This window comes from Desmonostoc vinosum (assembly GCF_059505385.1).
In genome coordinates, this window is sequence record NZ_JCACKM010000036.1 from 1 (window position 1) to 52,930 (window position 52,930).

38 protein-coding genes, 20 tRNA genes and 5 pseudogenes are annotated in these 52,930 nt (G+C 40.7%); 42 read left to right on the plus strand and 21 right to left on the minus strand.

The features are described from left to right. Positions 1-624: 624 nt before the first annotated feature. Complete coding sequence (locus AC5JMF_RS05535) at positions 625-843, minus strand: hypothetical protein (RefSeq protein ID WP_495794762.1); 219 nt, start codon at positions 841-843, stop codon at positions 625-627. Between the two features lie 447 nt (positions 844-1,290). On the opposite strand from AC5JMF_RS05535, the gene AC5JMF_RS05540 reads away from it, so the two are divergent. The 3 genes from AC5JMF_RS05540 to AC5JMF_RS05550 all read left to right on the plus strand — a co-directional run bounded on the left by AC5JMF_RS05540 (position 1,291) and on the right by AC5JMF_RS05550 (position 5,518). After that, on the plus strand, positions 1,291-2,889 hold the full coding sequence (locus AC5JMF_RS05540) for an Hsp70 family protein (RefSeq protein ID WP_495794726.1): 1,599 nt from the start codon (positions 1,291-1,293) through the stop codon (positions 2,887-2,889). Between the two features lie 208 nt (positions 2,890-3,097). Then, positions 3,098-3,562, plus strand: a complete 465-nt coding sequence (locus tag AC5JMF_RS05545; protein WP_495794727.1) for a CYTH domain-containing protein — start codon at positions 3,098-3,100, stop codon at positions 3,560-3,562. A 174-nt stretch (positions 3,563-3,736) separates the two neighbouring features. Beyond that, positions 3,737-5,518: a ShlB/FhaC/HecB family hemolysin secretion/activation protein gene (locus AC5JMF_RS05550; RefSeq protein ID WP_495794728.1), complete on the plus strand. Its 1,782-nt coding sequence runs from the start codon at positions 3,737-3,739 to the stop codon at positions 5,516-5,518. Here the strand turns inward: AC5JMF_RS05550 and AC5JMF_RS05555 are convergent. The 3 genes and pseudogenes from AC5JMF_RS05555 to AC5JMF_RS05565 all read right to left on the minus strand — a co-directional run bounded on the left by AC5JMF_RS05555 (position 5,468) and on the right by AC5JMF_RS05565 (position 10,829). Further along, the gene (locus AC5JMF_RS05555; RefSeq protein ID WP_495794729.1) at positions 5,468-8,086 is read right to left on the minus strand and encodes a two-partner secretion domain-containing protein; all 2,619 of its coding nucleotides are present in this window, start codon (positions 8,084-8,086) and stop codon (positions 5,468-5,470) included. The two genes, AC5JMF_RS05550 and AC5JMF_RS05555, sit on opposite strands and share 51 nt — an antisense overlap. Positions 8,087-8,243: 157 nt before the next feature. Further along, positions 8,244-9,085: pseudogene (locus tag AC5JMF_RS05560) on the minus strand (Rpn family recombination-promoting nuclease/putative transposase). Positions 9,086-9,248: 163 nt separating this feature from the next. Continuing rightward, on the minus strand, positions 9,249-10,829 hold the full coding sequence (locus AC5JMF_RS05565) for an NF038122 family metalloprotease (protein ID WP_495794730.1): 1,581 nt from the start codon (positions 10,827-10,829) through the stop codon (positions 9,249-9,251). A gap of 446 nt (positions 10,830-11,275) precedes the next feature. On the opposite strand from AC5JMF_RS05565, the gene AC5JMF_RS05570 reads away from it, so the two are divergent. The 4 genes from AC5JMF_RS05570 to AC5JMF_RS05585 all read left to right on the plus strand — a co-directional run bounded on the left by AC5JMF_RS05570 (position 11,276) and on the right by AC5JMF_RS05585 (position 19,022). Further along, complete coding sequence (locus AC5JMF_RS05570) at positions 11,276-12,070, plus strand: DUF928 domain-containing protein (RefSeq protein ID WP_495794731.1); 795 nt, start codon at positions 11,276-11,278, stop codon at positions 12,068-12,070. Positions 12,071-12,182: 112 nt separating this feature from the next. Further along, a complete protein-coding gene (locus tag AC5JMF_RS05575) occupies positions 12,183-14,942 on the plus strand; it encodes a CHASE2 domain-containing protein (protein WP_495794732.1) in 2,760 nt (919 codons plus the stop codon). After that, positions 14,939-16,273, plus strand: coding sequence for a hybrid sensor histidine kinase/response regulator (locus AC5JMF_RS05580; RefSeq protein ID WP_495794733.1), 1,335 nt, complete (start codon positions 14,939-14,941; stop codon positions 16,271-16,273). The genes AC5JMF_RS05575 and AC5JMF_RS05580 overlap by 4 nt, the downstream gene beginning before the upstream one ends. 124 nt (positions 16,274-16,397) lie before the next feature. Then, on the plus strand, positions 16,398-19,022 hold the full coding sequence (locus AC5JMF_RS05585) for a CHAT domain-containing protein (protein WP_495794734.1): 2,625 nt from the start codon (positions 16,398-16,400) through the stop codon (positions 19,020-19,022). A 23-nt stretch (positions 19,023-19,045) separates the two neighbouring features. Here AC5JMF_RS05585 and AC5JMF_RS05590 read toward each other — a convergent pair whose 3' ends face one another. The 3 genes from AC5JMF_RS05590 to AC5JMF_RS05600 all read right to left on the minus strand — a co-directional run bounded on the left by AC5JMF_RS05590 (position 19,046) and on the right by AC5JMF_RS05600 (position 23,398). Then, complete coding sequence (locus tag AC5JMF_RS05590; RefSeq protein ID WP_495794735.1) at positions 19,046-20,611, minus strand: AAA-like domain-containing protein; 1,566 nt, start codon at positions 20,609-20,611, stop codon at positions 19,046-19,048. 104 nt (positions 20,612-20,715) lie between these two features. Continuing rightward, on the minus strand, positions 20,716-22,110 hold the full coding sequence (locus AC5JMF_RS05595) for an AAA-like domain-containing protein (protein WP_495794736.1): 1,395 nt from the start codon (positions 22,108-22,110) through the stop codon (positions 20,716-20,718). A gap of 373 nt (positions 22,111-22,483) precedes the next feature. Beyond that, positions 22,484-23,398: a GAF domain-containing sensor histidine kinase gene (locus tag AC5JMF_RS05600; protein WP_495794737.1), complete on the minus strand. Its 915-nt coding sequence runs from the start codon at positions 23,396-23,398 to the stop codon at positions 22,484-22,486. A gap of 927 nt (positions 23,399-24,325) precedes the next feature. Here AC5JMF_RS05600 and AC5JMF_RS05605 point away from each other — a divergent pair. Both AC5JMF_RS05605 and AC5JMF_RS05610 read left to right on the plus strand, forming a co-directional pair. Then, entirely contained in the window at positions 24,326-24,607 is a 282-nt protein-coding gene (locus AC5JMF_RS05605) for a reverse transcriptase N-terminal domain-containing protein (protein WP_495794763.1), read from the plus strand. Further along, positions 24,586-24,747, plus strand: coding sequence for a hypothetical protein (locus AC5JMF_RS05610; protein WP_495794738.1), 162 nt, complete (start codon positions 24,586-24,588; stop codon positions 24,745-24,747). The genes AC5JMF_RS05605 and AC5JMF_RS05610 overlap by 22 nt, the downstream gene beginning before the upstream one ends. Positions 24,748-24,939: 192 nt before the next feature. On the opposite strand, the gene AC5JMF_RS05615 is transcribed toward AC5JMF_RS05610, so the two are convergent. The 3 genes from AC5JMF_RS05615 to AC5JMF_RS05625 form a co-directional block, all read right to left on the minus strand. After that, the gene (locus tag AC5JMF_RS05615) at positions 24,940-25,623 is read right to left on the minus strand and encodes a polymorphic toxin type 4 domain-containing protein (RefSeq protein WP_495794739.1); all 684 of its coding nucleotides are present in this window, start codon (positions 25,621-25,623) and stop codon (positions 24,940-24,942) included. Positions 25,624-25,638: 15 nt separating this feature from the next. Beyond that, complete coding sequence (locus AC5JMF_RS05620; RefSeq protein ID WP_495794740.1) at positions 25,639-25,947, minus strand: type II toxin-antitoxin system HicB family antitoxin; 309 nt, start codon at positions 25,945-25,947, stop codon at positions 25,639-25,641. Positions 25,948-26,045: 98 nt separating this feature from the next. Next, a complete protein-coding gene (locus AC5JMF_RS05625; protein ID WP_495794741.1) occupies positions 26,046-26,426 on the minus strand; it encodes a hypothetical protein in 381 nt (126 codons plus the stop codon). A 20-nt stretch (positions 26,427-26,446) separates the two neighbouring features. On the opposite strand from AC5JMF_RS05625, the gene AC5JMF_RS05630 reads away from it, so the two are divergent. Both AC5JMF_RS05630 and AC5JMF_RS05635 read left to right on the plus strand, forming a co-directional pair. After that, entirely contained in the window at positions 26,447-26,686 is a 240-nt protein-coding gene (locus tag AC5JMF_RS05630; protein ID WP_495794742.1) for a hypothetical protein, read from the plus strand. 153 nt (positions 26,687-26,839) lie between these two features. Further along, positions 26,840-27,010 (plus strand): annotated as a pseudogene (locus tag AC5JMF_RS05635) (group II intron reverse transcriptase/maturase); the annotation flags it as partial. A gap of 44 nt (positions 27,011-27,054) precedes the next feature. On the opposite strand, the gene AC5JMF_RS05640 reads toward AC5JMF_RS05635, so the two are convergent. Further along, positions 27,055-27,264, minus strand: coding sequence for a hypothetical protein (locus AC5JMF_RS05640; RefSeq protein ID WP_495794743.1), 210 nt, complete (start codon positions 27,262-27,264; stop codon positions 27,055-27,057). A 165-nt stretch (positions 27,265-27,429) separates the two neighbouring features. Here AC5JMF_RS05640 and AC5JMF_RS05645 point away from each other — a divergent pair. Next, a pseudogene (locus tag AC5JMF_RS05645) lies at positions 27,430-27,645 on the plus strand (ISNCY family transposase); the annotation flags it as partial. Between the two features lie 529 nt (positions 27,646-28,174). Here AC5JMF_RS05645 and AC5JMF_RS05650 read toward each other — a convergent pair. After that, positions 28,175-28,348: a hypothetical protein gene (locus AC5JMF_RS05650; RefSeq protein ID WP_495794744.1), complete on the minus strand. Its 174-nt coding sequence runs from the start codon at positions 28,346-28,348 to the stop codon at positions 28,175-28,177. On the opposite strand from AC5JMF_RS05650, the pseudogene AC5JMF_RS05655 reads away from it, so the two are divergent. The 23 genes and pseudogenes from AC5JMF_RS05655 to AC5JMF_RS05765 all read left to right on the plus strand — a co-directional run. After that, positions 28,299-28,595, plus strand: a pseudogene (locus AC5JMF_RS05655) (HNH endonuclease); the annotation flags it as partial. The gene AC5JMF_RS05650 and the pseudogene AC5JMF_RS05655 overlap by 50 nt on opposite strands. A gap of 200 nt (positions 28,596-28,795) precedes the next feature. Then, positions 28,796-28,870 (plus strand) — tRNA-Asp (locus AC5JMF_RS05660). A gap of 121 nt (positions 28,871-28,991) precedes the next feature. Continuing rightward, positions 28,992-29,068, plus strand: a tRNA-Glu gene (locus AC5JMF_RS05665). Positions 29,069-29,075: 7 nt separating this feature from the next. Further along, positions 29,076-29,160 (plus strand) — tRNA-Tyr (locus AC5JMF_RS05670). 92 nt (positions 29,161-29,252) lie between these two features. Further along, a tRNA-Arg gene (locus AC5JMF_RS05675) sits at positions 29,253-29,326 on the plus strand. Between the two features lie 90 nt (positions 29,327-29,416). Further along, a tRNA-Asn gene (locus AC5JMF_RS05680) sits at positions 29,417-29,491 on the plus strand. Between the two features lie 10 nt (positions 29,492-29,501). Beyond that, positions 29,502-29,570 (plus strand) — tRNA-Gln (locus tag AC5JMF_RS05685). A 92-nt stretch (positions 29,571-29,662) separates the two neighbouring features. Then, positions 29,663-29,739 (plus strand) — tRNA-Pro (locus tag AC5JMF_RS05690). A 3-nt stretch (positions 29,740-29,742) separates the two neighbouring features. Next, positions 29,743-29,816, plus strand: a tRNA-Leu gene (locus AC5JMF_RS05695). Between the two features lie 7 nt (positions 29,817-29,823). After that, positions 29,824-29,898 (plus strand) — tRNA-Lys (locus AC5JMF_RS05700). 6 nt (positions 29,899-29,904) lie between these two features. Then, positions 29,905-29,978 (plus strand) — tRNA-Leu (locus AC5JMF_RS05705). Between the two features lie 11 nt (positions 29,979-29,989). Further along, positions 29,990-30,066 (plus strand) — tRNA-Met (locus AC5JMF_RS05710). An 8-nt stretch (positions 30,067-30,074) separates the two neighbouring features. Continuing rightward, a tRNA-Thr gene (locus AC5JMF_RS05715) sits at positions 30,075-30,148 on the plus strand. Between the two features lie 8 nt (positions 30,149-30,156). Next, positions 30,157-30,228 (plus strand) — tRNA-Gly (locus AC5JMF_RS05720). A gap of 23 nt (positions 30,229-30,251) precedes the next feature. Beyond that, positions 30,252-30,323, plus strand: a tRNA-Gly gene (locus AC5JMF_RS05725). Positions 30,324-30,328: 5 nt separating this feature from the next. Then, positions 30,329-30,403: transfer RNA gene (locus AC5JMF_RS05730), tRNA-Val, on the plus strand. Positions 30,404-30,409: 6 nt separating this feature from the next. Next, positions 30,410-30,483 (plus strand) — tRNA-Arg (locus AC5JMF_RS05735). A gap of 5 nt (positions 30,484-30,488) precedes the next feature. Next, positions 30,489-30,562: transfer RNA gene (locus tag AC5JMF_RS05740), tRNA-Ala, on the plus strand. Between the two features lie 8 nt (positions 30,563-30,570). Beyond that, positions 30,571-30,644 (plus strand) — tRNA-Ala (locus tag AC5JMF_RS05745). A gap of 5 nt (positions 30,645-30,649) precedes the next feature. After that, a tRNA-His gene (locus AC5JMF_RS05750) sits at positions 30,650-30,724 on the plus strand. 7 nt (positions 30,725-30,731) lie between these two features. After that, positions 30,732-30,814: transfer RNA gene (locus AC5JMF_RS05755), tRNA-OTHER, on the plus strand. 230 nt (positions 30,815-31,044) lie between these two features. Beyond that, positions 31,045-31,155: pseudogene (locus tag AC5JMF_RS05760) on the plus strand (ParA family protein); the annotation flags it as partial. 164 nt (positions 31,156-31,319) lie between these two features. Next, positions 31,320-32,186, plus strand: coding sequence for a DUF928 domain-containing protein (locus AC5JMF_RS05765; protein WP_495794745.1), 867 nt, complete (start codon positions 31,320-31,322; stop codon positions 32,184-32,186). Between the two features lie 184 nt (positions 32,187-32,370). Here AC5JMF_RS05765 and AC5JMF_RS05770 read toward each other — a convergent pair whose 3' ends face one another. The 5 genes from AC5JMF_RS05770 to AC5JMF_RS05790 form a co-directional block, all read right to left on the minus strand. Next, positions 32,371-32,580, minus strand: coding sequence for an addiction module protein (locus tag AC5JMF_RS05770; RefSeq protein WP_495794746.1), 210 nt, complete (start codon positions 32,578-32,580; stop codon positions 32,371-32,373). Positions 32,581-32,861: 281 nt separating this feature from the next. Next, a complete protein-coding gene (locus AC5JMF_RS05775) occupies positions 32,862-35,468 on the minus strand; it encodes a CHAT domain-containing protein (RefSeq protein ID WP_495794747.1) in 2,607 nt (868 codons plus the stop codon). A 173-nt stretch (positions 35,469-35,641) separates the two neighbouring features. Further along, entirely contained in the window at positions 35,642-35,974 is a 333-nt protein-coding gene (locus AC5JMF_RS05780; RefSeq protein WP_495794748.1) for a XisI protein, read from the minus strand. Beyond that, on the minus strand, positions 35,962-36,378 hold the full coding sequence (locus AC5JMF_RS05785; protein WP_495794749.1) for a XisH family protein: 417 nt from the start codon (positions 36,376-36,378) through the stop codon (positions 35,962-35,964). Before AC5JMF_RS05785 ends, AC5JMF_RS05780 begins: the two co-directional genes overlap by 13 nt. A 149-nt stretch (positions 36,379-36,527) precedes the next feature. Continuing rightward, positions 36,528-38,837, minus strand: coding sequence for a filamentous hemagglutinin N-terminal domain-containing protein (locus AC5JMF_RS05790; RefSeq protein ID WP_495794750.1), 2,310 nt, complete (start codon positions 38,835-38,837; stop codon positions 36,528-36,530). A 738-nt stretch (positions 38,838-39,575) separates the two neighbouring features. On the opposite strand from AC5JMF_RS05790, the gene AC5JMF_RS05795 reads away from it, so the two are divergent. From AC5JMF_RS05795 to AC5JMF_RS05825, 7 genes are all read left to right on the plus strand, one after another. Then, entirely contained in the window at positions 39,576-39,938 is a 363-nt protein-coding gene (locus AC5JMF_RS05795; protein WP_495794751.1) for a beta/gamma crystallin-related protein, read from the plus strand. 86 nt (positions 39,939-40,024) lie between these two features. After that, a complete protein-coding gene (locus tag AC5JMF_RS05800) occupies positions 40,025-40,384 on the plus strand; it encodes a hypothetical protein (protein ID WP_495794752.1) in 360 nt (119 codons plus the stop codon). Positions 40,385-40,785: 401 nt separating this feature from the next. Then, the gene (locus tag AC5JMF_RS05805) at positions 40,786-41,142 is read left to right on the plus strand and encodes a hypothetical protein (protein WP_495794753.1); all 357 of its coding nucleotides are present in this window, start codon (positions 40,786-40,788) and stop codon (positions 41,140-41,142) included. A gap of 353 nt (positions 41,143-41,495) precedes the next feature. Further along, positions 41,496-41,867 (plus strand): hypothetical protein, encoded by a 372-nt coding sequence (locus AC5JMF_RS05810; RefSeq protein ID WP_495794754.1) that lies wholly within the window; start codon positions 41,496-41,498, stop codon positions 41,865-41,867. A 253-nt stretch (positions 41,868-42,120) separates the two neighbouring features. Continuing rightward, positions 42,121-42,477 carry a beta/gamma crystallin family protein gene (locus AC5JMF_RS05815; protein ID WP_495794755.1) on the plus strand — a complete coding sequence of 119 codons (357 nt, stop codon included), beginning with the start codon at positions 42,121-42,123 and terminating at the stop codon, positions 42,475-42,477. A gap of 278 nt (positions 42,478-42,755) precedes the next feature. Further along, entirely contained in the window at positions 42,756-44,954 is a 2,199-nt protein-coding gene (locus tag AC5JMF_RS05820; RefSeq protein WP_495794756.1) for a peptidase domain-containing ABC transporter, read from the plus strand. A gap of 152 nt (positions 44,955-45,106) precedes the next feature. Beyond that, positions 45,107-46,609, plus strand: a complete 1,503-nt coding sequence (locus AC5JMF_RS05825) for an HlyD family secretion protein (protein ID WP_495794757.1) — start codon at positions 45,107-45,109, stop codon at positions 46,607-46,609. Between the two features lie 141 nt (positions 46,610-46,750). Here AC5JMF_RS05825 and AC5JMF_RS05830 read toward each other — a convergent pair whose 3' ends face one another. From AC5JMF_RS05830 to AC5JMF_RS05845, 4 genes are all read right to left on the minus strand, one after another. Beyond that, on the minus strand, positions 46,751-47,626 hold the full coding sequence (locus AC5JMF_RS05830) for a hypothetical protein (RefSeq protein ID WP_495794758.1): 876 nt from the start codon (positions 47,624-47,626) through the stop codon (positions 46,751-46,753). A 314-nt stretch (positions 47,627-47,940) separates the two neighbouring features. Further along, complete coding sequence (locus AC5JMF_RS05835) at positions 47,941-50,370, minus strand: CHASE2 domain-containing protein (protein WP_495794759.1); 2,430 nt, start codon at positions 50,368-50,370, stop codon at positions 47,941-47,943. Between the two features lie 52 nt (positions 50,371-50,422). After that, complete coding sequence (locus AC5JMF_RS05840) at positions 50,423-51,604, minus strand: DUF1822 family protein (protein WP_495794760.1); 1,182 nt, start codon at positions 51,602-51,604, stop codon at positions 50,423-50,425. Between the two features lie 27 nt (positions 51,605-51,631). Beyond that, a complete protein-coding gene (locus AC5JMF_RS05845; protein WP_495794761.1) occupies positions 51,632-52,792 on the minus strand; it encodes a sigma-70 family RNA polymerase sigma factor in 1,161 nt (386 codons plus the stop codon). Positions 52,793-52,930 lie beyond the last annotated feature (138 nt).

Below are 52,930 nucleotides of genomic sequence, written 5' to 3' on the forward strand. Positions count from 1 at the left end.
TTTATGAGTGTCTAAATCTACTAATACTGCTAAATAATTTCCTTGACCTTTCACCGACAATCTAACACTTTCATATCGGGAAGATTCAGTATTTCTTCTACAGTAAATTTCATAGCGTTCGCTTAAAATTTTGGTAAGCTACAATTTATATTGTAACATCAGTTCTATTTGATAATATTTGAAAACTTGTAAATTATTACAATATGTAGACTTTAACCATTTTTTATATTAAATTGTAGTTGTTAAAATCTAATTTATTTTAATTTTTGCCATAAAATTATCGGAAGAACCAACAAGATTTACATATTAGGCTGAGCGACCGCAGATTAAACAAAGTGCGGCAATATGCAGCTAAAATAATTTTCTAGGATTGCACCGATTATATCGGTATGCGATCGCGTTTTCAACCTATCGAACTTGAGATGAACTACTAACTAGAAAATCGGGGCAATTATCTAAGCAATAGCATAATTACCCCGATCTCTCCAAACATAAAAAACATTGACTGCATTCCTTGTCGCACCCCCATTCTATTAAAAGTGTTCTATTTGACATCAATTTTCGATGTATGTCATTCAAAATACCAATTTTAATCAGGTTCTACCATTGCAAATGTTAGTCTCCTCAAACTCTAGATGCTGGCTTTAAAAATAGCCATGCCACAAAGAATGTAGCTGCTGTAAATAGTTGCGTTAAATCCAATGCAGATAAATAGCCATCTGCAAACGAAGCAATGCTGCGATCGGTGATGCCAAATACCCAAGATGAAAGACCAAATAGCCAAATCCCATTTTTGAGATTACCCACAAATTCTTTAGATTCCGATGGTTGCGGCTCATTCATAACTTTCTGCTCCGTTGCTGAAAAATCTGGTGATTGATTAGAAATGCTCGTCATAGAGAATTTTTTGACTTTTGATATTTATTTATACCTATATTAATAAATATTTCACTTGCTTGACAGCACTACCCAAAGGTACATCTCCCTATCTTGACATTTCACCTAGAGAGTTGCAGCTAGTAGTAGACTGTAATGCTTGAAATTCCGAACTTAACCATAGAAAAAATGTATTAATTGCTACAAATTAATCAATAATTATATAAATATTTATTTATATAGATGAAAAATCACTCTCAAGATAGATGCTTTTATAAAAAAGTTATCAACAGGGCTATAAACCCAAAAAGAACAACAATCGCTCATTTGCATACTTGGTGGCTATGAGACAATAATCTCACCGAAAATAGCACTTTGCGCCTCTGCGCCTCTGCGTGAGACAATCATAAAACTATGGCGATCGCAATCGATTTTGGTACTAGCAACACAGTAATTGCCCGTTGGAATCCCGTCACCCAACAGGCAGAAACCTTAAACATACCTGGATTATCGCTGCAACAAAGCCTCAATCCCCCCTTAATTCCTAGCTTAGTTTACGTAGAACAAGCAACCCAAGGTAAAGTTTTAATCGGGCAACAAGTACGCGATCGGGGTTTTGATCTCAAAGGCGAAGCCCGATTCTTTCGCAGCTTTAAACGGGGTATTGGTGCAGATATCCAAGGTTTCTTACCCGAACTAGATGGGCAAATTATCACCTTTGAGCAAATAGGACAATGGTTTCTCACTCAAGTGATAGAGCAACTAGCACCCTCACAAGGCGGTTTAGATTCCCTAATCTTAACCGTACCAGTCGATAGCTTTGAAGCTTATCGCCACTGGTTAGGAAAAGTATGCCAAGCACTCCCCGTAGAACAAGTACGAATGTTAGATGAACCTACAGCAGCAGCTTTAGGATATGGCTTAGCAGATCAAGAAACTCTTTTAGTAATCGACTTTGGCGGCGGTACTTTAGATTTATCCCTGGTGCAGTTGGATAAAGGGATACAAGCCGCTACTAAGCCTGTCGGATTTTTGCTCAAGTGGGGTAACAAGTCCTTGGCTGAAGACTCAAAGCAGAAAGTAAAAACTGCTCGTGTGCTAGCCAAAGCAGGACAAAATTTAGGTGGTACTGACATTGATAGCTGGTTAGCGGATTACTTTGCTAAAACCCAAGAACTAGTAGTAAGTCCGCTGACGACACGACTAGCAGAACGGGTAAAAATTCAGTTATCTACGCAAAATCAAGCCAGTGAAGTTTATTTTGATGACGAAACATTTGAAACCTACGAATTAGAACTGAACCGCGAGACTTTTGACAATATCCTCAAAGAACACTCATTTTTTCAACTGCTGGATGAGTCAATGGCTTCACTCCTACAGCAAGCAAAACGCCAAGGTATAGAACTTGCAAATATTAACGCCGTTTTGTTAGTTGGTGGTACGGTGCAATTACCAGCAGTGCAGACATGGATCAAGCAGTATTTTGCACCAGAGAAAATCCGTTGTGAACATCCTTTTGAAGCGATCGCTCAAGGTGCATTGCAACTGGCACAAGGCGTAGAAATCAAAGACTTTCTCTACCATAGTTATGGTATCCGTTATTGGGATCGCCGTAACCAGCGTCATAGTTGGCATCCGATTATTAGATCTGGACAAGCATATCCGATGAATCAGCCAGTGGAACTATTTTTAGGGGCTTCTATGGAGAATCAGCCCAGCATTGAATTAATTATGGGAGAATTAGGAGCTGACACAGGCAGTACCGAAATTTATTTCGATGGCGATCGCTTAATTACGCGCCGTCTCGGCAGTAGTGAAACCAGCGTTAAACCTCTTAACGATCAAGAAGGTGCTAGAACAATTGCTCAATTAAAACCACCGGGATATCCTGGAGGCGATCGCATCAAAATTCTTTTTCAAGTGGATGAGCAACGTTTTTTACGAATTACTGTGGAAGACTTGTTGACGAGTGACACATTACTAGAAAATCAACTTGTTGCACAGTTGAGTTAATTTATCTATCAGAGAGAACAGGATTAAGGGGATGTTTAAGAACGGTTAATATCAAGTTCGCGTAATTACTTATTATTAAAATTTCTCCGTGTCCCCGCGTCCCAGCGTCCCCGCGTCCCCGCGTCCCCGTGTCCCCGTGTCCCCGCGTCCCCGTGTCCCCGCGTCAGCTCTAACGATAAGTCTTCAGACGAACATGATATAACCTGTAATGGCGAAAGAAATAGAGCGGAAATTTCTAGTTCAAGGAGATGATTGGCGAAAACTAGCCAAGGGTAGCTTTTATTGTCAGGGATATATTGCCACACTTGGGGCCGCCACTGTACGTGTTCGCATAGTAGGAAATCAAGGTTACTTAACTATTAAAGGGCCGAGTATCAAATATTCTCGCTCGGAGTTTGAGTATTTGATTCCTTTAGAAGATGCTCAACAGATGCTTAATACATTATGCGATCGCCCTTTTATAGAAAAAGTTAGATATACAGTAGAACTAGGTGATTTAATTTGGGAAATAGACGAATTTGAAGGTGTAAACAAAGGATTAATCTTAGCAGAAGTCGAACTAAGTAATGAAGAACAAAAGATAGAACTACCAACCTGGATTGGCGAAGAAGTTTCCGAAAATCCCAAATATTTCAACAGCAACTTAGTTAAACACCCCTTTTCACAATGGTAATCATAATTTTGCATACTTCGGAACAATCCTTGTTATAACTCAGAGCAGTCAGGGAAATATTAAAAAGAATAGATTTATCAGAGCGTTGCAGATACATAGATCGGCAATCAGTTCGCTACTGATATCTCTTGAAAAGCCCATATTTCACTACTAAGAATGAGCGTTATCGGTCTTATGACAAAAAATATACATCAATATAGATATGGTTTTTACTTAGCATTGGTAGCAATTAACATTACAGTACCGATAAAGTTAGTGCAAGCACAAGAAATCAGAACAACGCAGATACTGAATCAAGCCCCTATTGTTCAACCTACTCCTCGTGGAATAAAACCACCTTCAAATCAACCATTACCGGAGTTGTCCCCACCATCAGATTTACCGCCATTGAATGAGTTACTGCATCCCTCAGAAACCTTTCCCTTACCTGCACAAATTCCATTTGGGGAAACTGACCAAACTATAATCGTCAAAAAATTTGCAGTTACTGGTAGTACAGTCTTTAGTCAGGAAGATTTTGCTAGGATCACAGCTCCTTATACCAACCGTCCCATTACTCTCAAAGATTTATTTCAGATTCGTTCGGAAATTACTAATCTTTACATCCAAAATGAATACATTACCTCCGGCGCATACCTTCCTCCACAGAAACGTCAAGATGGCATAGTAGAAATTAGGATTGTTGAGGGAGAGCTAGAGGAGATAAAAGTTACAGGCACGCGTAGACTTAATCCCAACTATGTGCGGAGTCGGCTGGCTATAGCCACAAACAAACCCCTGAAACGCGATCGCCTGCTAGAAGCATTGCAATTGTTACAAATAAATCCCTTAATTGCCAACATCTCAGCAGAACTATCTGCTGGCACAAGTTCAGGACAGAGTTTGCTAGAAGTACAGGTAAAAGAAGCAGATACTTTTAATACACAGATAGCTTTAGATAATGGGCGATCGCCTGCCGTTGGTAGTTTTAGCAGAAAAATACAGATAAACGAAGCCAACCTACTTGGCTGGGGCGATCGCATTAGCGCTATCTACACCAACACCGATGGTAGTAATGCCTATGACTTCAACTATACTTTACCAATTAATCCCCGCAATGGCACTCTATCCTTAAGCTATGGCACTTCCAACAATCATGTAATCGAAAGACCCTTTAGCGTTCTCGATATTCAATCCAACTCTCATTACTATGAGCTAACACTACGCCAGCCGATAATCCAAAAGCCTACTTACGAATTAGCTTTAGGTTTAACTGCTGGCCATCGAGAGAGCAAAGCTAGCTTTTTAGATGGAGAACTTCCTTTTCTAAGTTCGGGTGCAGATCCACAAGGCAGAACGCGAATCACATCGTTGCGCTTTTTTCAAGAATGGACTTCTCGCAGCAGCCGACAAGTATTCGCACTGCGTTCTCAGTTGAGTGTAGGACTTGACGCTTTGAATGCCACTATCAACAACAACTCTCCTGATGGTCGTTTTTTCGCTTGGAGAGGACAAGCCCAATGGGTACGCTTATTAGCTCCTGATACTCTACTGCTACTACGAGGTGATTTGCAACTAGCAGACCGACCAATGATCCCATTTGAGCAATTTAGCATCGGTGGCTTGGATAGCGTGCGGGGTTATCGTCAAGATGCCCTATTAACAGACAACGGGATTTTTGCTGGTGCCGAAGTGCGAGTTCCCATTGCTCGTTTTACAGAACGCAATAGCCTTTTACAGTTAGCCCCTTTTGTGGAGTTTGGCAGTGGTTGGAACAACTCTGGCAGATCGGGTTCTGAATCAAAGCTAGATACAAATACTTTGGTATCTGTAGGACTGGGGTTACGCTTGCAATTAGAAGATTACCTCACAGCTCGTTTGGACTGGGGTATTCCTCTAGTTTCAATTTCTGCTGGGGATAAAGACTCATGGCAAGAAAACGGTTTGTATTTTTCCATTATTGCCAATCCCTTTTAACGAAGAACATTGCGCTGTCGCCTGCCAAGGAGTTTTAGGTGTTACCTGTGGTGTGGCTACTACTAACTCTATTGTTCCTGCACTCACAATTAAACCTTGAGCTTCTACAATTTGTTGGCGATCGCCTCTGGTTTGATAGTTGCTGCTAGTTGTTTTTGTGTTACTTACTCGATTTGACAAATCTCGCAGATCGTGCCAGACTATCTGACCTGTGAGAGTTTCAGTCGGATTAGCTGGTAATCCTCCCCGATTGCTGATCGTAAAACGATTTTGTCGCGCTGCTGCACAACCGCTGGTTATTTGCCGTGAGCGATCGCTAAAATCTGTTGGTAAACTGACTAATCCTTGAGATGGATCGACATCTGGGGTATTAATTTCTACAGTCCCATTAAACTCTGCACCCAAATCAGAAGAAGCAGTAATGTCACTTTCTGAAGTCAGTTGGGGGCGAAACTCAGTCCCGAAGATACCTGTAGCATTTATAACCACCCTACCACCAAAGCCCTTTTGAGCATTAGCAGTAATATCGCTATTTTCCAGGGCAACTAAAGTCTCCGTTGTCAGGTTAATATTACCTCCCACCGAACTATTACGGGCATTAGTACTAATTTGACTACCACGACGCATTTGGAGGTTTTGGGATTGGATAGTAATATTACCCCGATCACCAGCATTAGTATTAGCAGTAATTGTTCCTCCATCCTTGAGTAAGACAAAAGGAGAATTGATCAAAATATTTCCCGCAGCGCCTTGACCAGCTAAACCCCGCAGATTTTCTGGATCTGAACTGAGGAAATTACTGACATTAATTGTTGCACCATCACTAATAACTAATCGATTAGCTGTGACGTTCACATCGCCACCCTGACCATTACTGACAATCGCGTTTGCAAATAAACCACTACGACCGTATTCATCATTTCCTGTCAATTCTACTGAGTTGGCGATGATATTCATATTGCCAGCCGAGCCAGTACCAGAGGTACTAACAGCAATCTGAGCGCCATTAGTAACTCGTAAGTTTCCGGTTTCAATCACTAAATTGCCTCCTGTGCCAAAACCAGCACCCAAAAAAGTTGCGATCGGTTCTGGGATACCTGGGATTTTCTCCGTTGAAGATGCGATAATACTGGGGCCAAATTCTGTCCCACCAGTAACCTCCACATCTTGAGCAAAAATTTTCAAGTCACCAGCTTCTCCAAAGCCATAGGTGGTGGTATATATCTGTGCGCCATCAGCAACTTGCAATTTATTAGTTTGAACTGTTAAGTTACCCCCTTTCCCCGTTGCACCAGGAGCAACAGGAGCAAATAAACCACTAGGGCCGAAGGGAGAAATGCCGCTTAGTTGCACATCCTGGGCTTTTACGGTCAATTCTCCAGCATTCCCATCTCCAAAAGTGCCACTGGATATTTGACCTCCATTGCTCACTTGCAAGGTTTTCGTGGCAATGGTGATTTTCCCTCCTACTCCACTTGCACCTGAGCCAACATCAGCTAGTATGCCGCTAAATACCTGGTTGTTGGGATTTAACACAAAGCCATTAACTGTTAAAGAATCAGATGCAGATATATTCAATGTGCCTCCAGAACCATCACCTCTGGTATCTGTGAGTATCACCGAACCATCTTGGAGAGTCACATTTTGTCCTTGCACCTGGATAAAACCACCACTATTGCCGCTAGTATCTACAGAAGCAGCATTAAGAAGTTCAATATTACCGTAACTAATTCCTTGTCCGGGTTGCAGTTGTAGCTGTCCATGAGGATTGGTTATTGCCACCTGACCGTTATTCACAGACCATAATTCAACTCTTCCTTGAGGTAAGGTGATATTTCCTCCATCTAGTTCCACCTTGCCTGCAACCAGAGCTAAAGTCTGACCATTTGGCGTGTTGTAGCTCAATCCTGGCGGACGGTTGCTGCTATCTAGGGAAAAATCGGGATTGAGTATGAGATTGTTTCCTGAACCTTTTACCTGAATTGTGCTGTTGGGATGAGAACCAAATTGTAAACCGAGAGGAACGCTCACAGTAAGCAGAGGATTAGATGTCGGGTTAGCGGCACTAAATTCTTTACCATCAGCAAATTTGATACTGTCTGCCGTACTGCCAATAAATGAGCCACCAATATCTAACTTGGCATTTTCACCGAAGATGATGCCACTAGGATTAATGATAAACAGATTGGCATTACCTGTATTGCCTGTGCCGTTTAGCAGCGTTTGAATAGTGCCATTAATTTGGGAAGCTGACCCCCCCGTAACCCGCGTGATAATATTGTTGATGCCTGCATCGTAAACGAAACGGCCAATGTCACCTGATTGAATCGAAAAATTTTTCAAACTGTGGAAAAGGTTAGCGCCATTATCAGGTCTAGCACCGCCAGTAATTTCATACACGCCACCACCAAGATTATTGACATTGGTAGGTAAAGTGCCATCTGGGTTAATTTGGGTTTGAGCTAATGCTGCAAATGGTGTTTGCAAAGCTAGGGAAAAAGCAACACCTAACAAGATTTTTTTTCTATACCCATACAGAAAATTGCCGCATTTGAAGAGTATCACCATATAGCAACCTTTTCCCTAACTTAATTGGATACTAATGCTTTTATACTCTTAGCTTTTCAATTTTATGTAAGTAAAAATACTGATAACAAGGCTAGGAAATACAGGTGCGATTATGGGCGATCGCACAATTCACCTTAGAAGCGATCGCTTTCTCAGCCTAACCCCCAAGTGCTTCTAACCAAGAGAGCAAATCAGCAAAACTAGTAAAATCAAGCAGCGCTTCGCCCAGATTTTCTAATTGTTCCAAAGATAGAGTTTCAATGCGTTGATGCACATCTTGAGGTAATTCTCCCACACGTCTACTTAGTTGACGAAGAATAAGCGATCGCGCTTCCACCTCCCGTCCTCTTTGTTCTCCTTGTTGCAATCCTTCCTCTCTTCCTTCTTCTTTAATTTCCCGGTATACTTGCGTTTCTTTCAGCGTTATTCCTAACATAATTTCTATCTCCTTTCGACTTAATCGTTCAAATTTGTACACCATAATCGTAATTGTTAGCTCCATTATGGCGCGACTTCCAGTTTCGGACTGTTCAACAGAAGAACGCTCAAGTAGATACTTAGCTTCTTGTGGTGCTTTTTCTTCATCCAACGTAGTTAACACCATTAAACCTATCCACACAGATAAAGAGCGAATATCTCCCAATTCGTCTAGATATACTCGATGTACTTGGTCGCCATTAAGTTGGTTTCGGTGGGGATGAATATCATTTTGTTCAATACTGCGCGATGGATAAATGATTACTGCTTGCCAATCGCTAAATCTTTTACGGTTGCGATAGAAATATAACGAAGATTCTGCAAATACCCGTTCGTAAAGCAGTTCGTCCCTCTGAAACTGCACTTCGCAAAAATATACAACTCCTGGATTGGCATTTTCTGGTGGTAAGAATACCCCATCGATTTCAAATCTTGGCTCTTTGACAGCTACCGTGTCAATAGTTCAAATAGTAAAGTTGGAGATTGTTGGAATAGTTTATAAAATATCGAGTCTCGACGCATAAAGGAATTTTATTATATTCGCAGTCGGATCTTAAGGCGATCGCACAATTCACCCTAGCAGACTATGATAGATGCAAACCAGAAGCTGATTTTAGCATTGCATATTTGCGGGATGAATAAAATCTCTGTTTTTGCTTATTTCATCCCACTATTCTGCACGCCCTTATTTTTTACCCTGACCTTTGATCATAGAACGAATGCCGAATAAAACTAATCCCAACAGCCCAAGAGTAGATGAAGGTTCGGGAACAGATTGAGAATAGCTGCTTAAATGATCATGGTCATGGTCATGGTTGTGTTCGCCATCTTCAAACTCATCCAATGTTTCCCAGGTAGCATTTTGCCAAAAGCCATCTGCTGTTAAGTTAGCACTTGATTGCCAATAGCCATTCCAACCTTGCCAACGACCATTCCAACCCCACCAGTAGTTATTCCAACCCCAGTTGTAAGCACCACTATCATTAACCATTTTATTTAATGATTCACCGCGATCGTCTTTGCCATTTCCATTGGTATCGATGAATTGTGGTGTCAATCTTAAAGCAGCTAAAGTAGAATTCGCATCCATCCAACTAGTAGTAACTCCCATCTTACTTGCTAGTCCAGATTTAGCACTATTGAATATCGTGAGTAAGCTTTGATTGTTCTGCTGTAGATCCCAACCAAGTACATCTAGCACAGTTAAATCGTTATTTGTAGCTAGATTTCTATTGTCCCCTGCACCGAGGCTAGCCTCCATAATGCCATCATAGGTGGCATCTTTTTTCCAATGACTGCCTTGATTACCATCTCCTCCAAATTTAGTACTTCCAGAAGACATATTACCTAATTTGCTTGTACCAGCATTAATAGATAACATGCTATCTACACCAATAGACATATCAGGTTTGTTCCCGTTAGTGAAGCTATTTCCAGATAAACGAAACAGATCCATCAAATAGGCATATTTAGATGCTTCTCCACCACTAATTGATGACTTTTTATTCAATAGATCTCCATATTCAGGTGAATCAATAGCGCTAATAAAGCCTAGAGTATGAGTCAGTTCGTGTACTGCCACACTGAAAAAGTCTAAAGTGCCTGTAGCAATAGTGCTACTGTTATTGGTTTCAGAGAAATAATTCCATGAAAGAGGCTTACTTAGATTACTTAAATCGCTGATGAGGATGTAACCATCATAACCAGTATCATTACCGTTAATCAGCCCTAAAGCTTTGGCATTAGCACGGGTAAGATTGATATTGTTCATTCCCTTACTAGAATTTGTCGTGCGTGAACCATTTTTATAAGTGGAAGTTAAAGCCTCATATCCTTTGTCTTTGGTGTACACATTTGCCAGAGATGTCTGATCGGCAGCTGAGGTAGCATCTGCTTGTATTTGTTCATAAACGGTTTCCAACTTTTTTGAAGTCACCCCTGGTATTGCGCCACCAATCACGTTAGTGGGTAACATATTCGTTGTCTCAATAAATATATTGAGGGTGACATCATCAGTTAGGTAATTAGACCAATACTTTCCAGCCATCTCATAGCCGAGCATTTGCTCGAAGCTAGTCCCCGGTGCATAAGTAAAATTAAATTGCAGGGCTTGGGCTGAGGAGCTACTACCTATAAAAACTGAACTAGCTAGTGTGATGGGTGTAAGCCTTTTGAGAAAACGAAGCGCTCTCAACTTTAATGGCTTTCTATTTGTTGTATTGGTATCAAGAGACTGAAAATTAAGTTTGTATAGTTTGCAATGCATATAGCAACCAGCTAATATTTCAATAAATGGTTTAATTGCCAATATACAAAGATTTTTAACTTGTTTTATCAAGCACATGTAAATTAAATTTTTATTGAATGTAGTTAATAATAAAAAGTTTTTAAATAAACAATATCTTTTTAAATTTGATATGAAAAATATTCATCAAACACTATTTTGAAAAAGATATATATTAAAGATTTTGTTAAACTCTAATGTTTTAATATGTAAATTCTCGGAGAATTTTAATAAAAAATAGTTTAGTTATTCGCTTTGATATCGGAATTTACTTACGTTTTTAGTTGACAGTAAATAGAGTATAAATGTGTACTGAGCCTGGTTCAAAAATCAAATAAAAGTTCTGTTTTTTTTACTAATCTACTGATTTTTAAAATGGTCAACAGTAATTTTACTGATGCTTCACTGCAAAAAATAGCCTTACGATAATGGTATTTGATTTATTGGCTAGAGGCAGTTATTTATCTCAAATTGTTTTTGCAACACAAGGTATAAATTTAGTGATGAACATAAAAAATAAATATTTTTGCCAGCCTAGTTTGTTGGGAAGCGCATTGTTAATTTATTTATCTTCGATGTTACTTATAGTAACACCAACTCTAGCACAAGTGACTTTCAATCCCCCAAAAGAACAAGCTCCAAAAAGCTCAAGCGGAGGAGCTTCACGAGATGTTTCTACTTGCGGCGCTGATCTGACAGCAACTACCAAAGCCTCTGTGACACCATTGCTTCCTAAAAATAATATCGGTTTGACGATCGCAGAGCGTCCAACAGTATTGATTTACATTCCTCAAACTAATGCTAAAACAGCATTGTTTAGCCTGCAAGATGAACAAAACAAGCAATATTATCAAACAATCTTACCTTTGCCAAAAAAACCTGGTGTGATGGAAGTAAAAATTCCTCATTCAGTTGCAGCATTGAAAACAGGTAAGAATTATCAATGGTCTTTAGTGATGATTTGCACTGAAGAATTAGAGCCAGATAGTCCTTGGATCAGTGGATGGATTCGGCGAGTTGAAGCTAATTCTAGTTTGAATCATCAACCTACTCTAGAGTTAGTTTCTCAGTTGGCTAAGATGGGGATTTGGTATGATTCGCTTTCCACTCTTGCTCAACTGAAGCGATCGCAACCTAATAATTCAGCTGTAGCTACTTCCTGGCAAGAATTATTAAACTCTGTTGAATTGAATGCGATCGCTAATGAACCGCTAATCAATTAATCAAGTAATCCTAAACAAAACAAGAGCTAGGGAATGAGGATAAACCTCCAAGTTTCCTGCTCTTATTTATTTTTCTCTTATTCCAAAATCGCCAATTTTAAGCAAAAGCCTGATGAGGTTATCTTTGAAAGCAATTTTTAGGCGTGTAAGCGTGGTGCGTTTAGGGTATTGGCGCTGTGTATTGATCGCAGCCCCTGGTGTAGCGATATGTGTAATTACTGGGGGAATGACGGGATTATTTCAACTACTGGAATGGAATGCAATGGAGCGATTTTTTGCTCTGCGTTCCTCGGAACCGCCAGAAAAGCGCATTCTCATCGTCACTATTGATGAAAAAGACATCACTCAAGTTGGTAAATGGCCAATTCCTGATGTTGTTTTAGCCAAGTTGCTAGCCAAACTTAAAGCTCAAAAACCAGCAGCTATAGGTTTGGATATTTATCGAGATTTACCAGTAGAACCTGGTTATCAAGAATTGGTAGGAGTGATGAAATCTACCCCTAATTTGATTGGTGTGAAAAAATTGGTGGGAGATAAAGTTGCTCCATCTCAGACTTTATCTGAGTTAGATCAAATTGCTCTGGCTGATTTGGTTTTGGATACGGATGGTAAAGTTAGGCGAGGTTTGCTGTCGGCTGGCGATGGCAATGGAAAGATTTTTTTAGGATTAGCGGCTCGTTTGAGCTTAATGTATCTCGAACCAAAAAATATTTCCTTAAAAGCATTAGATAAGAGTGAGAATTCTTTGCAGTTAGGGAAAGCTGTATTTATACCTTTGACAGGTAAAGAATTTAGTTATCGAGGAGCCGATGTCGGAGGATACCAAATTGTCTTAAACTACCTTGGTTATGAAGAAAACTTTGACACAATAAAAATGCGAGATATACTGAATAATCCTGTATCCTCGGAGCTAGTGCGCGATCGCATTGTGTTGATTGGAACTACAGCTAAGAGCATTAATGACTTTTTTAGTGTTGGCTACAGTCGCAACTTGCGCTCTGAAGATAAACGGATGGCTGGGGTGGTGGTTCATGCCAATTTAATTAGCCAAATTTTAAGTGCTGCTGTTGATGGTAGACCATTACTGCGAGTTTGGTCTGACCAAGCAGAGTGGTTGTGGATTTTTTGTTGGTCTTTGATTAGCAGTGGTGTTACTTGGCAAGGATTGCAAGTAAATTCCCAGCGCCAACGGCCATTTTCGGGATTGTCGATTTTGGTGATTTTAGGTGGTACAGGTGCAGTTTTTGGGAGTAGTTACGCGGCTTTTATATTTGGTTGGTGGATTCCTTTAGTTTCACCATTACTGACGATTTATTTATCTACAATTGTCACAACCAACTTTTATAAACAATCGCAACTAGAAAAAGCTAATCAGCAACTCCTGAATTATTCTCGCACCTTAGAACAAAAAGTTCGCGATCGCACCCAAGAGTTAGAAGTAGCCAAAATAGCTGCTGATGCCGCCAACCAAGCCAAAAGCGAGTTTTTGGCAAACATGAGTCATGAATTGCGAACACCCCTCAATGGGATTCTCGGATACGCGCAAATCTTAGAACGCTCTCAAAAGATGGCTCCTTCAGAACTAGAAGGTATTAATATTATTCATCAGTGTGGTTCCCATCTGCTGACTCTGATCAACGATATTTTAGACTTATCTAAAATCGAAGCTCGGAAACTGGAACTAGATCAGACAGATTTTGATTTGTCTTATTTCTTAACCGGAGTAGCAGAAATGTGTCGAATTCGTGCCCTACAAAAAGGGATTTCGTTTATTTACCAACCAGACCACCAGCTTCCTCAAGCAATTCATGCTGATGAAAAACGTTTGCGGCAAGTTTTAATTAATTTACTTGGTAATGCGATTAAGTTTACTGATAGCGGTGGAGTTACTTTCAAAATAGAGGTATTAAAAACTGGAGATGTCTTAAATAAAATTAGGTTTCAGGTAGAAGATACTGGAGTAGGAATGACTGCTGAACAATTAGAAAAGATTTTTTTACCTTTCGAGCAAGTAGGCGATAAATATAAGCAAGCAGAAGGTACAGGATTAGGACTAGCTATTAGCTGCAAAATTGCTGAGTTGATGGGCAGTGAAATCAAAGTTAAAAGCACTTTAGGAACTGGTAGCCAATTCTGGCTAGATGTAGATTTAGAAGTTATTAGTAACTGGTTAAAAACGGCTGATGTACTTCCTAAAAAAGAAATTGTTGGGATTAAATATAAGAAGCCAAAAATTTTGATTGTAGATGACCAATGGGAAAACCGTTCTATAATCTTGAATTTTCTAGAATCAATTGGATTTAGCTGTTTTGAAGCTAGTAATGGTCAAGAAGGTTTAAACCAAGCAGAAGAAAATCAGCCCGATTTAATTATAACTGACTTAGGAATGCGGCTAATGGACGGCTTTGAAATGATTCAAAACTTGAGAAAGTTACCTCAACTCAACCAAGTGCCAATTATAGTTTCCTCTGCTAGTGTATTTGAAAGTGACAAATCAAGAAGTTTAGCAGCGGGAGGAAATGAATTTTTACCAAAACCCGTACAAATAGAAGATTTACTCAAGTTGCTGCAAAATTACTTAGAACTAGAGTGGATTTATGAAGAAGATAGTAGCAAAACAAAAGAGGTTGGAAATACACAATCTTCAGACAAAAATCTACAGTTGATGATTGCACCACCAGCAGCAGAACTTGATAAACTCTTGGATTTAGCAATGAGAGGAAATGCTCAAGAAATTCAAATAGTATTGAACAATCTGGAAAAATTGGATGATAAATTTATAGTTTTTACTACTCAGGTCAGACAACTGGTTGATTGTTTTCAACTTAAACAAATTCGTGAATTAATCAAATTATTACAATCTAAAACATGAAGAAAGATATTGATTTTTTTGAGAATACAACTATATTAATTGTTGATGATAACCCAACAAATTTGAAAGTACTATCGAATGCGATCGCGCATTCAGGATGTGAAATTTTAGTATCGATTGATGGTGAAAGTGCTATCGAACAAGCTCAATATGCCCAACCAGATTTGATTTTATTAGATGTGATGATGTCGGGAATTGATGGCTTTCAAACCTGTCAAAAGCTCAAGAATAACTCTGCTACTCAAGATATACCAGTTATTTTTCTCACTGCTCTTTCAGATAAATTTGATAAGGTTCAAGGTCTTTTAATTGGAGGGGTAGATTACATTACTAAACCTTTCCAAGTAGAAGAGGTTTTAGCCAGAATTCAGGTACAGTTAAAACTACGCTATCTGACTAAACAACTTGAGGCACAAAATCGGCATCTCGATCAGCGAGTAGAAGAACGTACAAAAGAACTTTCTCAAGCGTTGAATAAATTAAAGCAATCTCAACTACAGCTAATACAGAGCGAAAAATTGTCTAGCCTTGGTCAATTAGTTGCTGGTATAGCTCACGAAATTAATAATCCTCTGAGCTTTATTGTAGGTAATTTTGAATTTATTAACAATTATTTGTCTGCTTTAATTAATCATTTACAACTTTATCATCAACACTATCCTAATCCAAATATAGATATTGTCGAAAATGCCAACTTTATCGAGTTAGAACAATTAATTCAAGATACTCCACATATAATCTCTTCGATTAATACAGGATTAGCAAGAATTAGCAATATTAGCAGTAGTTTACGTACTTTTTCTCGTATAGATATATCTAATAAAATACTTTTTGATATTCATGAAGGTATCGATAGTACTTTAATAATTCTGTCACATCGTCTGAAATATAATCAACAGCGATCGCAAATCGAAGTGATTAAAAATTATAGTAATTTGCCACTTGTGGAATGCTACCCTGAACAAATTAACCAAGTTTTTATGAATCTTCTTGCTAATGCTATCGACGCTTTGGATGAAAATAGTCAAAATTTATTAGATAGAAAGCTCAATAATAATAATATGATTAATACAATAACAATTACAACCGGATTTAATGAAGATAAAAAATCAGTGTCGATAAATTTTAAGGATAATGCTATGGGTGTACCGCTAGAGATTCAAGAACATATATTTGAACAGTTCTTCACTACAAAACCAAGAGGTAAAGGAACTGGTTTAGGTTTATCTATAAGTCGGCAAATTATTGAAGAAAAACACAATGGTAGTATGAAATGTTTTTCTGTATTAGGTGAAGGTACAGAATTTTTAGTTGAAATCCCAGTGAAATAAAATGTTTTGTTTCATTAAGTTTGATAAATTCTTATTCAGCACTTTAATGCTTTCATATTCGAGGACGAAAGTCCTGAATACAAACACATTTACTAATCAAAAATTATAGGTATATATAAAGATTATGCAAAAGAATCAGTATTCTGTAAAATCTACCAAATACAGCATCTACTTGGGATGGATAGCATTTTTTTTAGCAACAACTGGCATTTCCACACCAGCACAAACTAATTCACAGTTAGCCAAAATATCACAAGCAAATCTGCTAGCTAATTTACAATATTCCTCAGATCCAAAATCTCTACTTAACCAAGGTAGAAGTATTTTTGAAGCAGGGCGCTTTGTTGAGGCGGTGAAACTTTGGGAAGCAGCATCTATGAGTTTTGAACGTCAAGGTGATGCTATCAATCAAGCTTGGAGTTTAAGTTATTTGTCGTTAGCTTATCAGAAATTAGGAGATTGGCAAAAGGCAGAAAGTTCTATTATTAACAGTCTAAATATTCTCCAACGTCTCAACAAACGCCAAAAAGGAAACGCTGCTATTTTGGCAGTAGCTCTTAATACTCAAGGAAACCTCAAACTTTCAATGGGGCAAGCGGAAAGTGCTTTACAAGCATGGCAAGAAGCGGAACGTGCTTATCTAGCAGCTGGCGATGAAACTGGCAAGATAGGTAGCCAAATTAATCAAGCCCAAGCAATGCAAGCTTTAGGATTATATCGCAGAGGACAGAAGTTATTAGTTGATGTGAATCAAAGGTTGCAAAATCAGCCAGATTCTCTGATGAAGGCGAAAGCATTGCAAAGTTTAGGTGTTGCTTTTCAATTGGTAGGAGATTTACAACAATCTCAGGAGATTTTAAACCAAAGCTTAAAGATTAGCGTTCGCGTAGCGGCTCCTTTGGAGCATCGCTTAAAATCCACCGCAGACATCAGTGATATTCTTTTTAACTTAGGAAATACTGCTAGGGACTTGCAGCAAACCCCAGTTGCTTTAGATTATTACCAGCAAATTGTAGTTCAGACAACCAACCCCCAACTACGAGTAGAAGCACAGTTAAACCAACTCAGCCTTTATGTAGAAACTGCACAAATTAAGCCAGCTAAGGTTTTATTACCACAAATTAAATCTCAATTAGAGAGCCTTTCTCCCAGCCGGATGTCTGTTTATGCAACAGTTAACTTTGCTCGCAATCTTACCAAGCTGGCAAAGCTGGATGGAAGTGAGGCGATATCATCAAAAGAGTCAGCCAGAATTTTAGTGCGTGCTGTACACCAGGCAGAAATGTTGAGCGATTTACGCGCTCAAGCTTATGCCTTAAACGAGTTAGGAAAATTATACTTTGACAAGCAGCAGTTAGCTGACGCTTTGAAACTCAGCCAACAAGCATTACAAATTGCTCAAGAGATTAATGCTGCTGATATTACTTATCAAGCTGCTTGGCAAGTTGGCCGGATTCTCAAAAAACAAGGCGACAATCAAGGGGCGATCGCAGCTTATGATGGTTCTGTCAAAACTCTCAAGTCTCTACGTGGTGAATTAGTCGCAATTAATCGTGATGTTCAGTTTTCTTTTCAGGAGAGTGTCGAACCAATTTACCGAGAGTTAGTTGATTTATTGCTACAATCTCAGCCTACTCAACAAAACTTAAGGCAAGCACGGGAGACAATTGAAGCACTGCAATTAGCCGAATTAGACAATTTCTTCCGAGAAGCCTGTTTGAATGCCAAACCAGAGCAAATTGACCAAATCGACAAACAAGCAGCTGTTATATATCCAATTATTTTAGGCGATCGCTTGGAAGTAATTTTATCTATTCCTGGCAAACCCCTCTCCAGCTATAGAACGACTCTACCCCAAGCTGAAGTAGAAAAAACTATCAAACAGATGCGACAATCTCTCAACCCAGTTTTTTCTAATGATGAACGGTTGCATCTTTCTCAACAACTGTATGATTGGCTAATTCGTCCCAGCGAATCGCAGTTAGCTAACAGCAAAGTCAAAACTTTAGCTTTTGTGCTAGATGGCTCCTTGCGAAACCTACCAATGGCGACTTTGCATGATGGCAAACAGTATTTGGTAGAGAAATATAGTTTAGCACTTTCACCAGGAATGCAGTTAATGCAAGCGCGATCGCTAAAAAGCGAAAATCTGAAAGTGATTACAGCGGCATTGAGTGAAGCACGCCAAGGGTTTAAAGCTTTGCCAGCAGTCAAGTCAGAAGTAACAGAAATTGCCTCGAAAGTTTCTTCAAAACTACTTTTGAATGAAAAATTTACTGATACTAATCTGCAACAAGCTATTCAATCAACTCCATTTTCAGTTTTACATTTGGCTACTCACGGTCAGTTTAGCAGCAAGTTAGATGAAACTTTTGTCCTCAGTTGGAACGAAAAGATTAATGTTAACGAATTAAGTGAATTTCTCAAAACTAGAAATGAATTAGAATCTACACCTCTGGAATTATTGGTTCTTAGCGCCTGTCAAACAGCAAAAGGAGATAATCGAGCCATATTAGGTTTAGCTGGAGTTGCAGTTCGTTCTGGTGCGCGCAGTACCCTAGCAACTTTATGGGCAGTCAAAGACGAGTCTACAGCTAAATTTATGGTTGAATTTTATAAACAGCTGAAACAACCAGGAATCAGTAAAGCAGAAGCATTACGACAAACTCAATTGTCTTTTTTACAAAATGCGGATTTTCAGCATCCTTTTTATTGGTCAGCTTTTGTGTTGGTAGGGAATTGGTTGTAGAAAGATTAATACCATTTCGCTTTTCAGCATCCATCTGCATCATAATTTGCAGTTTTGCTCTTGTGATTATTATGAATCTGATTACATTTCACTTGTGATTCTAAAGCATCAATTTTACGTAAGAGTGATACTCCCCACACTACAGAAATTACTAATTTAATAGTCATACCTAATAGCAATAGCGTTACTATTTTAGTAGTTCTTCTTTGTTGTGCCTGCCTTTTTTGTTGTTCTGCTAGTTTTGCTTCAACTTCTTTAGCGCGTTCCGCCTCCATTGCTTTTTGCATTTCTTTTCGATTTAATTCTTCACTAGCAACTAGAAATCGGTAATCTAAGTTACTCAAGCTTTTACCATATGCCCAAGTTTGAGCATCGATTAATGCTTGTCCTCGCAATAAGCGAGACTCATCTGTTTCCTTGGAAGCTATCCACACATTAAAAGCTTGGTAATAAGGACGAAGATAGGCTAATTGTTTCTTTACCCATTTGAGGTTAAAAACTTCTCGATAAATGCGATTTTTTACTTCCAGAAAACCCTGCTCTTTAATGACTAAACCAGATAGCAACAGATCTATCTGTTCTCTAGTATCGTCAATTGGTAATTTGGTTCCTTGGAGAATTTGCTGATAGATTCCTAATAATCTTCCTGTAGATTCTTCATTTTTTATAATTCGATCACGAATCGTCCGTAAATGTTCTGGTTCATCTTGTGATTCCCACTTTTCAATAATGCGCGATCGCACTACACTTTCTATCCAAAATGCTTCTGTTCCCGGAAGAATTTTGAGTTTTCTACCGAGATCTTCTTGAGATAAACTTACAAGCAGCCGACATAATTTTTGTGTCAAAAAAGGTTGGCCATCTGTCCAATTTAATATTTCTTGTAAAACTTTTTGGGGTTGATTGCCGCTGATTTCTAGTCCTTGAGCTAATGGTTTAGCTTCTTCAAATGTGAAACCATCTATTTCTATAGCTTTACCAATGTTGAATGGGGTAGCGTGATTTTTATACGCAATTAAATCTGAAGGCGCAGCAACACCAAAGATTGTAAACGCAATTCGTTGATATTCTGGAGATATTGCCCGTTGATTGTAGCAAAAACGAATTAGTCCAAAAAAGTCATCAATGGGGAAGTCAAGACTCAGAATACTATCAATTTCATCAATAAAAATAAACAATTTTTCATCAGGAAAGCTAGGTAACAGTATTTCTGAAATAAATCGACTCAGTTTTTGCACTGAGGAGATATCACTCTGTTCTTGCCACCATGACTTAAAGTTAACCTTTCCTAAAAGTTTAAAGCCTAGCCACAAGTCGCCAGCAACTCCTTTATACCACTGTTCCGAAGTGATATTTTCACAACCAATGTTAGTCATATCGATGGTGGCGCATCTAAAACCCTCATTTTGTAAGCGATGCTTAGTTTTAACCATCAGTGAAGATTTGCCCATTTGCCTACAGCTAAGGACATAGCAAAATTCACCTTGCTGTAAAGCTTTGTAGAGTTCCACATCTGCAAGTCGTTCGACATAACTAGGAGCATCACTCGTTAGCGTGCCGCCAACTTGATATCGATAATAGTTATACATTTGTGAGAAGTTTTCAGCTGAAAGTTTTTTAATTGGCTCAAAATATTTTAGAAATTAAGGGAAAGTATCATAAATTAATAGGCTGAAAGTTTTGGTAATGAATACTAAATTAAGTGAGAAGCAATTGCACCTCCACCAGTACGATTTGGTTTTCCCTTTTGTTGATTAAAATAAAGACGATACAACTCACAACTCACACAGGCGTGATTGCCATCTAGTTGTACTAAACCCATACTTTCTAGTTTGTAAGCTGCGATCGCATCTAGTTCAACTTGTTCATCAACTGCAATCACTTGCTCCATAGCTAACATCAATTGTGGCTCTTTTTGTAATAAAGTCAAAAGTTCTCTCAAATGCTGACTATAAATTCCAGATGGTGTAGAAGCTGTCTGTAATAAAGCTTCTAAATTCATTTTTCCTTGGCATAAATGATAAAGCGCAAGATTAACAAGATAGGGATGTCCGCCAATCATCGCATGTAGGGGAGCGAGACATTGTGCCCCTTGGGAGTTTTTTGACCAATCAACTCCATAAGACTGTGCTAGATTCTGTACTTGCTTAAGAGTAAATGGTGGTAAAGTAACTGTTACCCCAACATTAAAAGGTGATTGATTGAGCTTGAGTTGAATATAAATTTCTGTGGTATGAACTACTACCAACCGCAGCTTTTGCCAGATCTGATCTTGTTTTGCTTGTTCATGCCAAAATCGCAGCATTGGTAAAAAATCCTGGGCAATTTTGGGATGTTCAAAAACTTGATGGACTTCGTTCAAGGCCAAAACTAGGGGGCTATCACCAACATACTGTAGTAAATATCCCTCAAAATATATTTTGCAACTCACCTTGCTGCCCATATCTACATCCCAAAAATCATCTAAACTGGGCATGAGGTTCAACTGTCTGCTGGCATTGACACAGAACCAGCGCAAAAATTTATCCAACGAAGCAAAAACGTCTTCATCAGCTTCGCGAAAATCCAAATAGACGATTTGACAACCTTGCTCTTTAGCATGAGCAATCATGCGGTTGAGCAGTGAACTTTTTCCCATTTTCCTGGGTGCTTTGATCCGCAGCAAGCAACCAGGCTGCATAATCTCGTCACAGACTAGTTCTTCGAGTGGTGGACGGTTGATGTAAAGAGGAGAATCCAGCGGCACAGGGCCGCTAGGAAATTCCATCTTGCCTACCAAACTTAAATCTGGAAATACTTTTTCTAGACTGGATGCTTCTTTGGGCACTGACTCGCGTATTTCGTTGTCCTTATATTGCTGAAAAATTAAATGTAAGTTTTTTTTTGTAACTCGCTTTCCTAGAGCTTCTGAAAGATCTTGCCACAACTGAGAGCCAACTTCCTTGATGTAGTCCCTGGCATAGCCTGATTCCCTGGCCATTTCGCTATAAGTCTTGCTTAGCCACGACTGACTTAGCACAAACCGCTGAATCGAACCAAAAGGCTTGTCTTGTAAAATTTGCTCTACAGCTTCGAGAAGTTCTTCCACAATTAATTAGTTTTTAATAATCAGTGTCATTACGTGTTGTTTTCTATTAAGTAATAATATACTTCTACGGAAGTCTTTGCATAAAAAAAATAAATTCTTTGAGAGGCAACTTTTTGAGGCCGGCCATAGCCAACTACAAATGTGTAGTAATGCTGAAAAACCTTGCCCCAAGACTAATAGAGACAATCAGTAAGTTTTGTGACCAAGACTTTTTTCAGCTATGAAAATCTTGCTCACAGGTTATATAAAATGTTTCTAAAATCTTAGAGGTATTAATACAGAATTCCATACTCGGCTACGCTCAGTAACCATACTTTATTCTGTAATTATACTATGTCCGCTTCAGCAAGCTAGCAAAAGCGTCTTTTATTCTTCATGCAATAGGTACTAGAACTGGGATAGTGAAGTAAAATTTGCTACCTTGGTCTTTACCCAAAGACTCAGCCCAAATTTTTCCTCCTAGCCCATCGATAATTCGACGACAAATCGCCAAACCCAGTCCAGTTCCACCTACAGTACGCTGTAGAAATTCTTCTTCTTGGTAAAAACGCTCAAAAATAGCTTCTAGTTGATTTGGTTCAATGCCTCGACCTGTATCCGCGATCGTGATTTTTAACATAGAAGTTTTCTGAGAATTCCCCAAAGCAGAATTTAAGAGGCTGGCTTGAATTGTAACTTGTCCACTTTCGTCTGTAAATTTACAGGCATTATCAAGTAGCTTGGTTAAAACTTCGATTAGTCCTTCTCCGTCTACCTGAATTAAGGGTAAATGGTGTGGTAATTCTATGATAATTATAGCTATTAAGTTACTCTGGGTACGCTCCAAGTTTACTAGCTGGCGGTTGAGAATTTCTAGGTTGGTGTAAGCTTGTGCCTGCATCAATGCTACTCCGGCTTGTGTGGCGATCGCTTCGACTAAAATTAGATCATCTTCTGACCATATATAAACCTCTGGTTGGTGTATTTCCAACATTCCTAACCAAGTATCTTGATAACTGATTGGCACCAACAAGCAGTCACGAATCTGCCAATGTGTCAATTGCGCTTTTAAATCTGGATAGAATTGCAAGCCTAAGTCTTGGTTAATATCAGCAATAACTATAGTTTTCGATCTATTTTCGCCACTAGTTCGACTTTGAGCTAGGGTAGTTTGAAATAATGGGTGAGTTGCCAACGACCAAATTTCTCCCTTTAAGGAAGGTAATCTAGTTGTTGTTGACTCATAGACAACTGGCTGACTTTCGCTACTCGGCTGATGATAAAGCAGACAACGACAATGACTAACCACTTCCCCTAACGGGGATGGAAACTTTCATGATCGTTAGACATCTTAATTACCTCTTCAAAACTTTACCTAACCACTTCCCCTAACGGGGATGGAAACCAAGGGTTCGTTGCATGTCAAGTACATCCTGGACTTTACCTAACCACTTCCTCTAAGGGGGATGGGTGCGACTATCAGTCGCTCACAAGAGTGAGTAACTTTGAACTACTCCAGGCTAATGTCTGAGCCTGTACCTAGGCTGTTGACTTTGTTGGTTTTTAGGCGATTTTGCGGAAAATTATTCGTGTTCTTTTTTGTTTGTGGAAAAACGGCTGGAACAGCCGTTTTTCCACAAAAATAGTCAACACACTTTCTGCATGAACCCTTATGGGCAAAAGAGTACAAAGTTTACAGCCTAGCCTGTACCTGCCTGAAGGGGCATTGTGGGTAACTACGATGTCTCAGAGCTAGAGGGAAACGCGTAAAATCTACGAGCCGAAACGTGGACGCAGCGCCAAGGTAAAACCATTCATGGGTTAACGAGAGTGAACCTTTGCAGAGGCATCGGGAAGCGGAATGACTGAAAACGGCTGATACAGTAAATGGGGTTAGATATTGCGCCCTGTCCTCGGAATATAAGACATCAAATAACCCCCGGTGTATAAAAGGAACCCAGAATGGTTGTATCTCTTGTGTGTGAGATGAAGGAACCCCAACGGAGTCTTACAGCTAGAAACGATGCTGTAAGTAGAAATTGAAATATTCAGTTTGAATCCCCCGGTGGGTATAAGACGCTGCAAGAAGCGAAAGCTGCCATACCCAACGGTAAACAGGAAATCATAACTGGGCAGATAGGTCAAAATGACTAACCCGAAAGGATGCCGACGTGCAATGAGTGAATCCCTTGACTTCGATGCAACAAGGAACCGAACTTTTTCGGGAAAAGTTATGATGCAATCAAAAATTGTGAACGTAACCGAAAGGACTACCGACTGGAATAGCGTCAACTGGAAAAGCGCCAACCGAGTAGTCAGGAGACTTAGACAAAGAATTTTCAATGCTACCAAAGACGGTGACACCAAGAGGGTTCGCAACCTTCAAAAACTACTAATAGAAACTGGTGTACCTCAAGGGGGAATTATTTCTCCTTTGCTTGCAAATATTGCTTTGCATGACAAAAACACCATAAAATTCCTCGTTCTAAGGGTGGCTTGGATAGTTACGCTAATTTAGAATTGATGCATTACTACTGTCACCAACAACTACACTCAGTAGGGCGACAGTCTGAAGGCGAGGTATTTGTGCTAAATTGTCAAGAATCGATACCTCTAGTAGGGCGAGAGTCTGAAAGTGAGGTATTAAGTCTTTGGTAAGCGTTAGGATTTGCTAAAGCCGGATGCTTGGTAACTTGCTTGTCCGGTTTGTCGGGGGGAAAGGGGTAGTGATATCCCCGCCCCACCCATTAAACCAAAGATTCAGTGCATTAGCCAATAAATAGGGTGTGTCTTCGTAATCATCCTAAATAAACCCTGCAAGATTCTTGTTACTCATGCAGGTCTCGAAACTTACAGCATACCCAGATTCTCCAACAGCTCTATGCCTTGAATATCCGGTGGTTTTATCGGATCTTTAGAGCCAGGAAGAGGAATCTCAAAATCAAGCCGAGTGACTCGCTGGATCGAACCATTGGGTGCTTTGACAAAGATTTCGTATGAGATTTCTTTCAGCAAAAATTCCTGATCCTTGCGGCGGAGTAGTTGACTTTTGTTAGTCGCTGGCTTGTTGAGCAAGTCCCTTGGTGCGTAGCTGCGGGCCTTAGCCTTGACAATCAGTTCGCCGCCCGCCGCCCGAATTCTGGTTGCCGAATCTCTAATCGTCGTTTCCAGGTTGAGATTTTGCCAGATGCGGTTAAATTCTTGGGGGGCATACATGATGCCTGCTCTAGCTTCATCGCCAAAGCCATGCCCCCACAGATGAGCGCGATCGTAGTCTTCTAAGCTGATGTCTTTTACTGCTTTTTGAGACGGTGGTTTGAGCTTTTGACTGAAATCTCGCTCTTCATATTTCAAGCCAGCTTCTTTAAACTTCTGACGATCTCGCAGCGGCGCGATGGATTCCTCGATTTTGCCAGCCAGTTCGATCTCAACTGAGCCATCGGCGAACTCAATGCCTCGACCTTCTAGCACACCACCTGTACGACGAGTATCTGTCGGTATCTCAAATACCTTAGCTTTCACCAAATCCAACAAAAACGTAAATTGTCATCACTCATCTGTCAAAGCATTAGATTCTTGACGAATTAAACCTAACTTATCCATAAAATCATCAAAAGTTGGGTCATCTGCAAGTATTCCCGCATACTTCATCTGTGGCAAATTTTCACTTTTTTCTACTTCTGAATTTACTTCTATCGAGACGAATTTCCCTCTCTTCAGTTGTGCTTCAAGGGCAGATTTGGCATTTAATATTGCTTCAGCTTCCGTTGTGCCTTCAACAGTTAAATTCGGCATTCCTACAATCGACGCAATAAAGTGATGCTCATCTTGACTGCGAACAAAAATTTGATAACGCATAAAATTTATCTCCACATAAAAATAAATTTTACTCGTTTTAATCACGATTAATTAACTCGAAGCAGCATTCTCTTGTGAAAACACAGGCGCTTCCACTTCTACAACAGCAGAGCGCACATTCGCTTTTCCCCGTTATCTGCTGCGCCAACAGTTGTTTTGCCAACCATAAGCGAACTGGAATACACCTGACTGAGGCGATCGCAGATCATCTGCATCTGCTCACACTCGGCAGGTAGGTATTCACATGACTTCAGGTGCTGCAAGCCAACAGTATACTCTCCATTCCAGGTTCTCACTGTACAGCTGAACTCGTTTACTTGGCTGACAATCGCCCAACATCCGCCTTTACCTCTAAGTTCCGGGTTATCCTTGGCTATGATTTGGCATACTTCCCCCAGTTGGTAGGTATTGGGTACTTGCGTTCGCTCTATAATGCGCTGCACAACATCTTTGACGATTCTACCGACCAGTCCGCTCACTCAAACGGGACACACAGCTTATGATTACTCAAATGATGGTTCAACCCTCATTCTGGGTAGAATCTGGAATCAAACTCAGTCAAGTTAGAAACATATATTTGTTTAAATTTACTGAAGAATTACAGTCTAGACTGGAAGAATTGTCTCTTAAAAACAAGGCAGGATTGCTAACAACAGAAGAAGATGCTGAATTAGCAGGCATATTGGAACTTGATAGAATTTTTACCTTGCTCAATGCCAAAATTATTTCTGAATCATGACGGTTAATGATATCACCAAAAAATTAGTTAGACAAAGAGCTAAATTTCTGTGTGAATACGCAAGGAAAACCGAATACTCAGCGGGTAAAGGATGCTGGAGAAAGCAAACGCTCAGGGTAATGCCTGGGATATGAACAAAAAGAAGCTACCCCCTGGCAAGTAAAACCTGTCAAACGGGTGTATATTCCCAAAGCCAACGGCAACAAAAGACCGTTAGGCATCCCAGTCATTAAAGACCGGGTGCTACAAGCGGTGGTCAAAAATGCCCTAGAACCAAGTTGGGAGGCGCGATTTGAGTCTCGCAGCTATGGTTTTCGCCCAGGAGTGCGATTCGTTGGGTAGAAACTAACCCTGAAATGGGAAGAGGATTACCCGCAAGATACAACAAAACCTTGACCTCTTAATTTATAGTACTTTTGAACTAAATATCTCTTCAGAGCAATCAAGGATGCGATCGCCCTGGGGTCTTGTCGGCGTTCGCTCTTATAAAATAAATTAGCGATCGCGATTTTCTCTTCTTCGAGTCTCTGAGGATAAAAAAGATGAATAAATCTCAAGAAAAGATAAATTTTTGTCAATTATTTTTGAGTAAATTTTAATAGTTAATCGTTCTTAAGTATGTTTTTAAGTAGTACTTTCTTTGCAGGCTGAATCGATATCCGATGTTACGTAAAAAATCTGAATTTGATAAAGAATTTAGTATTTTAATTCAATTAATAGGAGAGATGGATGATTTGATTTTTAAATTTGAATCTCATACAGATATAATATGTCGAGGTAAAATCAATGTAGATGTGGAGTTTGGACATAAAGTTTGGTTAGATGAAGTTGACGGTGGAATTGTAAGCAATTATCGAATTTTAAAGGGTAATCCTCACGATACTCAACAATTAATCCCAAGTCTTGCCCAACATCTAGAAAATTTTGGTTCATCGCCAAAAGTCGTGACTACAGACAGAAACAAAGTTTTATATCTGATTTTTTCGGCAGTTTCGCACCGGGAACTAGTCTAAACTCCAGAATGCTCATGACAATAGCTAATTTGCTAAAGGTTTTAATCCAAACTTGTCACCCGTTAGGAATGATCTATAATAATATTTGCTATTGGCACAAGGTAATAACTAATCTCTAGTCAATGTAAATGTAACACTAGGATTGTCATTGGCTGAATATGTTTCTGGATTAGGAAAGGTACAATAAGAAGCATCTCCCTTAGAATAGTGTGTTGCATTGCCCCAAGCGAAATACCAGAGGGTTCTGAGCAAGCTCCTAAAAACTGCAATTCCTGAATATCCTGTGGTGCGTTTATACTCTCACTGGGGTAAGCTATTCGATACATTTGATATTGAGCAGGGAAAACAAATGAACAGTATGTGTAAGGAACTAAAGGCCCGCTACGTTTGTAAATAAGATAGTGCGTAGCGTTTTGATAAGTAAAATAAGCTCCTCTTGGTCGGGGACGATTACCTGGAATACTTTGTGAACATCCTAATCCAGTGATTTTACAAAGGAATTTTCTTTAAGCTGATATTGCAGTAGCTCAGGCATAGAAAGTAAGCGATTATGTGCGATCGCTAATCCAAGAGAACTATGTAGACAAACCCATACTACAGAAGTACTCAAACGAGACAACCACACCTGCCAATACTGCGGCAGCACCAAGCGTTTAACCCTTGACCATGTAATCCCCCGCTCCAAAGGTGGGCAACACAGTTGGGACAACGTTGTAACAGCGTGTTCCAAGTGTAATTCAATTAAGAGCGATGTCTGACGACAAGCCGCTTTGCGTCTACGCTTACCTCACAAAGCTGGAATGGTACTGAAAAGCAAGCCTAAAGCTCCAATTCACCCAGCAGTTGCATTTGCCGAACAGTTTTGGAATGCACAACGCCTGAGTGAAACTGAGTAATTTACTGCAACTCTAATCAGAGATAGCAATACAACCATTAGATAACCTTGCCCTCTCATTTCTGAAAAAAGTTTGTAGTATGCCCTTGACACTTTATAATACATTATGTAGTATAAATGTAGTAAAGCACTACAGCCTCCCAAAAAGGCACAGAGCAAACACATCAGAACCATGAAAACTAAATAATTGCCATTCAACGTGGGGGTGTAGCTCAGTAGGTTAAGAGTGCCTGTCTGTCGAACAGGAAGCCGCGAGTTCAAGTCTCGTCATCCCCGCCTAGTAGCCTTGTGATTCTCACTCCCACCACTGCTACCAAATGCACAGATGGTGTAACGGCAGCACTTCTGGTCTCCAAAGCCTTTGGTCAGGGTTCAAATCCAAGTCTTTGGCGTTCGTGGTGCAGAAGCGAAGTGGCCGAGCGGCACGTCTTTCAAGCGTGTAATTAGCGGGTTCAAGTCCCGTCTGCACTACCAAATTCATGGGTCGGCTCGCCTATCAGCGTGGGCAACTGTCTGTAAAACAGCCGCTTCTTGCGTTGCAGGTGCGATTCCTGCTCGACCTACCAACAATGGAGAGTAAATCGATCAGGCGATCGGCGCTGTTTGCTAAACAGATGGGATTGCATCTGTGGTTCGAGTCCACTGCTCTCCGCCTTATGAGAACGTGGTGTAACTGGATAACACGTCAGTCTACGAAACTGAAGAGTGAGGGTTCAAGTCCTTCCGTTCTCGCCTTATCCCCTGGTAGCTCAGTTAGTAGTAGCGTCTGGAAAGAAAAACAGAAGGTCATCCGTTCAATCCGGATCTGGGGGACTGGCACATTGCCCTATAGCTCAATGGCAGAGCAAGCGGCTGTTAACCGCTTTGTTGTAGGTTCAAATCCTACTGGGGCAGCCATTTATTGGGAAGTAGGCAAACAGGCAAAGCCGTCGCACTTTGAATGCGAAGTTTGAGGGTTCGATTCCTTCCTTAAGAGCCTATACATACTCCTGTAGCCCAATTGGAAGAGGCGGCTGTCTCAAAAACAGTCTGTGTACGGGTTCAACTCCCGCGTTTGAGTACCAATATCGGGATGTAATTCAGTGGTCTAGAAGCCTTGTTTTGGGGACAAGGAGTCGTAGGTTCAAATCCTACCATCCCGACCATTTGCCCTTGTGACGAAACTGGCAAACGTGCTGGTCTTAGAAACCAGATTTTGTGGGTTCAAATCCCACCAAGGGTATTAACTTGGGTCGTTGGCAGAGCGGATATGCAGCTGCCTTTTAAGCAGACTTATCCAGGTTCAACCCCTGGGCGACCCACCAAAACTTACCCCTGTAACCCAAGTGGAAGAGGTGCCAAACTTAAAATTTGGAAGTTGCTGGTTCAAATCCAGTCAGGGGTATTTGGTGAATATGCGGGGATGGAGCAATGGTGGCTCGTCAGGCTCATAACCTGAACATCGGCAGGTTCAACTCCTGCCCCCGTCACCAAAATTAGTGCTGGTGTAGCTCAACATGGCAGAGCAACTGACTTGTAATCAGTAGGTTGCAGGTTCAATTCCTGTTACCAGCTTAACTAACGCGATCATGGTGTAGCGGTAAACACCCCTGACTTCCAACCAGGAGACACGAGTTCAAATCTCGTTGATCGCTCTGAACCCTTAACGTTCTTAAATGCGGGTGTGATGTAATGGCTAGCATCTGAGTCTGCCAGTCTCAGCGCATGGGTTCGAGTCCCATCACTCGCTTGCGTAGTCCTGTAGTTCAACGGTAGAGCAATTGCCTTACAAGCAATAAGTTGCGGGTTCAAATCCTGCCAGGACTACCAATGATTGGGAGTGTAGCTCAATGGAATAGAGCTTCGAGCTTCTACCTCGAAAGTTGTAGGTTCGAGTCCTACCACTCCCGCCTATGGGTCTGTAGCTTAATTGGTAAAGCATCTAACTGGCTGTTAGAAGGATATCGGTTCGATTCCGACCAGTATCCACTAAATATGGGGTCATAGCTCAGTTGGCTAGAGCGCCTGCCTTGCAAGCAGGAGGTCATGGGTTCAATTCCCATTGATTCCACTGTGGTGTCTGAAGCCAAAGTGGTCGCGGCGCTGGTTTGTGGAACCAGTCGATAGCGGGTTCAAGCCCCGTCAGATACCCTTGAATGGAAGATGCCGCTGAATGGTCGGCAACTGGTTTTGAAAACCAGGGTACAGGTAACTGTAGGGGTTCGATTCCTCCATCTTCCGCTTTCCACCTGAAGCCGACTCATTGAGGCGCTGTGCTGATAACACAGACATAGGAGGGGCAGTACCTCCCAGGTGGATTTTTCAACACAATTAGGGTGTAAAACATACACCCTACTTGTGATTTCAACTTAAACCAAAACACCCATCAACCTAGTTGTATTATCCCTTACCCAACGCTACAATCTGCCGTATTAGGGACAATCAATATTTACGACCACAATTTATTACTTGTGAGCAAAACCCGCATCATTGCGCTATTTAACCAAAGTGGTGGGGTTGCCAAGACCACACTTACTCAAAACTTAGGCTACCATCTTGCACTCAAAAAACGCCGTGTTCTACACACAGTTTGGTTTTTTCACCTTGTTCTACTTACCAGTCCTTCCAAACTCCTTGTCACCCCGTCAGATCCAAAGCTTTTGCATAACATAAGTCGATTGTGCTGATAGCTATACTTATATACTTAATAGGAGATTCCAAATCTCCTTTTTAATAGGAGGGTGAAATGTCTAGGGGTATCTATACTTTTGTATTGGTAGCATCTAGAAATATGAAATGGATGCTAACAATCGCTCTTGTTTTGAGCGGCGTTACCTATTATCCAGCAAAGGTAACAGCCCAAACTAAACAACCAGCAACTAAGCAGCCTGTACAACCAACCAAAGGTAAGACTTCACCTCAAGGGCGTAACTCTCGACCAGTTTTTGTTTTGCCAAAAACACCTGCTCGGTTAAGTCCGATCTCTGGGCGTAGAACTGGAATGGGTAGCCGAGATAATTGTCCTGCGGTGACAACTGCACTCACTGCTTTAGTACCGTTGCGAGAGGAACAAAAGCTTAGTAAAACAGACAAACCAATTTCAGCGATTGTAGGGGGACTAACCACCTCACAACGACCAACCTTTTGGTTTTACGTTCCTTACACTCAGGAATTAACAACTAGTGCTGAATTTGTCTTACAAGATAGTGCAGAAAACGATATTTATAGAAATGCGATCGCACTACCTCCAAAGCCTGGTATCATAAGTGTTTCTCTCCCATCCAATACATCCTTGCAAGTCGGGAAAACATATCACTGGTATTTAAAAGTCCCTTGCAATCAACAACAAACAGCGAGTGTTCCTATTTATGTAGAAGGAGACATTCAAAGAGTTAATTTAGATTCTCGGATGATGCAGCAGTTGGAAACAGCAGTTAATCCGCAACAAAAGGTTGCAATCTATGCACAAGAAGGTATTTGGTTTGATTCTCTGACTATGCTGGCACAAATGCGCCAGAATAATCCTCATGATGCATCTGTTGCTGAAGATTGGCAAAGTTTATTGAGGTCTGTCAATTTGGATAATGTTGCTACGGCTCCTCTAGTGAAATAATAAGCTGATGCGCTTTTAAATTGCATAACTCTACTCGCCAGGTAGCGTGTAGGGGATTCTCTAATTCGGTAAATTGCATCCTCGACAGCATCAATAAACGCCTGTGCTACCTCAACCCGCTGTTCCATGTAGTATTGAACGGACTCAGCATATTCTGTGAGGGCTTCAGGGTGAAAGGCATACTTCATTGATTTAGTAACCGTCTCACCTGGCTCAATGCTTCTTCTCCTGGGATCGGCTGTACAGAACCGTTGCGAATCTGAACTCGTCGTTTTTTGGCTTCAGTAACCCAAGCTGCTTGAATAGTCGGATCGGTATCAAACTCAAGACTTTCAACTAACTTCTCTGCTAGAAGCGCCCTAGACACACTAGGGAGAGCTAAGCTAAAAAACATCTAAATTACATAATCAAATTAAATAAAACTCTTGTGGGGTGGGCATCTTGCCCGCCCTAATTATGCAAGTTATATATGGAACAGCTTAGGAGTTCTTCTGTTATCTGCTCAATTGACCGCATAGATCCTCGCAAGATAGAAAATCTTGCTTATGATTTTAGCAAGATCCATTAACAAAAAAACTCAAAATAACTTCAAATTCATGGTGTGTGCGTTCCATTGTGAAACTCGTTTGATAAACCAACTCTGAGCTAGTCTGCTTCAGTGTCGCAACTGTTCTTCTACAACCAATTACCAACTAACACGTAAGTTGCCCAGTAAAGAGGACGAGTGTATTGCGAACTAGACAGTAGCTTTAATTGAGCTTCGCGTAAAGCTTCTGCTGTAGTTTTGCTAGTTGTTAATGTTAACTGATGGTAGAATTCACTCACAAACAAAGCAGTGGATTCATCCCCAATTTGCCATAGAGACGCTAGAGTACTCCGCGCCCCGGCTCGAATAGCAACTCCGGCTAACCCCAATGCAGCACGGTCATCTCCTTGTGCTGTTTCGCAAGCACTCAGAACAAGTAATTCTACTGGCTCTGTTCGTTTTTGCTCTACACTTTTGAGCAAGCTATCTAATTCATTTACGTAGATGCGTTTATCGGCTGCTAAGATAAAAGTGTCTTTTGCTTTAGAGCTAAATTGTCCGTGAGTTGCCAGGTGAACAATTTTAAAAGGTTGGGCATTAATCGTTTTTCCTAAAGTTGTACTTTTGAAATTTTCATCCAGTAATATCGTTGTCGATATACCCGATCGCTGAATCAATTTCAGTTCGACTTTGACATTGGGAAGCGGTGCAAACTTTTCGTTGCTGGGTGGTTGCGAGAGTCCTCCAGCCAGAGCGTTTAATCTTTTCTGTGCTAGAGGTTTGGGGGTAAATAGTTGCAATCCCGGACTAATGGCTATAGCGTACTTCTGGACTAAATACTCTTTGCCATCAGACAACGCAGACATCGGAATATTGCGTAGTGACCCGTCTGGGATAAAGACTAGAGTATTAACTTTACTATTTTTGAGTTCACCTGCAACTGGTTTAATTAACCAATCATAAAGCTGCTGGGAAACAACTTGAAATTTATTATTCGCATCGGGTTGGACTATCGTCTCTCGCATTTGGGCGATCGCCTGCTCTACTTGCTGATGGTTCACCACAGAAGTTTTATGTAACAAAGGTTGATTGGGAAGTTTGAGGATTATTTCTAATTGGTTATCTAGAATAATCGGGTAAAAAATGGCAGTATTAGGGCGATCGCGGTCTACCACTTTATCCAATACCACAAATTGGTTACTTAAGCAAGCTTCTCGGAAAAAATTGTCTAGTTCTGCTAGTTGCAAGGCTTCAACTCGCTGGCGGACTTTATCTAGATCGGGTTTTCCTTGTCCTTTCTGTTGTAAAAGCAGTTCTACTGACTGGCGATAAATAGGTTCTACGCTATCACGAAAATTAAATTGTACTTCTTGGTTTACCGTAACTAAATCGGTACGAAGAGACTGAAGAGTTGCAACTGCGGTATCATAGGCAGCGATCGCTCCCTCAATATTTCCTTGTGCTTTGAGCAAGCGTCCTAACTGCCACTCCCAACGATAAGCTATATCTGACGCATCGATTTTTTGAGCGAGAAACAATGCTTGCTGCGTTAATTTCTGTGCATCTTGCCATTGATTGTTTTGCTCGTAGACTTCTGCTAAACTGCCAAGTCCATAGGATTGAGTACGCTGATCGCCTATAGTTTTGGCTTGTTGAACGCTGTTTGCCAGAATCTCTGCAATATCTTTTTTATTACCAATTTTACTTATGGTGCGAGCAAAATTGATCCGTGCGTAGATACCAGCTTGAGTGGTAGGCAGGGTTGCGAGTTGAGATTGGATTGTAGGTATTATTGTTTTTGCTTGTGTTACTTGTTCATTCTCGACAAGCAAGCTGAGTTGATTGATTTGAGCTTGAACTTTGGTGAGCGGGTTTGGCGCAATTAAAGCCGCATTTTCATAATGAGCGATCGCGTCTTTTATATTACCTAAATCTCTAACAGTATTACCAAGAGAAAATTCTGTGAGGCTAATCTCTAAAGGTAGTTGCAGACGTTGGGCAATTTCTAAACTATGTTTTAAATTTTTCCAGGATTGTTCTAAGTTACCTAATTGTCGATGGACATTACCAAGAGAGCGCAAAGCAGTGACTTTTTCCAGTGAATCAGGTTGGCTTTGTAACTGTTGAGAAACTTCATTCAATATGTCTAAGCTACGGCGGTAAAACCCAGAAACTCGTAGAGCTTGTGCTTGATTAATACGGCTGCGCGTCACTCCCATATTGTATTGTTTACCTAAGCGCTTCCAGATTTGCTCTGCTTGCTGTGATGTTTTCAAAGATATATCTGCCTGTCCCTGTGATAGTTGCAGTCCACTTTGAATCTCTAAAGTTTGTCCTAGAACTTCTAGCAATTCTGACTTGGGATTGTTGACATTTAACTTTTGATTTGTATTGTCCCAGCCAAGTAGATTTAAGCTGTTATTAATAGCTTTTGACGCTTCTTTCCATGAGCCGAGTTGCTCAAACACTAGAGAGAGGTTTGTTGATGCTGCGGCTTGTGCGAGGTTGTCGCCTTGTTGTTGATAGATACGGATAGCTTGTTGCAGAACAGTTATAGCCTCAGCAAAGCGTCCAGATTGATAAAGTGCTTCTCCTTGAGAGACAAGTTGCTGTGGTGTTTTGGTTGAAGGTTTGGTAGTTTGCGTGTATGTTCCGGCGGGTGAATTTATCTGGGGTTGTTTGGCGAATGTCCTGGGGATAATAGTTAGGGAAAAAGCAAGGGTAAATAGGATTACATGGTTTACTGCAAATCTCATAAGTTGCTTGATCAGCGCAAATGGATACATATTTCACACCTTAGCGAGATGCAGGACAAGAAGTCGGTATTTACTAAAGGCTATGAGGGTTGATTTTTAGGTATCTGAAAAAATACCCTCAGTCAAAAACGAGACTGGGGTTTTCAGCCTACTTTTTTATAAGCACTCTTCATTCAAGCTATACTGAATCCAGTATATTGCCGCTTATAGGGAGCGATAAGACCTAGAACAATGTCTTCTGTTGGAACCCCCATAAGCACGAGTTCCTCAGCGAGATCTACTTCAGTTAAGTTCTGTTGAATCCAAATCTTGCCATCTTTAATGTCAAAATGGATGATGCACCGATAAATCCGGTCAAGCTGACGCCAGCCTACATTCATCCATTGATAATGATCTCGCTTTGTATCAAATATTAGTTGAACCTCCACATCACTATTAGATGTGTTGTCAGCATATTTTGTAAGTAGACTTTGAACAAATTGCCGATACTGTTCTATTTTTGCCATTGCACAATTACCTTTTCAACGGGATCGTATACAATCAGTAGTACTTGATAACGTCGCATTGCCACCTGGGTAAACTCAAGCTGAAAAAATGTTTTGTATATGTCTAGCGGTACTGCAACATATAGGGTGCGGTTAAGGTGGACTTCTTCTAGCGCCAGCCGATAGCTGAGAAATTGTCCCAGTGCGGAATAAAATTCAGTAATTGCAGACGATCTCAAAAAACTTTTTATCTCAACTGCAATTTTATCATCTTGCTTCTGGGCGGCAATTACTCTTTGAACACCCAAATCGATTTGAAAGTTTACATCTCCAAACTCTACCTTTAGGGGATCATGCGTAATAATCCACTGCTCTTTTTGCAGTGCCTGTTTTACGGCTTCGTGAAAGATATCTTTGGCAGACATTAATAATTCCTTACAATTTGTGATAATACTTATTGATTGCCGCTTGTTGGAGTTCTGCCGGGATAGATAAAAAATAATATAAGAAAGCTCTAATTATCGCAAATCTAACGAGTCGCTTGGTCAGCGCAAATGGATGCATATTTCACGCCTTAGCGAGATGCAGGACAAGAAGCAGGATGTCGAGAACTCACAGGAGTGACATTAGGTGCTTGCACCACAAGTTTTATATTTCCATTGCGATCAACTACCCAACCAGTAGCTTCCACAATCGTTGCCGCAGCAATTTTAGTACTATTTGAGACTGCTGTTGGTTGTGGCGAAATTGTTGTTTTAGCTCTTGTTGCTGGTTTTGGTCTTAATCTCACCCACGCTGAGAGAGTATTTGTATCTTGTAATGGTTCAGTGGGACTCATCGGTAGTCCACCACGTCCTGTTGACACAAAAGAACTCTGAAATTGCCGACTTCCGGGAGTGCAGGTGGTGGAAATTTGCCCAGAGACATCAACGAGATCGGTAGGGAGTTCGATTAAGCCGCTAGTGGGGTCAATATCAGGTGTAGTGATTTCTACATTACCACTCAACCTGCGAATTCGCCCTCGCCCTGTGGCGGTGATATCGCTTGTGTTTCGGGAAGGTACATTCCGGAACTGAATACCAAAGATACCTTTAGTATTGATTCTGACATTCCCGCCCCGAAAGTTATCAGAATTAGCGCTGATGTCGCTATTTTCAAAGCCAACCAGGACATCGGTATTAATATTGATGTTGCCGCCGATAACCCTTGCTCCTCTGGCGTTGGTTGTGATGTTGCTATTGCCAGTCAAGATCAAATCTTGTGAGTTAATGTTAATTGTCGCCTGTTCTCTATCTCGGTCAACTTTGGGGATGCCTGTATTGGCGCTGAGTGAGCCTTTGTTGGTTAAACGGATAGAGCGTGCATTTAATGTCATGTTGCCTGCGGTTCCTGTTTCGGAACTCTGCACGGTTACTCTTGCCCCATCTTGCACTAGCAAGGTATTAGTTTTAACTATCAAATTACCCGCATCTCCTGTTGAGTTTAGCTGTGCAGAAGTAAACAAGCCACTGCCAAACCGACCATTAGCGCTTCTACCAATCAGTTGCACATCTTGAGCATCAACGCTCAAATCTCCCCCCTTGCCCGGACCAAAAGTGCCAGTATTTACTCTTGCCCCTTCTCGCACTAGCAAGGTATTGGTTTTGACTATCAAATCACCTGCATTCCCTGTTGAGTTTGGCCGTGCAGAAGTAAACAAGCCACTGCCAAACAGAACATTAGCGCTTCTACCAATCAGTTGCACATCTTGAGCATCAACGCTCAAATTTCCCCCGTTGCCCGCACCAAAAGTACCAGTATTTACCCGTGCCCCACTCTCAAGCCGCAAGGTTCTAGCATTGATACTGACATCGCCTCCCTGTCCATTTGCTTCTGATAGCACTTGATTAAAAATCTCACTGTTATTGTTAAGGTTTATTGCGACCGTAGCATTAACCGAAATATTTCCTGCCTTACTATTATTAGAACCTAGTCTAGTGTCTATGCCTGCACGCAGGAGACTCCTTCCTGTCATCTCTAAATTCCGGGCATTAACTGTGATACTACCACCATTGCCAGCCAATACATTTACTTGCGCGCGATCGCTAAGGAAAACATCGCTTCTTTCCACACTATTGGGAAAACTCAAACTCAGATTATTATTACCATCCCCATTCAACCCAACTGTACCGACACTAGCTAACCCACCTAACTCGACGAGTCCACCAAAAGCATTCAATCTTCCACCATCCATGTTCACATTGCCGCCTACTAGCAACAAACTTCGACCATCCCGAACACGTAGACCGAATGCATCCTCGCCGCCAGGAGTAAATCCTGCTCGTGCAGTCGAACTATTTTGAATTGGTGCAGCCACAATTTGATTAAATAATAAGGCATTTGGATTTACTGTTAACAACGGTGAGGGTGCTTCTGGATTTGAGGCGCTGAAAAATCCCAGATTGTCAAACCCTATGGCATTCGCTGTTGTGACAACAAACGAACCGCCGATGTTCAACCTGGCATTTTTACCAAAAATAATCCCATTGGGATTCATCAGAAACAGGTTTGCTTTACCCAATGTACGAATCGACCCATCAATGTTTGAAACGCTTGAGCCAGTGACTCGTGTGAAAATGTTTTGAATATCGAGTGCATTATTGAAAAAAGCTGTCTGACCAGTGGGAACAGAAAATTCTCTAAAGCTGTGGAATAGGTTAGCGCCTCTTGTCGTTCCACCCGAGATAATCCTGGTATTATCCTCTAATTTCACGTTGGAATTATTTGGCAGAGTTCCATCTGGCGTAATTTGAGCAACTGAACTAGTTGTATATAAGACTATTGCACTTGCGATCGCAATTCCTAGACCTTGCCACCAATACAAACGTATAGATACTCCAGACATTGCACTCTCCTATTGAAAAGGAAATTTAGCGAGTGAATCTTCAATTAAGTATAGGTATCAGGGTGCTCGACTTATTCACAAGCTTTAGATATCAACACATTTCTCGCTTCTGGTATGACTTGCAAAAAACGAATCGTCATCATCCAAAGCAGGCATTGTTGTCAAGTATAGTGCAGTGGGAATTCGGTTAAAAAATATTCAAGTTAACCGTCATTAAAAGCTCAACACTTATAGTTCAAAGGGGTGTAGGGGAATAGGGATTGCATGGTGGTAGGGAAGCCAGTGCGGTCAGAAGGCCAAGCTAAAAAACTTCTGATTCCCAGCCGTGAATAAAATTATCTCACTGCTACCAATTAAGAATTAGAAGGCCAAGCTAAAAAACTTCTGATTCCCAGCCGTGAATAAAATTATCTCACTGCTACCAATTAAGAATTAGAAGGCCAAGCTAAAAAACTTCTGATTCCCAGCCGTGAATAAAATTATCTCACTGCTACCAATTAAGAATTAGAAGGCCAAGCTAAAAAACTTCTGATTCCCAGCCGTGAATAAAATTATCTCACTGCTACCAATTAAGAATCAGAAGGCCAAGCTAAAAAACGTCTGATTCCTAACAGTGAATAAAATTATCTCACTGCTACCAATTAAGAATCAGAAGGTTAAGCCAAACCAGCGATCGCCTTCAGTTCAAGTTCAAATTTGAAATTTCGGAGAGAAACTTTGAAATTTCGGAGAGAAACAATGTCTAACATCAACAACTACGGAGTAGATATGAACAAGAAAACTTTAACAGAATTGAGCTTCAGCGCAGTGAAAGAACTTAACGATGAGGTTGCTGGTACTTGTAGTGGAGGCAGGGTAAACATATACGAGGGTATTAACTTTCAGGGAAGAGGCATAACGTTTTCTCGCGGTGATGGCAACCTAGTTAATAACAATTTCAACAACGTAACCTCATCTATTATTATTACAGGGAATGAAAGATGGAGGTTTTATAAAAATGCAAACTTTAGAGGTCCATTTATAACTTTGGGACCAGGACGATACCGTACACTTGCTAGAGGAGTAAACAATTCAATTAGTTCTCTCAGACGCTTATCATAGATTTGACTTCTGTGCATCCGTTTTAGGAACTTTGCTTAAAGCTTACCTTCAGTTCAAATCCCAATCTAAAACTCAGGGGAAAAACAATGTCTAACATTAATAACCACGGAGTAGATATGAACAACAAGCAAATCAAAGACCTCTACAGCATCGAAGCTGTGCAAGACCTTTCCCATGAAGCCGCTGCCACTATTAGTGGTGGTGCTTTAGACTTTTCCGACAAGAAGGATGGTAAAGGAGCGCGGCTAGATAATATCCTAAAGGCACGACCCAGTTTAGGTCACTTTAACAATAAAGCATCTTGGTACGAGGTGACGGGTAAAAGAGATTGGATTGTCTACACTGGTGAGAAATTCACAGGTAAATCAAGACGTCTGAAAGCAGGTACAAAAGGTAACTTCACTGGTCCTTTTAACAACGACATCGCGTCTGTCAGACCTGCATAATCAACTCTAGTCTATTTCATACCGTGTACTCGAATCCTTCAAAACTTAAAAGAGAAAATAATGCTCTCACATAAGCTTTTAGCTGAGTAACATTCTTCTCTTGCAGTTCGTAGGGGCGAGTTTATTTTCGCTCCTACTTTTTCATTCAATCAAGATAGCACAAATAAACGTAAACGGTGTTAACAATTATCAGTTATCAGAAGACAAAGTTAAAAACTTCTGATTCGAGGTCGTGAATAAACGAAAATACCGCTACCAATTAAGAATCACAAGGCAAAGCTAAAAACCTCTGATTCGAGGCCGTGAATAAACTTATCTCACTGCTACCAATTAATAATCAGAAGGAAGAAAACAAGCTTACCTTCAGTTCAAACCCCAATTTAAAACTCAGGAGAAAAACAATGTCTAACATCAATAACCACGGAGTCGATATGAACAACAAGCAAATTAAAGACCTTTACAGCATCGAAGCTGTACAAGACCTTTCCCATGAAGCCGCTGCCACTATTAGTGGTGGTAGTGAATTATTCTTAGGGGATAACGATGGGACTGGGATAACGTTCAGAAATGCAAAACGCAGTTTACCCCGCCCCGTAAAGAATAAAGCAACTCACTACGCAGTGGGTAATGGAGATTGGATTGTCTACAGTGGTAAGAATTTCACAGGTCAATCAAGGCGTCTGGAATCACGTACACGAGGTAGCTTTGGGCGTCGTTTGTTCATGGACATCGAGTCTGCCAGACCTGTAAGAAACTGAATCTGTTAAACCTGGATAATCAGCTCTGGTCTATTTCATACCGTGTACTCGAATCCTTCAAAACCTTAAAGAGAAAAGAATGCTCTGACATAAGCTTTTAGCTGAGTAATATTCTTCTCTTGCAGTTTGTAGGGGCGAGGTCATTTTCGCTCCTACTTTTTCACTTTTTCATTCATATCAAGATAGCACAAATAAACGTCAACGGTGTTAACAGTTATCAGAAGGTAAAGCTAAAAAAACTCTGATTCCCAACAGTGAATAAACTTATCTGACTGCTACCAATTAACAATCAGAAGGAAGAAAACAAGCTTACCTTCAGTTCAAACCCCAGTCTAAAACTCAGGGGAAAAACAATGTCTAATATCAATAACCACGAAGTAGATATGAACAACAAGCAAATCAAAGACCTATACAGCATCGAAGCTGTGCAAGAGCTTTCCCATGAAGCCGCTGCCACTATTAGTGGTGGTAACTTAAAATTTTCCGACAAGAAGGGTGGTAAAGGAGCGCGGCGAAATTTTCGTCCAGGCCTTGGTATTAGGACTTTTGGCAGCAGCTTTAACAATAGAGCATCTTGGTACGAGGTGACGGGTAAAAGAGATTGGATTGTCTACACTGGTGTGAATTTCACAGGTCAACTAAGACGTCTGAAAGCAGGTACAAAAGGTAACTTGACTGGTCCTTTTAACAACAACATCGCGTCTGCCTCGCTCGTGCCTGGGTAATTATCCAAGGCTTTCAAGAGCTATGAATAATACCATTTCCATTGCTGATAATCGTAGCAGTGAATAAACCCAACTACTGCTACCAATTAAGAATCAGAAGGCAAAGCTAAAAAACCTCTGATTCCTAGCCGTGAATAATCCCATCTCACTGCTACCAATTAAGAATTAGAGTCAAGCCAAACCAGCGATTGCCTTCAGTTCAAGTTCAAATTTGAAATTTCGGAGAGAAACTTTGAAATTTCGGAGAGAAACAATGTCTAACATCAATAACCACGGAGTAGATATGAACAACAAGCAAATCAAAGACCTCTACAGCATCGAAGCTGTGCAAGACCTTTCCCATGAAGCCGCTGCCACTATTAGTGGTGGTGTCTTAACCTTTTCCAACTTGAAGGATGGTGAAGGAATACGGGAAGATTTCAGAGGCCGACAAAGGAGTTTAGGCAGATTTAACAATATATCATCTTGGTACGAGGTGACGGGTAAAAGAGATTGGATTGTCTACACTGGTGTGAATTTCACAGGTCAATCAAGACGTCTGAGAGCAGGTACAAAAGGTAACTTTACTGGTCCTTTTAACGACAACATCGCGTCTGCCAAACTTGCATAATCAGCTTTGGTCTATTTCATACCGTGTACTCGAATCCTTCAAAACCTCAAAAAGAAAAGAATGCTCTGACATCAGCTTTTAGCTGAGTAATATTCTTCTCTTGCAGTTCGTAGGGGCGAGGTCATTTTCGCTCCTACTTTTCTATTCATATCAAGATAGCACAAATATATCAGTTATCAGTTATCAGTTACCAGTTATCAGGTAGGAAACGGACTTGTTCACTCCTTGTTCGCTGCGGCTGGTACTGTTCACTGCGGCTGGGAGCGATTTTTTAAACAATGAAATACCACAGTATATTGCAACACAGTGAAGAAGATTGTGGTGCAGCAAGCCTAGCCACGATCGCCAAACATTACGGACGCACCTTTGCCCTCAATCGCGTGCGAGAAGCAGTGGGTACGGGAGAGCGAGGAACTACACTATTAGGTTTAAGGCGGGGAGCAGAAACGTTAGGATTCCATGCCCGTCAAGTTCAAGCTACTCCAGAACTGCTTGAGAAATTAAATGAAATCCCAATGCCCGCGATCGCTCACTGGAAAGGCTACCACTGGGTAGTATTATACGGGAAAAAGGGGAAAAAATATGTGATCTCTGACCCTGCCTTCGGCATTTTATACCTCACCTCCCAGGAATTAATCGCGGGTTGGAGTGATGGTGTGATGCTGCTGCTGATGCCAGACGATAGCCGCTTCTATGAACAACCAGAAGATAAAATTGGCGGTTTTGGGCGCTTTATTGCCCGCGTTATGCCTTATCGCAATCTTTTGGCTCAGGCGATCGCTATCAACTTTGTGATCGGGCTGTTGTCCCTGGCTTCCCCTTTAATGATGCAACTCCTCACCGATGACGTGCTAGTGCGGGGAGATACCCAACTGCTAACAACAGTGGCAATTGGTGTGATTGCCATGAACCTAATTCAAAGTGCCATTGGTTTAGTACAATCTCATCTGATTGGTCATTTTGGTCAACGGTTGCAATATGGACTAATTCTAGAATACGGCCGAAAACTGTTGCGCTTACCCCTATCATATTTTGAAGCACGACGCAGTGGGGAAGTCGTTAGCCGGATTGCTGATGTTCATACCATCAATAATTTAGTTTCACAAATTGTCCTTGGTTTACCCAGTCAATTTTTTGTGGCTCTGGTTTCCTTGGGTTTCATGCTTTTCTACAGTTGGCAACTGACTCTAGCTTCCGTCGCCGCTTTTGCGATCGTCACTTTTGTCAACCTGCTTTTTCTTCCCGCATTGCGCCAGAAAACCCGTAGCCTCATCGTTAAAGGTACAGAAAATCAAGGCTTTTTAGTCGAAACCTTTCGCGGGGTTCAAGTCCTCAAAACCACCCAAGCGACTCCGCAAGCTTGGCAAGAATATCAGACAAATTTTGGTCGCCTTGCTAACTTAGACTGGACTACGATGAAGTTGGAGCTTTACAGCGGCACAGCCACTAGTATTCTTTCCAAATTGACGAGTATTAGCATACTCTGGTTAGGTTCTAGCTTGGTGATTAATCAGACATTATCCATCGGTCAACTGCTGGCGTACAGTGGTATGAGTGGTAGCTTTCTTGACTTTTTAGAGTCAGCAGTCGGGCTAATTGATGAATTTATCACTGCTCAAATTGTTGTTCAACGCTTGACAGAAGTGATAGATTCTACTCCAGAAGATGAAAATGACTTTAAAAAACCTTGGGCAGAAATTCCTGGCAATGCAGATATTAGTTGTTCTCAAATTAACTTTCACCATCCTGGTAGAACTGACCTGTTAGAAAATTTTTCTTTAACTATTCCTGGTGGTAAAGTAATAGCCTTAATCGGTCAATCTGGCTGTGGTAAAAGCTCCCTTGGCAAATTAATTACTGGTTTATATCACGTTCAATCTGGTAATATCCGTTATGGCATATATAACCAGCAAGATTTATCTTTAGAATGTTTGCGGCAGCAAGTCGTATTAGTTCCCCAAGAACCTCATTTTTGGAGTCGTTCGATTGTGGAAAATTTTCACTTCAGTTATCCCAACATTAGTTTTGAGGAGATAGTTAAAGCTTGTCAAATTGCTGGTGCAGATGAATTTATTAGTAAATTACCCGATAAATATCAAACTGTTTTAGGCGAATTTGGTGCAAATATTTCTGGCGGACAAAGGCAGAGATTAGCTATAGCTAGAGCAATTGTGATTGACCCGCCTGTATTAATTCTAGATGAATCTACAGGCGCTCTTGATCCAGTGAGTGAAACCCAAATTTTGGATAGATTACTTAATCACCGTCAAGGTAAAACCACAATTACGATCAGCCATCGTCCTCAAGTTATCAAACGGGCTGATTGGATTGTATTGCTTGAAGATGGACGTTTAAAAATTCAAGGAACTCCAGAAGAATTACGTCATATCTCTGGAGAGCATTTAAGCTTTCTTGATGAGATTTATTCTTCTAATAATGGTAATGGATTGAAATCTTCTTTACTTTTTCGGAATTAGTTAATGTTTCTTAGACATTTTAGAGATATTTACAGCAATCCTAAATTGTTTGTGAACACTAAATATTTCTCTGAACTCTCTTCTCTGCGCCTCTGCATCTCTGCGTGAATTAAATCTATGTTCACGACCTAAATAGGATAACTGTATAACTTATGATTAGTAAGTCTCAAACAAATTTTTTACCCTTAGTTAAAGACAACGAGTTTCTCCCGCCAATTAGTCGCTGGACTACATTTGGCGGACTATTTATTGTGTTTGCCTTGGCGTTAGCTGTTCCTGTGGCTGCGGTTGCTAAATATAAAGTTACGGTCAAAGGGCAAGCAGTTGTCCGTCCTGCGGGTGAATTGCCAATTGTGCAGGCGGCGATAGAAGGACAGGTAATGCAGATTTACGTCAAAGGAAATCAAACACTGCGAAAAGGAGATACTATTGCTACTATTGATGACTCTCGATTGCAAACCAAAAAAAACCAGCTACAAACTAATATTCAACAAGCTAGTTTACAACTAATTCAAACCGTTCTCCAAATTAATGCAATCGAGAGTCAAATTCGAGCCGAAAGCGATCGCACCAATCGGACTATCGCCTCTGCTAAAGCTGAATTGCAGGGACGCGATCGCGATCATCAAGACAAAAAAATTACCAGTATCACTGAACTTCAAGAAGCATCAGCTAATGTCAAAATGGCCCAAGAAGAATTATATGCAGGGCAAGCACAGTTACAATCAGCATTAGCTAATCTCCACGCAACTGAGGCGGCTTTAGGAGCAGCAACATCAAAGCAGAGCCGATATGAAAGTGTTGCTAAACAAGGGGCATTATCCCGCGACCAACTAGAAGAAGTACAGCTGGCTGTCAAACAGCAACAACAAGCTGTACAGGCGCAAAAAGCCACTTATAAAGCCCAAGAAAAAACAAATAAACGGCTAAAACAAGCTGTTTTAGGGGCTATTGCTAAACGCGATCGCGCTCAAGCAGCTCTCAACCCAAGCAATGCAGAGGTAGCAATAGCGACTGAACGCATTGCTCAAGAAAAAGCCTCTGGGGAAGTGAATAAAGCATCGTTAGAAAGAGAACTTCAAGCACTTATAAAACAGAAAATTGAAACAGAAAAACAATTAGAGCGCGATACTAACGAATTCAAGCAAGCTGAAATTGACCTGAAGCAAACTACTATTACCGCTACAGCAGACGGGATTATTTCCAAGCTAAATTTGAGAAACCCCGGTCAAACTCTCCGGGCTGGAGAGGAAGTTGTCCAAATTGTTCCTAGTCATGCACCTTTAGTTATCAAAGCAGCTGTCGGTTCTGAGGAAAAAGGTAAGATAAAAGTCGGTCAAAAAGTGCAAATGCGAGTAACAGCTTGTCCTTATCCTGATTACGGTACTCTCAATGGCGTTGTCAAAGCGATTTCCCCTGATGCTGTTAGTGTGCAAAAAAACGATCCAGATGCTAATACGAACTCTACCCCAAAAGCAACTGCTGTAGGTGCTTTTTACGAAGTCACAATTGAACCAGAGAAACTTGCTTTAGGTCGCAGTACAAAGAAATGTCAAATTCAATTGGGTATGGATGGCAGAGTTGATATTATTACCCGCGAAGAAACTGTACTGCAATTTGTACTCCGCAAAGCAAAATTAATGACGGATTTTTGAGACCCAGCAGTTCCAGATAGTGAATAAACCAAAGTCATTGCTACCAATTTAGTTGAGGTTATGCACTAGCAACATATAAACTCTCCTATTATTGTTATGTCTTTAGTTATGGCATCTCATGAAATTTAACTCTCATGATTGCTACATCGAATCAAACATATCAGTAAGATTTTCAAGAAATCCTTTAGCGACTTCTTCCCCTATTTTTTCTCCTATCGCATTGAATGTTTCTTGGTTTCTATCTTTTTTTGCAATTCGTTCTTTCAGTTCCCTCTCCTCTTCTGCAATCAGTTTTTGCAGTTCCCTCTCCTCTTCTGCAATCAGTTTTTGCAGTTCCCTCTCCTCTTCTGCAATCAGTTTTTGCAGTTCCCTCTCATTTTCTGCAATCAGTTTTTGCAGTTCCCTCTCATTTTCTGCAATCCGTTCTTGTCGTTCCCTCTCCTCTTTTGCAATCCGTTCTTGTTGTTCCCTGTCCTCTCTTTTATGTTTCAAAAATTCTTTGATTACAAACCACATAAAAATTAAAATTAAGCAAGTTACAGGGATTATTGGTTGAGAATTAAGCGAATTAAATAGATTACCTAAAAATCCAATTACGGCTTTGCTTGCATCTCCTAACCAGTAAAAAACTGTGACAATCCCATTCCATAACCAACCCAATAGATTACCTAAAAATCCAATTACGGCTTTGCTTGCATCTCCTAACCAGTAAAAAACTGTGACAATCCCATTCCATAACCAACCCAATAGATTACCTAAAAATCCAATTACAGCTTTACTTGCATCTCCTAACCAGTAAAAAGCTGTGATAATCCCATTCCATAACCAACCCAATAGATTACCTAAAAATCCAATTACAGCTTTACTTGCATCTCCTAACCAGTAAAAAGCTGTGACAAGCCTATTCCATAACCAGCCAAATATATTACCAAATACTACCGCTAGACTAGATGTACTAGAAATCGTATCTGTATAACGCCCTAGATTGCCTTTAATATTTGCTAAGTAATCTAACATAGGCTTGAATAAATCTTCACTTAAGTAGAATACTATTACCTACACAATGAAGAAGCAATATTCCATAATATTTGTTTATTTGCGTCATAATCTACATTTGGCGAAATCTTAGAGGTTGTTTGAACAGTCTAAATTAATACAAGCCACGGCGATTAGAAAGTCTCGCGCCTTGTCGATGAAGCGTACTGCGGACAACCCTGACCGAGGAGTATGGAACGGTTGAGGCTGTCCGCTCTCAAGCAGCCTGTGAACCTGCTTGAGGGCGGCAAAGTGCGGGGTGTGCGATGTCCAAAACGAATAACTCTCGAACTTTCCTATTTTGGCGGATTTTGCACACTCACTTCAGAGGATGTAGGAAATTTCTGACTGCGTTGAACAAACAACACAACAACACCGCTTGCAACTACAGCAAAGGCAGAGGGAATAAATGGTAACCATAGCCCTTGTTTTAAAAGGATGATGCTCCCAAAAGGAGTTGCCCAAAGGGCGATCGCACAAGTTCCATATAAAATGATAGCGATCGCAAACATGGCGCATCCCTGATTAAGTAGCGAATGACGCACGCGCCAAACAATCAGACCAGACACGCTCGACCATCCCCATATCCACAGAATATCTCCCCAGAAAGGCAAAACCCCAAGAATTGGACGTTTGTCTAAAACTGCACTCAAAATTTGGCTGATCATTTGCGCTTGTATAAATATGCCTGGTATTTCCTGGTATGGTTGCTGTGCAGCAGAGTAGGGAGTTGACCAAGTATCGCTGATAGTGTTAGCTGTCACTCCGATGATAACTACCCGATCTTTGAGCGAATCAAAGTTAACTTTATCGCTCAATACATCTGCCAAAGAAACTCTTTGGTAATCTGCATTACGGTAGTTGACAAGTATTTGAAATCCGCCTAAATCAACTTTTTGTTGATAGCCACCACTCCGACCAGGCTTTAAGCGTTTAAATACTTTAGAACCAAATTGTACATAATCTTCATTCAAATCGGGTTGAATATTTTCGTAAGATAAATAACGAGCAGCTAATTGCAACGAAAGAGAGTAAGGCGTTGTACAAGCAGAGGAAGGCTCTTGTGCCATCATCATAATTTGGCGACGCACGGTACCATCTAAGTCTTGAATTGCATCAGTAAAACCCTGACGTTCTACAGGGACTTCAAGAGGTGGTTTAACACCTTCGGGGTCGTATTTACGATCTCTGCCTTTACAGACAACTACCACATTTTCTTTGCTCATTTCAGTAGCAAGTTGTATCGGCTTTGATTCATTTGGGGAATCGGCAAAATCTCTATAAATATCCAGTCCAATGACTCGCGGTTGATACTTTTGTAATTTGTTGAGTAATTGAGCTAACGTACTATCCGAAATAGATTTCACTCCCTTTGTCGTCTCTTGTCGGGATTGAATATCTTTTTCAGTAACTTCAACAACGAGCAATCTTAGGTCTAAATCTTCCTTTGGGCGCAGGAGTAGCATTTGGTCAAAAGTTTGCAGTTCAGCATTCTCAAAAACTCCCAAGTATCTCAAACCTATCGTTGAAAGAGTCACAATAGCAGTACTCAGCAGTATAGTCCAAAGTTTAAATTTTCTCGCTGTGCTTTGGGTCTTTGCGGTTGAAATTTTGCTGCAAGTCTCGGTGTCACCACAACGACTGTGCAGTTCTTGCCAAGTTATCGGAACAGTTGTGGGATTTTGGCAGATAACTGGCAACCAACTAGCACAAGGGAAGTTATTCTCCAACCCCTGAAGTCTTTCCCGCGCTTCTCGCACAGCCAGATAAAATGGCTTATTAAGAGCAAAAGCAACAAGAAAGTTTTTCAAAAACTCCTGTGCGACTAAATCTGATACCTCTTCCCGCATCACAATCATTTGGGGAATGTTCAAATCAGCCAAATTTCGTGCCAAACCAATGCCATCACAGGAGTTGAAAATTGCCAGTTTTAAACCGCGTGTAATTGCTGTCTTAAGTGCATTCTTAAATTGAGAAATTGTTAAACTCTCTGTTTGATTGATATAAATTTCCCCTATTTCCCCATCTGCAATACTAGCGCTATGTCCGGCAAAAAATAGAATATCCCAATTCTGATTCCACAATTGCTCATCAAGTTCTTTTCGTGTAGGTTCGACAAGAAACGTAGTTTGAGCATCTGTTAAACCTTGCAACCAAGAACGGTCTTTATCAATATCAATACCCAAACTGTTACCGAGAATTGCTAGAATCTTGACTTGATCTGTGTTAGATTTTTGCACAACTTGAGGAGATGCATACTCATGATTGCTCAAAGCTAATTCTGCTTTTGGGTAATCCTCAAAAAAATCCCACAGATGCCAAGGTAACCGATGCAGTAAAGCTATATTTGTTTCAAAAATAACTCTAATTTCATCATCTCGACTGAGTAGAGTTCTTAACTGTCGTTCAATATTTTGGAATGATTCAGATTTTAACCAAGCATTGATATGTGTTTGTAACTGATGACATACTTCGTCGAAATCATTCACAGAAATATTGGTAATATCTTGTGAATGCACTTTTATACGTTGACTACTGCCTAAACGTAGATAAACAGCTTCGTAGAGTAACTTCCATCTTCTGTAGAGTTCGGAAAGTTCTGGTATTGCTGGCAGACTCCCTGTTATTTTAAATAATTGGTTATTGTGCCAAAGTTGAGCCGTGACAACAGGAAATCCTTGATTTAAGTCTCCTCCTAACAAGCTGAAGATGACTAGCTGACTCATTTGCTTTTTGTTGTTTGTCCTTATTTAATGACCAATGACTAATGACTAATGACTAAATCACGAAATTTTCTGTTATCTGGTAACTATCAAAAGTAATTTGGATGCTAAAATATTCTCCTATTTCTCCATCAAAGCGTTTTAATTGTATGTAGTTATCTTGTTCTCTTGCTTGCACTTCCTGAATGATTTCTTCTGACTCTAAAAGCAGAGCTAACTTGATATTAATAGGTAGATATTCTCCATTGGCAGGATGTAGTTGCACGCGAATACTAACTTGTTGGCTATCTTCTGGTATGAAGGCAACTAATAGCACCACTTTTTGAGACTCTATTTCCATTCCCAAATCAATCAGCTTGGCTCGTTTGATACTACCAACACTTAACCCAGAGCTACTCCTGAAATTAAAAGCTAGACTGTTGGAATTGAGGGGCAAAAATGTTTCTACTGCTTCCCAAGCATTATCGTGTATACCTTCTAGCCAACGACTCAAATTCACTCGCACTTGCGATGATTGTGGGTGCTGCCGTTGTTGGTACAAGCGCTGCCGCCACTGCTCATTTTCTAGTAGCGCTCCCCAAGTTATAAATGGTACTGCCAATCTAGAGAAATGAAAAGAGGCATTGCCTAACCGTTGCACAAGATTTTCTGCTTGCTCGGTGGATAATTGTGGTAAAGGAGCTATAGCCGCTTTCATCTCTTCTCCTCTGCAAAATTGGTAGCTCAAAGAGAAAGCATTGAGGTCTTTTGTCAAATGCCGTGCATCTATACAATAAGTCCTATCCACTGAGTCATAGTCAGCCAGAGATTTTAGTTCTTTATGGGTTGTGTAACCCCAAATTCGTACCCACTCGCCATCCGGTTTGACTTGCACTGCTAAATAGTAGTCTGCTGCCCAACTAGGAATATCTACCCATTCTTGAGGTACTTCTAAGTCGCTATCATCAATTGCTTCACTGGGGATCAACACAACTCGCCTCCCCTCTAGCAAAATTGCTGTGCCATTGACAAATTCCCAAAAAGCTGGAGTACCAGGGAAACTGTACCAAACACTCGCTCTGGGAAAATCTTCAGTTGAGATCCAATCCAAGAAAGCATGGAGACAAATTTGATTTATGTAAGCGCACCAGCGACTACTAGGTTGAGCATAAACCTGGCTTTGCTGCCAGGATTGCGCCTGAATAGTTGGTGATATTTCTAACAACCATTCTCTGGAATCTGCAAACGCGCAAGTCATTTTTACTACCTTGTGAAAATTACGGTTTTATGTTGTACCACCATGCTGGTTTGTCAACCATTCTTCCAAAGCAAGACTCATATCTTTAATTTGGTTGGAATTAACAGAAATATTCAAATCCTGGCTCCACTTAATTAGTGCTGCAAGTATTGATTCTCTACCTTTAACCAGTTTGCGAGACACCGTAGGCTGACTCATCTGCAACTGTTGCATAATCTGCTGCTGAGTCAGTCCCTGTTCGTAGTAAAGCTTAAGTACTTCTTGGGATTGTACATCTAGGCTCTGTAAAGCTTCTAACAATACACCAGACATCTGAGATATTTGGTTTTGTCGATTTTGGATATCCTCTTCGGCTATCATATCAGCCATTGGTGAGTCAGAGGATGGGTCTAGCAAATCAAATGTTATTGTCGTGTCATCATTTTGCTTGAAAGCATTTAGAGATTTCACAGATGGAAATAGATAAGCACGCACATAGAGAGCTGTTTGCGTTAACCACCCCTCAATTGTCTGGGCGTTGCGCTGCTCAGTCGGTTGAGTGATTTGGCTTTGGCGTTGGTGGTTGTAGAGGTTGGCAATAGCTTCCCAAAGTTGGCGATTCGGTTCTGGTAACTGACTGGCACCTCCTAGTTGGTTTTGGGTGTACAGTTCCTTGAAACAAGTCCAAGCTAAACGATATTGAGCAACTGCGCTTTGTGATAATCCAGCTTCACTAAGAGCTTCATTAAGCAGCTTTTTGCTCACTTTGCGTAACAAGGCCCAATTGCTGCAAATGTCAGCTTCCTTGCGTTGACGTAAAATATCTCTCAGCCGACTGGGCATTGCCATGATGGCGTAAGCTTTTAAGCTAGAAGATTTTTCTGGGTTGAAATCTTTAAGAATTGTTTCGGCTTCTGCGATCGCCATTTGAAAGTAATCAGCGAGCAGGTATTGGCTGAGAGTAAATTTAGCAACTGATTTTGCAGCAACCCAGTAACATGGTTCTTGTAAATAAGCTAATAAATGCATTCTGGCAAGGTTATTCAACCCAGAGCGCCATTGTTTGTGCCAGTATAGCGCCCAAAAGTTCTCTGATTTAGGTGCTGATGACGAACGCTGCAAGTGATTTTGGATATTTCTATACAGTTTGGGATCAGTCAACCATTTGCTGAATCTGCCTCTTTCCAACTGCATGAATGTTGAAAACATAACCGTAATTTCTTGGCGAAGACGCATAAGCAATTTCAAATATTAAATATTTATAGGACTTACGCATTGACAAAATTTTTATCTACAGCAGATTGCAGGTTTATGAAGTACAGTAGCAACAGTCTGTAAACCAGTTTT

Coding starts and splice junctions, on each gene's coding strand:
- AC5JMF_RS05535 (WP_495794762.1), bottom strand. CDS start 843: ATGAATGAGCCGCAACCATCGGAATCTAAAGAATTTGTGGGTAATCTC.
- AC5JMF_RS05540 (WP_495794726.1), top strand. CDS start 1,291: ATGGCGATCGCAATCGATTTTGGTACTAGCAACACAGTAATTGCCCGT.
- AC5JMF_RS05545 (WP_495794727.1), top strand. CDS start 3,098: ATGGCGAAAGAAATAGAGCGGAAATTTCTAGTTCAAGGAGATGATTGG.
- AC5JMF_RS05550 (WP_495794728.1), top strand. CDS start 3,737: ATGACAAAAAATATACATCAATATAGATATGGTTTTTACTTAGCATTG.
- AC5JMF_RS05555 (WP_495794729.1), bottom strand. CDS start 8,086: ATGGTGATACTCTTCAAATGCGGCAATTTTCTGTATGGGTATAGAAAA.
- AC5JMF_RS05565 (WP_495794730.1), bottom strand. CDS start 10,829: ATGCATTGCAAACTATACAAACTTAATTTTCAGTCTCTTGATACCAAT.
- AC5JMF_RS05570 (WP_495794731.1), top strand. CDS start 11,276: ATGGTATTTGATTTATTGGCTAGAGGCAGTTATTTATCTCAAATTGTT.
- AC5JMF_RS05575 (WP_495794732.1), top strand. CDS start 12,183: ATGAGGTTATCTTTGAAAGCAATTTTTAGGCGTGTAAGCGTGGTGCGT.
- AC5JMF_RS05580 (WP_495794733.1), top strand. CDS start 14,939: ATGAAGAAAGATATTGATTTTTTTGAGAATACAACTATATTAATTGTT.
- AC5JMF_RS05585 (WP_495794734.1), top strand. CDS start 16,398: ATGCAAAAGAATCAGTATTCTGTAAAATCTACCAAATACAGCATCTAC.
- AC5JMF_RS05590 (WP_495794735.1), bottom strand. CDS start 20,611: ATGTATAACTATTATCGATATCAAGTTGGCGGCACGCTAACGAGTGAT.
- AC5JMF_RS05605 (WP_495794763.1), top strand. CDS start 24,326: ATGCAATCAAAAATTGTGAACGTAACCGAAAGGACTACCGACTGGAAT.
- AC5JMF_RS05620 (WP_495794740.1), bottom strand. CDS start 25,947: ATGCGTTATCAAATTTTTGTTCGCAGTCAAGATGAGCATCACTTTATT.
- AC5JMF_RS05630 (WP_495794742.1), top strand. CDS start 26,447: ATGATTACTCAAATGATGGTTCAACCCTCATTCTGGGTAGAATCTGGA.
- AC5JMF_RS05765 (WP_495794745.1), top strand. CDS start 31,320: ATGTCTAGGGGTATCTATACTTTTGTATTGGTAGCATCTAGAAATATG.
- AC5JMF_RS05770 (WP_495794746.1), bottom strand. CDS start 32,580: ATGTTTTTTAGCTTAGCTCTCCCTAGTGTGTCTAGGGCGCTTCTAGCA.
- AC5JMF_RS05775 (WP_495794747.1), bottom strand. CDS start 35,468: ATGAGATTTGCAGTAAACCATGTAATCCTATTTACCCTTGCTTTTTCC.
- AC5JMF_RS05780 (WP_495794748.1), bottom strand. CDS start 35,974: ATGGCAAAAATAGAACAGTATCGGCAATTTGTTCAAAGTCTACTTACA.
- AC5JMF_RS05785 (WP_495794749.1), bottom strand. CDS start 36,378: ATGTCTGCCAAAGATATCTTTCACGAAGCCGTAAAACAGGCACTGCAA.
- AC5JMF_RS05790 (WP_495794750.1), bottom strand. CDS start 38,837: ATGTCTGGAGTATCTATACGTTTGTATTGGTGGCAAGGTCTAGGAATT.
- AC5JMF_RS05795 (WP_495794751.1), top strand. CDS start 39,576: ATGTCTAACATCAACAACTACGGAGTAGATATGAACAAGAAAACTTTA.
- AC5JMF_RS05800 (WP_495794752.1), top strand. CDS start 40,025: ATGTCTAACATTAATAACCACGGAGTAGATATGAACAACAAGCAAATC.
- AC5JMF_RS05805 (WP_495794753.1), top strand. CDS start 40,786: ATGTCTAACATCAATAACCACGGAGTCGATATGAACAACAAGCAAATT.
- AC5JMF_RS05810 (WP_495794754.1), top strand. CDS start 41,496: ATGTCTAATATCAATAACCACGAAGTAGATATGAACAACAAGCAAATC.
- AC5JMF_RS05815 (WP_495794755.1), top strand. CDS start 42,121: ATGTCTAACATCAATAACCACGGAGTAGATATGAACAACAAGCAAATC.
- AC5JMF_RS05820 (WP_495794756.1), top strand. CDS start 42,756: ATGAAATACCACAGTATATTGCAACACAGTGAAGAAGATTGTGGTGCA.
- AC5JMF_RS05825 (WP_495794757.1), top strand. CDS start 45,107: ATGATTAGTAAGTCTCAAACAAATTTTTTACCCTTAGTTAAAGACAAC.
- AC5JMF_RS05830 (WP_495794758.1), bottom strand. CDS start 47,626: ATGTTAGATTACTTAGCAAATATTAAAGGCAATCTAGGGCGTTATACA.
- AC5JMF_RS05835 (WP_495794759.1), bottom strand. CDS start 50,370: ATGAGTCAGCTAGTCATCTTCAGCTTGTTAGGAGGAGACTTAAATCAA.
- AC5JMF_RS05840 (WP_495794760.1), bottom strand. CDS start 51,604: ATGACTTGCGCGTTTGCAGATTCCAGAGAATGGTTGTTAGAAATATCA.
- AC5JMF_RS05845 (WP_495794761.1), bottom strand. CDS start 52,792: ATGTTTTCAACATTCATGCAGTTGGAAAGAGGCAGATTCAGCAAATGG.